At 51.4% G+C, this 57671-nt stretch carries 50 protein-coding genes, 4 tRNA genes and 2 pseudogenes (2 of these 56 cut by a window edge); 16 read left to right on the forward strand and 40 right to left on the reverse strand.

The genetic code is table 11. From position 1 onward, the window contains the following. Positions 1-642, reverse strand: partial view of a methyl-accepting chemotaxis protein gene (locus BZJ19_RS03940; RefSeq protein WP_077674666.1) — the start only. It extends 990 nt beyond the left edge of the window; the window shows 642 of its 1632 coding nt (coding positions 1-642); its start codon is at positions 640-642; its stop codon lies beyond the left edge, outside the window. A 371-nt stretch (positions 643-1013) separates the two neighbouring features. Next, positions 1014-1622: a LysM-like peptidoglycan-binding domain-containing protein gene (locus BZJ19_RS03945; RefSeq protein ID WP_162274211.1), complete on the reverse strand. Its 609-nt coding sequence runs from the start codon at positions 1620-1622 to the stop codon at positions 1014-1016. Between the two features lie 125 nt (positions 1623-1747). On the opposite strand from BZJ19_RS03945, the gene BZJ19_RS03950 reads away from it, so the two are divergent. Further along, positions 1748-2368 carry a BamJ family beta-barrel-assembly machinery protein gene (locus tag BZJ19_RS03950; RefSeq protein WP_077674668.1) on the forward strand — a complete coding sequence of 207 codons (621 nt, stop codon included), beginning with the start codon at positions 1748-1750 and terminating at the stop codon, positions 2366-2368. Between the two features lie 47 nt (positions 2369-2415). On the opposite strand, the gene BZJ19_RS03955 is transcribed toward BZJ19_RS03950, so the two are convergent. The 12 genes from BZJ19_RS03955 to azu all read right to left on the reverse strand — a co-directional run bounded on the left by BZJ19_RS03955 (position 2416) and on the right by azu (position 15375). After that, positions 2416-3243, reverse strand: a complete 828-nt coding sequence (locus BZJ19_RS03955; RefSeq protein WP_077674669.1) for a transporter substrate-binding domain-containing protein — start codon at positions 3241-3243, stop codon at positions 2416-2418. A gap of 199 nt (positions 3244-3442) precedes the next feature. Continuing rightward, positions 3443-4681 carry an alanine racemase gene (gene alr / locus BZJ19_RS03960; protein WP_077674670.1) on the reverse strand — a complete coding sequence of 413 codons (1239 nt, stop codon included), beginning with the start codon at positions 4679-4681 and terminating at the stop codon, positions 3443-3445. Between the two features lie 228 nt (positions 4682-4909). Next, positions 4910-5683, reverse strand: a complete 774-nt coding sequence (locus tag BZJ19_RS03965) for a phosphoadenylyl-sulfate reductase (protein WP_077674671.1) — start codon at positions 5681-5683, stop codon at positions 4910-4912. After that, positions 5676-7391, reverse strand: coding sequence for an assimilatory sulfite reductase (NADPH) hemoprotein subunit (cysI, locus tag BZJ19_RS03970; protein ID WP_077674672.1), 1716 nt, complete (start codon positions 7389-7391; stop codon positions 5676-5678). The genes BZJ19_RS03965 and cysI overlap by 8 nt, the downstream gene beginning before the upstream one ends. Further along, positions 7391-9196 carry an assimilatory sulfite reductase (NADPH) flavoprotein subunit gene (locus tag BZJ19_RS03975; protein WP_077674673.1) on the reverse strand — a complete coding sequence of 602 codons (1806 nt, stop codon included), beginning with the start codon at positions 9194-9196 and terminating at the stop codon, positions 7391-7393. Before BZJ19_RS03975 ends, cysI begins: the two co-directional genes overlap by 1 nt. Positions 9197-9352: 156 nt before the next feature. Continuing rightward, complete coding sequence (locus BZJ19_RS03980; RefSeq protein WP_235608138.1) at positions 9353-9583, reverse strand: thymidylate kinase; 231 nt, start codon at positions 9581-9583, stop codon at positions 9353-9355. Positions 9584-9705: 122 nt separating this feature from the next. After that, complete coding sequence (gene exaC / locus BZJ19_RS03985; protein WP_077674674.1) at positions 9706-11214, reverse strand: acetaldehyde dehydrogenase ExaC; 1509 nt, start codon at positions 11212-11214, stop codon at positions 9706-9708. A 212-nt stretch (positions 11215-11426) separates the two neighbouring features. Then, entirely contained in the window at positions 11427-12071 is a 645-nt protein-coding gene (locus tag BZJ19_RS03990; RefSeq protein ID WP_069589680.1) for a TIGR04219 family outer membrane beta-barrel protein, read from the reverse strand. A 169-nt stretch (positions 12072-12240) separates the two neighbouring features. Further along, on the reverse strand, positions 12241-12504 hold the full coding sequence (gene pspG, locus BZJ19_RS03995) for an envelope stress response protein PspG (RefSeq protein WP_069589681.1): 264 nt from the start codon (positions 12502-12504) through the stop codon (positions 12241-12243). A gap of 162 nt (positions 12505-12666) precedes the next feature. Next, complete coding sequence (dusA, locus tag BZJ19_RS04000; protein ID WP_077674675.1) at positions 12667-13695, reverse strand: tRNA dihydrouridine(20/20a) synthase DusA; 1029 nt, start codon at positions 13693-13695, stop codon at positions 12667-12669. A gap of 184 nt (positions 13696-13879) precedes the next feature. Then, positions 13880-14812, reverse strand: coding sequence for a glycosyl transferase family 90 (locus BZJ19_RS04005; RefSeq protein WP_077674676.1), 933 nt, complete (start codon positions 14810-14812; stop codon positions 13880-13882). Positions 14813-14928: 116 nt separating this feature from the next. After that, on the reverse strand, positions 14929-15375 hold the full coding sequence (azu, locus tag BZJ19_RS04010; RefSeq protein ID WP_077674677.1) for an azurin: 447 nt from the start codon (positions 15373-15375) through the stop codon (positions 14929-14931). Positions 15376-15658: 283 nt separating this feature from the next. Between azu and zur the strand changes: the two genes are divergently transcribed. Further along, on the forward strand, positions 15659-16102 hold the full coding sequence (zur, locus tag BZJ19_RS04015) for a zinc uptake transcriptional repressor Zur (protein WP_069589686.1): 444 nt from the start codon (positions 15659-15661) through the stop codon (positions 16100-16102). A gap of 29 nt (positions 16103-16131) precedes the next feature. Continuing rightward, entirely contained in the window at positions 16132-16596 is a 465-nt protein-coding gene (locus tag BZJ19_RS04020) for a chemotaxis protein CheX (RefSeq protein WP_069589687.1), read from the forward strand. A 68-nt stretch (positions 16597-16664) separates the two neighbouring features. On the opposite strand, the gene pgi is transcribed toward BZJ19_RS04020, so the two are convergent. After that, on the reverse strand, positions 16665-18320 hold the full coding sequence (gene pgi, locus BZJ19_RS04025; RefSeq protein ID WP_077674711.1) for a glucose-6-phosphate isomerase: 1656 nt from the start codon (positions 18318-18320) through the stop codon (positions 16665-16667). A gap of 230 nt (positions 18321-18550) precedes the next feature. On the opposite strand from pgi, the gene BZJ19_RS04030 reads away from it, so the two are divergent. Beyond that, positions 18551-18982, forward strand: a complete 432-nt coding sequence (locus tag BZJ19_RS04030) for a secondary thiamine-phosphate synthase enzyme YjbQ (protein ID WP_069589688.1) — start codon at positions 18551-18553, stop codon at positions 18980-18982. A 9-nt stretch (positions 18983-18991) separates the two neighbouring features. On the opposite strand, the gene alr (BZJ19_RS04035) is transcribed toward BZJ19_RS04030, so the two are convergent. Both alr (BZJ19_RS04035) and BZJ19_RS04040 read right to left on the reverse strand, forming a co-directional pair. Further along, positions 18992-20122 carry an alanine racemase gene (gene alr / locus BZJ19_RS04035; protein WP_077674678.1) on the reverse strand — a complete coding sequence of 377 codons (1131 nt, stop codon included), beginning with the start codon at positions 20120-20122 and terminating at the stop codon, positions 18992-18994. Next, positions 20112-21503, reverse strand: a complete 1392-nt coding sequence (locus BZJ19_RS04040; RefSeq protein WP_077480277.1) for a replicative DNA helicase — start codon at positions 21501-21503, stop codon at positions 20112-20114. The genes alr (BZJ19_RS04035) and BZJ19_RS04040 overlap by 11 nt, the downstream gene beginning before the upstream one ends. 178 nt (positions 21504-21681) lie before the next feature. On the opposite strand from BZJ19_RS04040, the gene BZJ19_RS04045 reads away from it, so the two are divergent. Then, positions 21682-22443 carry a DUF481 domain-containing protein gene (locus BZJ19_RS04045; RefSeq protein WP_077674679.1) on the forward strand — a complete coding sequence of 254 codons (762 nt, stop codon included), beginning with the start codon at positions 21682-21684 and terminating at the stop codon, positions 22441-22443. 72 nt (positions 22444-22515) lie between these two features. Here the strand turns inward: BZJ19_RS04045 and rplI are convergent, their stop codons facing one another. From rplI to rpsF, 4 genes are read right to left on the reverse strand one after another with little or no spacing between them, the layout of a single operon-like run. Continuing rightward, the gene (rplI, locus tag BZJ19_RS04050; RefSeq protein WP_077674680.1) at positions 22516-22965 is read right to left on the reverse strand and encodes a 50S ribosomal protein L9; all 450 of its coding nucleotides are present in this window, start codon (positions 22963-22965) and stop codon (positions 22516-22518) included. Between the two features lie 32 nt (positions 22966-22997). Then, a complete protein-coding gene (rpsR, locus tag BZJ19_RS04055; RefSeq protein ID WP_069589695.1) occupies positions 22998-23225 on the reverse strand; it encodes a 30S ribosomal protein S18 in 228 nt (75 codons plus the stop codon). A gap of 16 nt (positions 23226-23241) precedes the next feature. Continuing rightward, positions 23242-23544, reverse strand: a complete 303-nt coding sequence (gene priB / locus BZJ19_RS04060; RefSeq protein ID WP_077480280.1) for a primosomal replication protein N — start codon at positions 23542-23544, stop codon at positions 23242-23244. 8 nt (positions 23545-23552) lie between these two features. Continuing rightward, positions 23553-23957 carry a 30S ribosomal protein S6 gene (rpsF, locus tag BZJ19_RS04065; RefSeq protein WP_077480281.1) on the reverse strand — a complete coding sequence of 135 codons (405 nt, stop codon included), beginning with the start codon at positions 23955-23957 and terminating at the stop codon, positions 23553-23555. A gap of 600 nt (positions 23958-24557) precedes the next feature. Here rpsF and BZJ19_RS04075 point away from each other — a divergent pair. The 5 genes and pseudogenes from BZJ19_RS04075 to BZJ19_RS17440 all read left to right on the forward strand — a co-directional run bounded on the left by BZJ19_RS04075 (position 24558) and on the right by BZJ19_RS17440 (position 31248). After that, positions 24558-27383 carry a glycosyl hydrolase family 18 protein gene (locus BZJ19_RS04075; RefSeq protein ID WP_077674682.1) on the forward strand — a complete coding sequence of 942 codons (2826 nt, stop codon included), beginning with the start codon at positions 24558-24560 and terminating at the stop codon, positions 27381-27383. A 52-nt stretch (positions 27384-27435) separates the two neighbouring features. Continuing rightward, positions 27436-28608: a lytic polysaccharide monooxygenase gene (locus BZJ19_RS04080; RefSeq protein ID WP_077674683.1), complete on the forward strand. Its 1173-nt coding sequence runs from the start codon at positions 27436-27438 to the stop codon at positions 28606-28608. A gap of 18 nt (positions 28609-28626) precedes the next feature. After that, a pseudogene (locus tag BZJ19_RS04085) lies at positions 28627-30621 on the forward strand (glycosyl hydrolase family 18 protein); the annotation flags it as partial. Positions 30622-30702: 81 nt separating this feature from the next. Beyond that, positions 30703-30939: pseudogene (locus BZJ19_RS17435) on the forward strand (Ig-like domain-containing protein); the annotation flags it as partial. Positions 30940-30948: 9 nt separating this feature from the next. Beyond that, positions 30949-31248 carry a carbohydrate-binding protein gene (locus BZJ19_RS17440; protein ID WP_420876430.1) on the forward strand — a complete coding sequence of 100 codons (300 nt, stop codon included), beginning with the start codon at positions 30949-30951 and terminating at the stop codon, positions 31246-31248. Positions 31249-31326: 78 nt separating this feature from the next. On the opposite strand, the gene rlmB is transcribed toward BZJ19_RS17440, so the two are convergent. The 14 genes from rlmB to BZJ19_RS04155 form a co-directional block, all read right to left on the reverse strand. Further along, positions 31327-32061, reverse strand: coding sequence for a 23S rRNA (guanosine(2251)-2'-O)-methyltransferase RlmB (gene rlmB, locus BZJ19_RS04090; protein ID WP_077674685.1), 735 nt, complete (start codon positions 32059-32061; stop codon positions 31327-31329). A 3-nt stretch (positions 32062-32064) separates the two neighbouring features. After that, complete coding sequence (gene rnr / locus BZJ19_RS04095; RefSeq protein ID WP_069589703.1) at positions 32065-34560, reverse strand: ribonuclease R; 2496 nt, start codon at positions 34558-34560, stop codon at positions 32065-32067. Between the two features lie 208 nt (positions 34561-34768). Then, on the reverse strand, positions 34769-35389 hold the full coding sequence (motX, locus tag BZJ19_RS04100) for a flagellar protein MotX (RefSeq protein WP_077480287.1): 621 nt from the start codon (positions 35387-35389) through the stop codon (positions 34769-34771). Positions 35390-35590: 201 nt separating this feature from the next. Next, the gene (locus BZJ19_RS04105; RefSeq protein ID WP_077674686.1) at positions 35591-36889 is read right to left on the reverse strand and encodes an adenylosuccinate synthase; all 1299 of its coding nucleotides are present in this window, start codon (positions 36887-36889) and stop codon (positions 35591-35593) included. Positions 36890-37013: 124 nt separating this feature from the next. Continuing rightward, positions 37014-37199 (reverse strand): DUF2065 domain-containing protein, encoded by a 186-nt coding sequence (locus BZJ19_RS04110; protein WP_077662828.1) that lies wholly within the window; start codon positions 37197-37199, stop codon positions 37014-37016. Positions 37200-37297: 98 nt separating this feature from the next. After that, a complete protein-coding gene (hflC, locus tag BZJ19_RS04115; protein WP_077457591.1) occupies positions 37298-38188 on the reverse strand; it encodes a protease modulator HflC in 891 nt (296 codons plus the stop codon). A gap of 2 nt (positions 38189-38190) precedes the next feature. Next, positions 38191-39357, reverse strand: coding sequence for an FtsH protease activity modulator HflK (hflK, locus tag BZJ19_RS04120; protein WP_069589710.1), 1167 nt, complete (start codon positions 39355-39357; stop codon positions 38191-38193). A 49-nt stretch (positions 39358-39406) separates the two neighbouring features. Then, positions 39407-40699 carry a ribosome rescue GTPase HflX gene (gene hflX / locus BZJ19_RS04125; protein ID WP_077674687.1) on the reverse strand — a complete coding sequence of 431 codons (1293 nt, stop codon included), beginning with the start codon at positions 40697-40699 and terminating at the stop codon, positions 39407-39409. 27 nt (positions 40700-40726) lie between these two features. Next, entirely contained in the window at positions 40727-41005 is a 279-nt protein-coding gene (gene hfq, locus BZJ19_RS04130; RefSeq protein WP_069589712.1) for an RNA chaperone Hfq, read from the reverse strand. Between the two features lie 77 nt (positions 41006-41082). Then, the gene (gene miaA, locus BZJ19_RS04135) at positions 41083-42024 is read right to left on the reverse strand and encodes a tRNA (adenosine(37)-N6)-dimethylallyltransferase MiaA (protein ID WP_077674688.1); all 942 of its coding nucleotides are present in this window, start codon (positions 42022-42024) and stop codon (positions 41083-41085) included. Further along, positions 42017-43972, reverse strand: a complete 1956-nt coding sequence (gene mutL, locus BZJ19_RS04140; RefSeq protein WP_077674689.1) for a DNA mismatch repair endonuclease MutL — start codon at positions 43970-43972, stop codon at positions 42017-42019. The genes miaA and mutL overlap by 8 nt, the downstream gene beginning before the upstream one ends. A gap of 1 nt (position 43973) precedes the next feature. Further along, positions 43974-45665 carry a LysM peptidoglycan-binding domain-containing protein gene (locus tag BZJ19_RS04145; RefSeq protein WP_077674690.1) on the reverse strand — a complete coding sequence of 564 codons (1692 nt, stop codon included), beginning with the start codon at positions 45663-45665 and terminating at the stop codon, positions 43974-43976. A 1-nt stretch (position 45666) separates the two neighbouring features. Beyond that, on the reverse strand, positions 45667-46137 hold the full coding sequence (gene tsaE, locus BZJ19_RS04150) for a tRNA (adenosine(37)-N6)-threonylcarbamoyltransferase complex ATPase subunit type 1 TsaE (RefSeq protein WP_069589718.1): 471 nt from the start codon (positions 46135-46137) through the stop codon (positions 45667-45669). A 30-nt stretch (positions 46138-46167) separates the two neighbouring features. After that, positions 46168-47640, reverse strand: coding sequence for a bifunctional ADP-dependent NAD(P)H-hydrate dehydratase/NAD(P)H-hydrate epimerase (locus BZJ19_RS04155; protein ID WP_077457579.1), 1473 nt, complete (start codon positions 47638-47640; stop codon positions 46168-46170). 81 nt (positions 47641-47721) lie between these two features. On the opposite strand from BZJ19_RS04155, the gene queG reads away from it, so the two are divergent. Continuing rightward, positions 47722-48849: a tRNA epoxyqueuosine(34) reductase QueG gene (gene queG, locus BZJ19_RS04160; RefSeq protein WP_157891156.1), complete on the forward strand. Its 1128-nt coding sequence runs from the start codon at positions 47722-47724 to the stop codon at positions 48847-48849. Between the two features lie 472 nt (positions 48850-49321). Here the strand turns inward: queG and BZJ19_RS04165 are convergent. The 5 genes from BZJ19_RS04165 to orn all read right to left on the reverse strand — a co-directional run bounded on the left by BZJ19_RS04165 (position 49322) and on the right by orn (position 50389). Beyond that, positions 49322-49397, reverse strand: a tRNA-Gly gene (locus BZJ19_RS04165). An 18-nt stretch (positions 49398-49415) separates the two neighbouring features. Next, positions 49416-49491, reverse strand: a tRNA-Gly gene (locus tag BZJ19_RS04170). 30 nt (positions 49492-49521) lie between these two features. Beyond that, a tRNA-Gly gene (locus tag BZJ19_RS04175) sits at positions 49522-49597 on the reverse strand. Between the two features lie 38 nt (positions 49598-49635). Beyond that, positions 49636-49711 (reverse strand) — tRNA-Gly (locus BZJ19_RS04180). Positions 49712-49843: 132 nt separating this feature from the next. After that, complete coding sequence (orn, locus tag BZJ19_RS04185; protein WP_077674692.1) at positions 49844-50389, reverse strand: oligoribonuclease; 546 nt, start codon at positions 50387-50389, stop codon at positions 49844-49846. 79 nt (positions 50390-50468) lie between these two features. On the opposite strand from orn, the gene rsgA reads away from it, so the two are divergent. The 5 genes from rsgA to BZJ19_RS04210 form a co-directional block, all read left to right on the forward strand. Beyond that, the gene (gene rsgA / locus BZJ19_RS04190; protein ID WP_077674693.1) at positions 50469-51521 is read left to right on the forward strand and encodes a small ribosomal subunit biogenesis GTPase RsgA; all 1053 of its coding nucleotides are present in this window, start codon (positions 50469-50471) and stop codon (positions 51519-51521) included. Positions 51522-51624: 103 nt separating this feature from the next. Then, the gene (gene asd / locus BZJ19_RS04195; RefSeq protein WP_077674694.1) at positions 51625-52488 is read left to right on the forward strand and encodes an archaetidylserine decarboxylase; all 864 of its coding nucleotides are present in this window, start codon (positions 51625-51627) and stop codon (positions 52486-52488) included. Positions 52489-52670: 182 nt separating this feature from the next. Continuing rightward, positions 52671-54077 carry an SLC13 family permease gene (locus tag BZJ19_RS04200; protein WP_077674695.1) on the forward strand — a complete coding sequence of 469 codons (1407 nt, stop codon included), beginning with the start codon at positions 52671-52673 and terminating at the stop codon, positions 54075-54077. 235 nt (positions 54078-54312) lie between these two features. Then, positions 54313-56199: a methyl-accepting chemotaxis protein gene (locus BZJ19_RS04205; RefSeq protein ID WP_077674696.1), complete on the forward strand. Its 1887-nt coding sequence runs from the start codon at positions 54313-54315 to the stop codon at positions 56197-56199. A 179-nt stretch (positions 56200-56378) separates the two neighbouring features. Beyond that, a protein-coding gene (locus BZJ19_RS04210; protein ID WP_077674697.1) for a methyl-accepting chemotaxis protein crosses the window boundary here: on the forward strand, positions 56379-57671 show its 5' portion. It continues 585 nt past the right edge of the window; the window shows 1293 of its 1878 coding nt (coding positions 1-1293); it begins with the start codon at positions 56379-56381; the stop codon falls past the right edge of the window.

Consider the following 57671-nt stretch of genomic DNA (forward strand, 5'->3'; position numbering starts at 1 on the left):
ATTAATAATCGCGCGGGTGAACACCACCGCAACCACAATCATAAAGGCGATTACTGCGAACAGTACGCCGATAATGGTCATACTCACTGTCGACACTTGATTGAGCATAGTGGTGCGATTTGAGGTGATAAAGCCTTGTGTTAGCTTTGACATCTCTTTCAGCGCAGCATCTAGCTTTAAGAAGGTGTTAAATGAGTTTGATAGAATGCTTTGTGCCTCTGACAACTGACCATTTTCAACGAGAGACGGGAAGTTTTTCAGCTCTTCGTTGTATTTAGCCCAGTTATTTTGAATTCGAGTAAAGATGGCTCTTTCATTGTCGTACCAAAGCGTCTGTTCGTAGGCATCAAGATCTTGACTGTATTGACGTTTCATCGCTTGCAAGTCATTGGCAATCTCGCGACGTCGAGTCATATCATCGAAAGTTAGAACGGCGTACTGGTCTTGACGAATACGAATAATTTCTTCACTTAAACGCTCAAGCTCTAATACCGCAGGTAGGGTATCGTCAGTAAAGTTCAGCATATTATCGCGCATGCCGCTCACTTGGGTAAAAATGTAAAACCCAAAGATCGCGACGGCGATACCAATCAGGGAAAAAGCCGCAGTAAACTTTTTACCAATAGATAAATTCTTCAACATGGAAAAGCGAGTCCTCAACAGATTTATGGTTAGCGTGTCAATGCCTGGACATCCATGTTGAGGCGGCTTGCGTGTATCCCCTACACAGCCGGCGCGAATACTAGCACAAAAATTCACCAAAGTGTGACATAAAACTCATTATTTCCTGAAAAAGTATGTCATACACGCTGGTCAAATTCGCAGGCACAAGCGCATAAATTAGCGAATAATCGCTAAATCCCTTCAAATCACAGCATAAACCCAGCCATATTGACTGATTTATTAAAAAGTAGATGAAAAAAACACCAACGGCGAATTTATCGACAAGGAAGTTTAAAAAATAAACAGATGGGAAAGTGAAGGCACGGTGACCCCGTGCCTGAAAAAAAGGACTAGCGTTGGCGCGCAAAGCCTCCATCGGATAAACGGAAATACAATACGGACTGACCTGCCTGCGTTTCCACTTGAAGAATGTCGAGCGCGCCACTGTCGGTGCGCTTAAAGCGAATCCATTGACCCGGCTGGATACGGCTAATGGGTTTTCCTTCCCCTTCAATATTGGCAATCGCGTAAAGATCGGTCAGCGCCAAGTCATTATCGCGAAACACCTTAGCAAGCGTATCTCCTTGCTCAATTTGGTGACTGATCCAGTCACTTTCCGGCGCGGAAGGTTGTGATGCCTCCGGCTGCGAACTGTCTGTTGACACGGCACTGCGTTTGGGTTGTGCCTGAGTATCAATCGCCACAGAGCGCCGCTCCTGAGGCGGCGCAGTCGTTTCAGTCGAGGACGGTGCGGGCAATAGGCTTAGTACCAACACCAAAGGGACCAACACCATTAATAATCGTTGGTGCAAGCGAGGTAGACGCAGCCAAGCGTGGCGTATTGTGCTTATCCATGCCATGTCTTGCCACTGCCCTTTCCTATCGGATGAAGAAGCGAGCATTCGTCCCCATCTCACGCACCAATCTTTAAATTGTGTACGCATTGCTGTTAACTTCATTGCCACTCCGCGCATATTTTGATGTTTTACCCTCATATTGGACGCCTTTTGCGTACAAAAGTTTACCCACGAAACCATCACCTGTTATCCTTTCACACTTTATTCACGCAAAAAAGAGAGACGTTATGTCTGACGTACAACTAGAAACCGTCGAGCAAAAAGCAAGCTATGGCATCGGCCTACAAATGGGTCAACAACTGGCAGGCAGTGGCCTTGAAGGTCTACAAGTCGATGCGATTGCTAAAGGCATCAGCACGGCACTGGCTGGCGAAATGCCAGAAATCGAAATTGACGACATCAATAACGCCCTGCGCGAGCTTCACACAAAAGCAGAAGAAGTTCGTCAAGAAGCTGCAAAAGCACAAGCGGCTGAAGGCGATGCCTTCTTAGCGGATAACGCAAAGCGTGATGAAGTGACCGTGACCGAATCTGGCCTCCAGTACGAAGTGCTAGTAAAAGGCGACGGTGAGATCCCAACGAGCGATAAACAAGTACGTGTTCACTATCACGGCCAATTGATCGATGGCTCTGTGTTTGATAGCTCAGTAACGCGTGGCGAACCTGTTGAGTTCCCTGTGACTGGCGTGATCAAAGGCTGGGTTGAAGCTCTACAAATGATGCCTGTAGGCTCAAAATGGAAACTCTACATCCCACAAGACCTTGCCTACGGTGAGCGTGGTGCTGGCGCCGCTATCCCACCATTTGCGGCACTGGTATTTGAAGTCGAGCTGCTAGATATCCTGTAAAGATAGAGCGGTTTCTATTGCAAAGCGATGCCTCTGGCATCGCTTTTTTATTGGCGTTGGCAAAGTTGCGATGTAGAGATCCCATCTGGATATTGCGCTTCACGGTAACCATATTTTTTTACCTGCTCTAACATCTGCGGGCTCCCCATATACTTGGCTTGCACCTCATCAAATCGCTCCACAAACGCGTTATCTTCTTTACGAAAACCAATACCGATATAGTGCCCTGTTTGGCTCGTCGCTCTCGCAGGATCACTCACAGAGATACTATCGGGCGCCTGTTTAGCGAGGTATAACGCCGTGAAATACGGTACCGCCCCTGCCTCAGCACGACCCTCTTTCACGGCGGAAAGAATTTCAGTCGGCCCGGGGACTTGAATAATCAAAGACTCGCTGAGTCCTGCATCACGCGCCGACGTGACCATGTTGTATCCCACTCCTGTCACCAAACGCGCGCTTTCACGCACAACGTCGGGATAGTCATGAATGTCTTTGGGGTTACCTTTCGGCACAATAAAAGCGTCGCGAAAGCGCCCAATGGGTTCAGAAAATGCAACTTTCTGACAGCGACTGCCAAGGATATACATCCCGCCAGTGATGATATCGAATCGCTTCGCGCGCAAACCGGGAATTAATCCGCCCCATTCAGTGAAAACAGGCTCGATCTGGCTGATCCCCATACGCTTCAAGATATCGATGGTATAGTCATTAATCAGTCCAGAGGGTTTGCCATCACTGTCCAAGTAAGCCCAAGGTTTCTCATTCGCAAACCCTAACCGCACAGGTTTCCCCGCTTCGATACGTGCGTTTAACGTCTCTGCCGACACAGTGCTAATCAAAAGCAGGCTGGCGATGATAATGACAATTTGGCGCATGGTGCGTCCTTGAGACCCTTCACGGTCAATCAGTAATGATTTGATGTTAGCGAAAATATACTTGCTGCCTTAAAAACTAAGCACACAATAGCTGAAAATGCCACTCCATCTGTCCCACGATTGCGACAAAGCGGCACAGGTTCACAACATGAATTCGGGGTATAAAAAAAGCCCGGCTCGAGCCGGGCTTGGGTTGAGATTATTGCACGTACTCACGTGGGTTGACTGCGCCCCACCAGCTGTAGATTTCTGGGAAGATCACATCCGCGTTGCTTTCGTACTCCACCGCCCCAATGGTTTCATCGCCTTGCTGGCCGAATAGCACCACTTCATCATTCGGTGTCACTTGATCAGCAATATCTGTGACATCCACCATAATGGTGTTCATCGATGAAACACCAACCACAGGCACGCGATGACCTTGAATTAACACATCGGCATTGTTCCCCATTTTACGCGGGAACCCATCTGAGTAGCCGACCGGCAAATTAGCAAGAATAGAATCACGCTCGACCGTGTAAGTGCTGTCATACCCCACAGTGCTGCCGGCTGGTAAGTGATGTAAAGACGCGACCTTGGTCTTGAAGCTCATGATCGGCGGGAATTCGCGGTTGGTTGGTTGATCGCCGTAAAGCACGCCGCCGGGACGTACCATATCGAAATGGCCTTCTGGCACGTTCAAGGTAACAAAAGAGTTGGCTGCATGGATCAGCACGTCTTCACGCTTTAAGTTGGCCTGTTCAATCAACCAATCGCTGTTGGACTTAAACTGCCCCAGCTTACTACGCACATCTTTCGCACTGTAATTCGGGAAGTGCGTCATGATACCCACAACGTCAAAGCGTGCGTCTGAAGCAATATCCAGTGCAGTTTGCTTGCCGTAGTCTGATTCCATCTCAATACCGTTTCGGCCCATGCCACCAGCGTTAAAGGCCATATGCACAGGGATGACAATATCGTGCTTGTCGGCAAGTTCACGCAGTTGCTCAGCTTGCTCTGCCGATCCCACAAGCTCTTGGATATTGAGTGTCAAACCACTTTCAATTTCTTGCAATGTGGCGGAGCGCACTCGCATGATTTCACCGGTGAAGCCACCGTCACGAACGGTACGTGCTTCTTCGTTACTGGCAATCGCAATACAATCAATGCCATTAGCAATGACCACCGGCAGGAGACCCGCAATACCATTGCCATAAGCATCCGCCTTCATCACCACACACATTTTGGTGCCATCAGAAAGCTGTTGCTGAACACGTTGAATATTGTCATTAAAAGTGGCGGTGTTCACTTCCAGCCAACCATTGCCATGGCCCATATAACGCGAGCTGCTGGTGTCTGTGGCCAGTGTGGTTGACGAGGAGTAGTCAAGAAAGGCTGGTGCGCCAACCGCAACGACACCCGCTACGGCAAGGGCGACTAAAGAGAGTTTTTTGTTCATAAGCTTCACTGTTTGTCACGTGGATTCGGCGTCCGTGACGTGTGTGGAAGGACATAATCCTTCCTTCGCTTCCTGATTGCGCGCGCAATTTATATCACAGAAAGCATCACGGTTGATGGATAACTCAATAAAAAAGATAGACAAACACCGTCGTTTGAACAAAAAAAAGCGCCACTTTAATTCGTGACGCCTGTAAGTGACGCATGTAAGTCACACAGAGCAATACGGCTAAATACCTGCCCCATCGTTGACATCATCTTCGTGCAGACCACATTCTCGTTTCAAACCGAAAAAGCGGGTTTGCTCCTCGCTCATGCCGGGCTCTAACCGCTGAGTGGTATGCACATCACCCGCGGAGACATAACCTTGCTCCCACAAAGGGTGGTAAGGCAAGTCATGCTCGGTCAAATAAGCGTGTACCTGTTTATTGCTCCAATCCACCACGGGCAAAAACTTAAATACACCGTGCTGCACGCTTAAAATGGGTAAATGCGCACGCGATTGCGACTGTCCGTGACGCAACCCTGAGAACCATGTACCGGCATTGAGCTCGGTCAATGCTCGCTTCATCGGCGCCACTTTATTGATCTGGTTATAGCGCGTGATCCCCTCAACTCCCTGCTCCCACAGTTTGCCATAGCGAGCTTCTTGCCATGCAGGGCTCAAGTCAGAGCGATAGACGTTGAGATTGAGCTTTAAACGCGCCTGCAGGTGATCAATAAATTGGTAGGTTTCTTGGAATAAGTAGCCGGTGTCGGTCAGGATCACCGGAATGTCCGGCTTCACCTGACTGACCATATGCAGCATCAATGCCGCTTGTATCCCGAAGCTGGAGGACAGCACAAACTGTCCGTCCAGATGTTCCAACGCCCAGCGAATGCGCTGCTGCGCGGTGTACTGCTCGAGCTCAGCGTTAATTTCAGCCAGCGCAAGCGTCTGCTGACTTTTATTCATCGCCACCAGATCGGCGCGGTTCAGTGCAGAATAAGCCGTATCAGGCATAAAAGTCCCTCTTCGATACATGCACAGGTGCAATCACGTCGGTACGAATCAAGAAGTCACCAAAATGCTCGCCTTCTTGACGTTCTCGCGCCCAGCGGCCAATCAAGGTATCTAACTCGGCCAAGATTTCTTGGTCGGTGATATTTTCTTTGTACATTTTGGGAATACGTGTGCCTTCCCAGTTACCTCCCAAGTGCAGGTTATAGCGGCCGGGCGCTTTGCCAACTAACCCTACTTCCGACAACATGGCGCGACCACAACCGTTCGGGCAACCGGTGACACGCAGGACAATCGGATCATCTTGCACTTGATGCTTTTGCTGAATTTTCTCTACTTGCGTAACAAAATCCGGCAAAAAGCGCTCCGCTTCGGCCATCGCCAGCGGACAGGTTGGGAAAGAAACACAGGCCATCGAATTGGTGCGCTGCACACTGTGCGCATCATCAATCAGACGGTAGCGGCGAGCGAGCGCTTCTATTTGGTCTTTTTGCGCTTCAGGGATCCCAGCAACAATCAAATTCTGGTTGGCTGTCATCCGAAAGTCGCCTTGGTGAACCTTAGCAATCTCAGCCATCCCGGTTTTCAGCGGTTTTTCTGGCGTATCACGTAAACGGCCATTTTCAATAAACAGTGCCAAATGGTATTTACCATCAATGCCTTTGGTCCAGCCTAGACGATCGCCACGCCCAGTAAAGGTATAAGGCCGGCTGGGTGCAAAGCTGACGCCAGCACGCTTTTCCACTTCCGCTTTAAACGTCTCAACGCCGACGCGGTCAAGGGTATACTTGGTTTTGGCATTTTTACGATTCGAGCGGTTCCCCCAGTCTCGTTGGGTCGTCACCACTGCCTCTGCAATCTTCAGCGTATGCTCAAGAGGGATAAAACCGAAATCATCTGCGCGACGTGGATAGGTACTGGTGTCACCATGGGTCATGGCAAGCCCGCCACCGACGAGTACATTGAATCCAACCAGTTGGCCCTTCTCGGCAATGGCAACAAAGTTCAGGTCATTGGCGTGCACATCCACATCATTTTGCGGGGGGATCACCACGGTGGTCTTAAATTTACGCGGTAGATAACGCTTACCTAAAATCGGCTCATCATCTTGCTTACCTTCCACTTTTTCGCCATCCAGCCAAATCTCCGCGTAAGCGCGTGTTTTAGGCAGTAAATGTTCACTGATCCGCTTGGCCCAATCGTACGCTTGCTGATGAAGTTCAGACTCAACAGGGTTCGAGGTACACAGGACATTACGGTTTACATCCCCCGCGGTGGCAATCGCATCGATCCCATATTTGTTCAAGGTTTGATGCATCATTTTGATGTTGGGTTTCAATACACCATGAAACTGAAACGTTTGACGGGTGGTCAAACGGATACTGCCGTACAGGGTATTTTCTTTGGCAAATCGGTCGATAGCCAGCCACTGCTCGGGCGAGATGATCCCCCCCGGCATTCGGGCACGCAACATCACATTGTGTAAAGGCTCAAGCTTTTGTTTTTGTCGCTCAGCTCGAATATCGCGATCGTCTTGCTGATACATGCCGTGGAAACGGATCAACTGAAAGTTGTCATCCGTAAAACCGCCAGTGATCGGGTTGGTAAGATCCTCACTGATGGTGCCACGTAAAAAGTTACTGTCATCTTTTAATCGCTCGTTATCGGCGAGGGGCCCCAGTGTGTCGCCCGTAAATTTTTGCTCACTCATTAGTACACATCCCTTTGATAGCGCTTATCTTTGCGCAATTCATTAATAAAGGTCTCAGCGTCTTCTCGGCTCAACTGACCTTGGTGCTGGGCAATGTGAATCAGGGCATCATGCACATCTTTTGCCATGCGATTCGCATCCCCACAGACATACACATACGCGCCGTTTGACAGCCACTGCCATACCTCACTGGCGCGCTCGAGTAATCGGTGCTGCACATACACTTTTTCTGCTTGGTCACGGCTAAATGCCACATCCATGCGAGTCAGCAGACCGGATTTCAGGTACTGCTGCCATTCAACTTGATAGAGGAAATCATCGGTGAAAGTGCGATCGCCAAAGAACAGCCAATTATCGCCGCTGGCTTCTCGCTGCTCTCGCTCTTGCAAGAAAGCTCGGAATGGCGCAATGCCCGTGCCAGGGCCAATCATGATGATGGGCGTATCGTCATTGTCGGGAAGTTTGAAGTTATCGTTGTGCTCAACAAACACTTTGACTGAGCCAATCGCTTCAGCCCGTTGGGTTAAAAAGCCCGAGGCGCCACCTTGACGCAACGCACCTTGCTCCTGTTCATAGGCCACCAAGCCGACAGTCAGGTGAACTTCGTCTTCCACTTCCGCTTGGCTTGACGCGATGGAATACAGCCGTGGCGTCAGACGACGTAACACCGACTGCAGTTGCTCGGCATTTAGCTGCACGTCAGCAAGGCTAAGTACATCAATCACTTGGGTTTGATTGGCATAATCACGCAGCGAGGCTTTGTCTTCGGTGAGCGCGGTCAATGCCTCATTTTCAGTCAACGCCGCGAGCGCTACGATTTGTTGCGGGTTAGAGACGGTAATTTCATAATGCTCAATCAAGGCCTCACGAATTGAGATAGCACGACCGTCAATCTCAATGGTCTCGTCACCGTTCAAGCCGACACGCGCCAAAATCGCATCCGCCAACTCTGGATCGTTTTGATACCACACACCGAATGCATCGCCGGGCTGATACTGGATCCCTGAATCCCCTAGATCGAATTCAAGGTGATAAACGGCTTTATCTGAACCTCGACCAGTAATTCGCTGGCAGGCGAGTAGTTCAGCCTCATAAGGCGATTGTTTGGTATATGCGCTGGTTGCCGCTGCTGTTTGACGAATTGGCACCACTTGCGCGTCGCCACTGGCCTGAAAGTGCTGCTTCACTTCCGCTAGGGTTTGCTCTCGCCACGCGCTCGCGGTGGCTTCATAATCCACATCACAATCAAGGCGCGCCACCATCGGCTTAGCACCCAGCTTTTGCAAAAAGGTGTCAAAGTCTTTTCCAGTTTGGCAGAAGTACTCATAACTCGAATCGCCCAGACTCAACACGGCATAATGAAGATGGTCGAGCTTGGGTGCCTTTTTCGATTGCAAAAACTCATGCAGAGCAATGGCATTATCAGGCGGCTCACCCTCGCCATTAGTTGATGCCACGATCACCACATGGCTCTCTTTGCTAAGCTGCTTGCCTTTATAGTTATCTGCAGCCACCAGCTTTGCAGGGATCCCTGCCGCTTGTGCATCGTGATGCAGCGCTTCTGCCACGCCCTTGGCATTGCCGGTTTGCGAGGCGTAAATAATGGTTAAGGTATGATTCGGGCTGGCTTGGGCGTCAGCGCTGGGAGACGCAGCCGTGGTGGTGGGTGATTGGCTCAGTCCCCAAAAATAGCCACTGATCCAGGCCAGCTGCTGAGGTGACAGCTCAGCCACCGCTTGCTGCAACTGGCCGATCTGCTGATCGTTCAGCGGGCTAGTCAGCCCAGAGAGTTCCTTAAGTAACATGGTGACGACATTCCTTGCTTACATTGCGTGAATGCTAGCGTAACCGCACCAATTAATAACAAGAAAGAATAGATATGAATGTTTTATAACTTTTAGTAAGAAGAGGGGGCGCACAAAGGCGAGTGTTGATACGCTTCAACACAGAGGTGTGACGGGTCAATCCGCGATGCGAACTTGGTCAAACCCGATTTGTAATGCGTTTAGCGTGGCTTGGTCAATATCGGTAAAGCACTGCTCAATGCCTTCCGCATCGGTCAACGCCATAATACTGCCACCCGTGTGGCGACATTCCACGACCCAACCTTCACTGTCTAATGAAGGCTCCACCATCACCTCAACCAGCAGCTTTTGGTGGTATAAGGCACGTAATTGCTCGGCTGTCATCATTATTCTGCCTACCTACTTGCTCACTTACTGAGCTTAGTATCAGATAAGCAGGCTCGCCAGATCCAGCCAGACAGCCTTGGGGGTGTAACCAGTGCGGCTTACTGCCGCACTGGTCGATTCGATCAGAAAAAACCCAGTGGATTGATGTCGTAACTGACCAGCAAGTTCTTGGTTTGCTGATAGTGGCCAAGCATCATTTTATGGGTCTCTCGTCCGATACCGGACTTTTTGTAGCCTCCAAACGCGGCATGCGCCGGATAAAGGTGATAGCAATTGGTCCAGACACGACCCGCTTGGATCGCTCTCCCCATCCGATACGCACGGTTCATATCACGGGTCCACAACCCTGCGCCTAGCCCGTATTCGGTGTGGTTGGCAATCGCTAAAGCTTCCGCCTCATCTTTAAAGGTGGTCACCCCAATCACGGGGCCAAAAATCTCCTCTTGGAACACCCGCATATTGTTGTGCCCTTTTAATAGTGTCGGCTGCACATAATAACCGCCGCCCAAGTCTTGATGACTACCACCAATTAATACCTGCGCGCCCTCTTCTTGACCCACTTTCAAGTAGCTCATGATCTTATCAAACTGTTCATCAGACGCTTGCGCCCCCACTTGGGTCTCGGTGTCGAGTGGGTTGCCTTGTTTGATCTTGCCTGCGCGCTCAATCACGCGGGCAATAAAATCGTCGTAGATACTTTCTTGGATCAGTGCGCGTGACGGACAGGTACACACTTCGCCTTGGTTGAAAAAGCCCAGCAGCAAGCCTTCTACCGCCTTATCGATATAGGCATCCTCTTGCTGCATCACGTCTTCAAAATAAATGTTGGGCGATTTGCCCCCCAGCTCTACGGTGGAAGGAATGAGGTTTTCTGCTGCGCAGCGCAGAATATGATGCCCCACAGGGGTAGAACCGGTGAATGCCAGTTTGGCAATCCGTGGCGATGTAGCAAGCGCTTGTCCAGCTTCGGCGCCATAACCATTGACGACGTTCACCACACCAGCGGGCAGAAGATCGCCAATTAACTCCATCAATAGCAAAATGGTGGTCGGGGTTTGCTCAGCCGGTTTTAGCACCACGCAGTTCCCTGCCGCCAGCGCGGGGGCAAGCTTCCACGATGCCATCAGCAACGGAAAGTTCCACGGTATGATTTGTCCTACCACGCCTAGTGGCTCATAAATGTGGTACGCCACCGTACCTGCATCCAACTCTGCCGCGGTGCCCTCTTGGGCACGAATACAACCGGCAAAATAACGGAAATGATCCGCACAAAGGGGAATATCGGCGGCCAAGGTTTCGCGCACGGCTTTGCCGTTTTCCCACGTTTCTGCCACCGCCAGCATTTCCAGATTCGCTTCAATGCGATCAGCAATTTTTAACAAGATATTGGCGCGCTCGGTAACCGAGGTTTGCCCCCACGCTGTTTTTGCTTGGTGGGCAGCATCCAGCGCAAGGTCGATGTCTTCTGCGCTTGAACGCGGCACTTCAGCCACCGTTTCACCGGTACACGGCGATGTGTTGGCAAAATACTGCCCCTTCACGGGTGGCACCCATTCACCACCAATATAGTTATCGTAACGCGGTTTAAACTGCACTACAGCGCCTTCGGTGCCGGGCTTTGCGTAAATCATAGCGATTCCTTATTCCATGTCAGAGTGGATGGCGGAGCAATCACTGCTATCTCCTTGCCGTGTCACAGAGGTAGCATGCCAACGTTTTTTCGCACTGGGTATTGGCGGAAAGTCGAAGTGAGAGCCATCCCACAATCGCTATTAGCCTGATTTTAAGTATAAAAAAACCGCGCCTAAGCGCGGTTTCAATGTTGGGGTAACGCAACCATCGATTAAAAGTCGAGTTCTGCACCGACAAAGAAGCCCGTCAGATCCAGTTTGCCATCATTGTTATCAAAGTAATCAAAGTCATGCTCGATCATGCGATAGCCACCACGTACGTTAAGATCGGCAGCAACAAGGCCCAACTGATACTGAACACCGGCTTCGGCATCCAAGGTGCTGGTACCATCAAACTCACCTTTGCTCACGGTCGCAAATACGAATAGTGGTGTGCCCACTAACCCGAGACGCGCATCGGCATACACATTAGGTTGCCACTCATCAAAGCTTTGACCACCAAATTTGCCCGATTGGAAACGCTGCATATTGATGCCCGCGTCAACCGAGACAAGATCGTTGTCTAGTAGCTCGTAATACGCCACAAAGTCAATTTGATCAAARCTGACATCAGGGTTATCCACGCTAACTGAGGTATGGCGGATCTTCGCATTAGGGATCAGTGGTAAAGGATGTTCAATCGCGGCGTAATACGATCCTGAGGTGCTCGCATCATCGGCTTCAACATTGTTGACATCCGCATCCATGAACCAGGCATCCGCCCCTACTTTACCGCCCGCAAGGGTCGCAGCCTGAGAAGGCATGGCCATCAACGCGGTTAGCGCTGCGGCGGCAAGCGTCATTGAAGTCGTTTTCATGAAACTCTCCACATTGTCGATAAAAAAGTGTCGTCACGCGGAGGCGGCAAAGCCATGCCTTGTCGCCGGTAGATAAGAATGATAGCAAGCTTTATGCCCAGATGGCGCTATTCGCATGTTTACCTGCTGGTTTCTCGTGCAGCAAGCCACATTTTTTCACCGAAAAGGCTTAGCGACGACGGTAACGCGCCCAACGACGTTCACGAACAATCACTTCTGGCTCACCTTTGCGTTGGCGACGGTTACGCTTGAGCAACCAGACAATCGCGGCGATCACCAACAACCAAGGCAACAGTTTAAGCAAGGTGCCAATCATGCCCGCGACCATCATGACCGCGAAGCCAGCCAACATAGCCAGCACCATTCCCATGATGCTCACACCCGTCATAAATAACACAGCCGCAAAGCCAATGAGGAATAGAATTTCGATCATTACGATCTCCTTGTCTTGATAGCGAGACAGACTTTGCAGGTTTCAGGCCAGTTTGTCACTTGGTTTTTTATCCATTTATTCAATGAGTTGCTCAGCATGCTCCGTGCCTTACGACGCATTTCGTCAAATTTATCACTAATAAGTAGTTATTTTGGCCACGTTTTACGCGTCCAACCAATCGTCAGGAATATGACTCATGGCGGTGGTCAGCACCTCAATACCGGCTCCCGGTTTATGCGCATTCTCGCTGATATAACGGCGCCACTGGCGCGCGCCCGGCATGTTTTGGAATAACCCTAACATGTGGCGGCTAATGTGATTAAGCTGCGCACCTTGGCGTAACTGTTGCTCGATATAGGGGAACATGTCTTCAACCACTTGGCGACGACTCACACGAGCCTGCGCGCGACCAAACAAACGCTGATCGACATCCGCCAATAAGAAAGGATTTTGATACGCCTCACGACCGACCATCACCCCGTCCAGATGCACAAGGTGCTGCTCGGCTTCTTCAAGGGTTTTCACGCCACCATTAATAGCCATGACCAAATGTGGAAAGTCTTTTTTAAGCTGATACACACGCGGGTAATCCAGCGGTGGAATTTCACGATTTTCTTTGGGGCTCAGGCCTTTCAACCACGCTTTACGCGCATGAATCGTGAACATATCACAGCCGCCTTTTTCACTGACGATGCCCACAAAGTCGGTCAAAAATTCGTAGCTATCTTGCTCATCTATACCAATGCGAGTTTTCACCGTGATGGGCACATCAGTCACTTCGCGCATCGCAGCCACACACTGCGCCACCAGCTCAGGCTCAGCCATTAAGCACGCCCCAAACCGCCCGTTTTGCACCCGATCTGACGGGCAACCAACGTTGAGGTTAATTTCATCATAGCCACGCTCGGCTGCCAGCTTGGCGCACGTTGCCAGATCCGCCGGATCCGATCCCCCCAGCTGCAACGCAACCGGATGCTCCTGCTCGTTGTAAGCTAAGTAATCCGCTTTACCATGAATGATCGCACCCGTGGTGACCATCTCGGTAAACAGCAAAGTATGCCCTGATAATAAGCGATGAAAATAACGGCAGTGACGATCGGTCCAATCTAGCATGGGCGCAACAGAGAAACGCTGCATCACCGTTTTTGGCGTCACATCAGGGCTGGCGGCGGTTTTGCTGGGGTTAGTCATGGTCTCGAATCTCTGCAAATTACGTTAAACGACAGTCATTTTCGACAGGCGGACGCGGATTATACACATTGCATCGGTAAGATTTAAGCAGAACCATCCCGACTGACCACGAGGCAGAAGAAAAGCACAAGCTAACAGTATGGCAGCCGTTATGATGGTTTAAACCAAACCAGCCCCTGTGCTTCTATAGCTGCTGCGAAAGCCGAAAGTATTTCTCTGCCACTAAGTAGCTGATCACTGCTTCTTTTTGTCGGTCGCGGAATTGATTTACCCACTGATGGGCATTGTGAATGATCGCTTGTGCTTCATGCGGATAGGTGAGGTAATGATCGATTACTGCCTCTAGGTTGGAAAAGTCTGCGTTCACCTCAGCATAGTGAACCCCGGGGATTAATTGGCCCTCCATAAACCAAGTTTCATACTCCAGCGGCGGTGAGAGGCACAGCGAGTTGGACGACAGTATCCATTTTAAATTGGTTGCAACGTCTTTCCCTTCCACACTGAGAATAAACTTATGCTGTAGCTGCGCTTGCGGTGTTAGCGGGTCTTTTCGATAGGCTTGGTCAGTCTCATTCGCGGGGCGGGTATCTCCGACATCAATGATAGGATGCGTGTAAAAGCGGCGAAGAAGTTCGCGACGCTTGTGATTAAAGCAGCGTCCACGCCATACCGCGCTATCGCGTTTTTGCCCAAACGGTACGGGATCATCAATAAATTGAAAATGGCGCACCGCATTGAGCTTGAGTAGTACGGCGTTTTGATTGTCGCCATGAATGGGACGGCTTTTTACAAAGGCTGGCGTAAGTGGCGGTTGCGTGACATCGCCGCCTAAGTAATGCAAAAACAAGCCGTTGGGGAACCAGCGCATCACTCGCAATATATCTAAAAAATACACCGAGCCGTGATCTTGTCTCACTCGGCCCGTCTGATGATCGCAATATTGCTCCGACAAACAAAAAGGGGCATTCAAACGGTTGTAATAACTGACACGTTGGTCGATATCAGATTGATGCTGCTGATAAATGGGCAACAGTTGCCGGCACATCCATGTGCGATACCAATCATTAGGGATCGCATTGAGTGCCAAGTTATAACTATAGTAGCGGAGTTTTTTCACCCTCTTGCTCCGTCAATCCGTCTGCGGACATCGATTTACCGCAAAGCCTAGTCGAGCAAGATGACGAGCAAATGAAATGGCGAGAGAGCCTGTTGCTCGCTCTCTCGCGACAAGACTTATTCGATGGTGAATTTGCCTTTCATCACAGTCCAGTGGCCTGGGAAAGAGCAGAAATAGGTTAAGTCTTTGCCTTTCAGTCCTTCAGTTGAGAAGGTAATCGTGGTGCTTTCGCCGCCGCCAATCAATTTGGTATGCGCCAAGATGCGATCATCGCCTTGTGGCAGGTAATCGTTATTTGGGCCGGCACCCGCGCCTTTCATGGCAATGTCTTGAAGGTTAGACGTTTCTGACAGCACCCAGTTGTGGCCCATCGAGGTCACAGGCATGGAGCCTTGGTGCTCTAGGGTTAGCGTCACTTCACTGCAGCTTGCTGGCACGGATAGCGATGTTTGATCGTAGGCCATTTTATCACCGGTGGTGACAGTTAACTCACACTCGTTGGCAGCCGCTTGCGTGGAAATAGACGCGAACGCCAGTGCGGCGAGGGCTAACAGTTTTTTCATCGGTACATACTCCTGTTATGGATGTAAAGGTATGTTTTTTATGCTTGTGGCACGGTGTCATCATACGGACTCACTACAAGAAAACAGTTAGCCGATTCAAAGATCAGCAGATTGTTAACTGTTTTTATTTTGCTCAATACTGTGAGAGGTCTGATCGCGATCAAGCGATACACGTAAAGGTGTTTACAGGTGTGTGATAACGCATAGGATTAAAGACAGACAGGGTGCGCTGACCAGTGGCTATGATAAGATAACAAACTGACTGTCAGCACTTTGAGGCGCTATGACCAATACCACTGGGTTACTGCACCGCGCACAGCAGCTTTGTGAGCAGCGAGGAGTAAGGCTTACTCCACAACGTACGCGCGTTTACGAAATTATTGCCAACTACTCACGCGCCATCAGTGCCTATGAGTTGCTTGATGTGTTGCGCGAAACAGAACCACAAGCCAAACCCCCAACTGTCTATCGTGCGCTAGACTTTCTATTAGCGCAGGGGTTTGTACATAAAGTGGAGTCAACCAACAGCTACATCGCTTGTTGCCATTTGGGGCACCAAGGACATTGCTCACAACTGTTGATTTGTGATCAATGCGGTACGGTCGAAGAGTGCCACACCGAGGAGCTGTCGGATGCATTGCGTGAAAAGGCGCAGCAAGTGGGCTTTCACGTACAACACCATGTGATTGAAACGCATGGCACATGTGCACAGTGCTTGGCTCAATAACATTGAATTGATTAGGACGGACATTCTTTATGGAAGCACAATTCGTCAACCCATTCCTGACCTCGCTGATTAACGTGCTGCAAACCATGGCACAGTTAGATATTCAGCCTGAGAAGCCTCACCTAAAGAAATCCGAGATCGCTAAAGGGGATGTTTCTGGGTTAATCGGTATGGTTGGCCCACAAACCAAAGGGTCGTTCTCAGTGACCTTTGACGAAGATATGGCACTGGAGATCATGTTTCGCATGCTCGGTGAGCGCGCAGACTCGATCAACGAGGAAGTCACTGACATGGTGGGTGAAATCACCAATATGGTGACTGGGGGTGCCAAGCGTATTCTGTCAGAAAAAGGCTTTGAGTTTGAGATGGCCACCCCAGTGGTGGTGTCTGGTAAAGGTCATACCATCAATCACAAAAGCGATGGGCCTGTGATTATTATGCCGTTTAAATCGCCCCACGGTACGGCCTTCATTGAAATCTGCTTTGATCACTAAGACGGCACACCTCGATATAAAAACGCCGCGCAATTGCGCGGCGTTTTCTCGTTTCACCGGTTAAGCAATTACGCTTGGCGCCATTGCTTAAAGGTGTTGATCAAGCCATTGGTTGAGCTGTCATGGCTGTCGATTTCGTTATTATCGTTCAGCTCTGGCAGGATGTTGTTTGCAAGCTGCTTACCTAGCTCAACGCCCCACTGATCAAAGCTGTAGATATTCCAAATCACACCCTGAGTGAAGATTTTGTGCTCGTACATCGCAATCAACGCGCCCAAAGTATATGGCGTGATTTGATTGACCAGTATAGAGTTCGTCGGACGGTTGCCCTCAAACACTTTAAACGGTGCGATCGCAGCAATTTCATCGGCTGATTTACCCGCTTTTGCTAGCTCGGCTTCCACTTGCTCTCGACCTTTGCCAAATGCCAGTGCTTCGGTCTGAGCGAAGAAGTTAGCCATCAATTTAGCGTGATGATCGCCAATCGCGTTGTGACTATGCACTGGGGCAATAAAGTCACATGGGATCAACTTGGTGCCTTGGTGGATCAGCTGATAGAACGCATGCTGACCATTGGTACCCGGCTCCCCCCAAATAATTGGGCCGGTTTGATAGTCAACCGGATTACCGTTGCGGTCCACATACTTACCGTTTGATTCCATATTGCCTTGTTGGAAATAGGCAGCAAAACGGTGCATGTATTGATCGTAAGGTAAAATGGCTTCTGATTCTGCGCCGTGGAAGTTGTTGTACCAAATACCAATCAGTGCCAACAGCACCGGCATGTTCTGCGCCATCGGTGCGGTTTTGAAGTGGTTATCCATTTGATGCGCACCGTCAAGCAGTGCAACAAAGTTGTCGTAACCTACGCCCAAACAGATAGAAAGACCAATCGCCGACCACAATGAGTAACGACCACCCACCCAGTCCCAGAATTCGAACATGTTGGCCGTATCAATACCAAACTCAGACACCGCTTTTGCGTTAGTAGAAAGCGCGGCAAAGTGCTTCGCCACTTGGCTTTCATCCCCTGCTGCGTTCATAAACCAATCACGCGCTGTATGGGCGTTGGTCATGGTTTCTTGGGTGGTAAAGGTTTTTGATGCCACCAAGAACAAGGTGGTTTCTGGATTTAGATCTTTTAACGTTTCGGCGATATGCGTGCCATCCACGTTAGAGACAAAGTGCAGGTTCAAATGGTTTTTGTACGCGGCGAGCGCTTCGGTCACCATGTAAGGACCAAGATCTGAGCCACCGATACCAATGTTAACCACATCTGTAATCGCTTTGCCGGTATAGCCTTTCCATTCACCGCTGATCACACGCTCGGAAAACGACTGCATCTGCGCCAGTACCGCGTTCACTTTTGGCATCACATCTTCGCCATCCACCATGATAGGTGTATTGCTGCGGTTACGCAGTGCTGTATGGAGAACGGCACGATCTTCGGTGCGGTTGATCTTCTCGCCGTCAAACATCGCGCTGATCGCGTCCGCCACGCCGGTTTCATCCGCCAGTGCCAGCAGCTTGGTCAGTGTTTCTTCACTGATCAGGTTTTTGGAATAATCCAACAGAATGCTGTCTTCGAATTGGGTCGAGAAATGAGCGAATCGCTGTGGGTTGTCGGCAAAAAGATCCGCCAGTGTGTAGTCCTGTGCTTCTTCAAAGTGGGCGGTCAGTGATTGCCACGCCACGGTTTGAGTGGGATTAGTTGTCTTTAGCATCATGGTCATCCAAATCGCGTTGTGAATGCCGCTGTTAGCGTAACAGCCGGCAAGGATCCTGTAGTGTCTCAGCGTCACCACGCTGTTCGCGGTGGCAATTGGAGTAATATTACATAATCACAGCCAGATTCTCACATGCAATTGCTGTGAGAGGGTTGCGATTAATCATAGAATAGTTGGATAAGCCTTGAGCTTTTCGCTCACGACGAGGATCACAACAAGGACTGCTTATGTGGTATCAAACTGAAATTCAATTGCGCCCACGCCCGCGGGGCTTTCACCTGATTACCGACGACATTGTCTCGGCACTGCCTATCCTCGATGAGATTGATATCGGGATGGTACAGGTGTTTATCAAGCATACGTCGGCGAGTTTGACCTTGAATGAAAATGCGGACCCCACGGTGCGCCAAGATATGGAAGCGCACTTTAACCACTCAGTGCCAGAACGCGCGCCCTATTATCAGCATACCTATGAAGGCGATGATGACATGCCGGCGCACCTTAAAGCATCGTTGCTAGGCGCAAGCGTCACGGTTCCCATCAGCCAAGGTCGACTTAATCTCGGTACATGGCAAGGGATTTATCTGGGTGAGCATCGCGATCATGGCGGTACACGCACCTTGGTGGTCACTGTGCAAGGTGCGCCCCGTACCGCTTAACATGAAAAGCTATACCGCGGCGTCATCGGCCGCGTTCAAGGGAAGATATTGACGAGGCACGCGACCAGTGACTTGGCACACTAATTCATAGCCAATGGTATCGACCAAGCGAGCAATGCGCTCGACGGGAAGCTCAGGCCCCCAAAGTACCGCTTCGTCACCCACTTTATCGGTCGCATCTGGGCCCAGATCAACGGTGATCATATCCATCGATACGCGCCCAGCCAGGGGCACTTCGCGGCCATTTAGCCAAACGGGAGTGCCGTCAGGTGCAGAGCGTGGATAGCCATCGCCATAACCGATGGCAATCACGCCAATCAAGGTATCGCGCGAACTGCGCCAACGCGCGCCATAGCCTACCGGCTCGCCCGCTTTCAGTTCGCGAACCGCCATCACCCGGGAAGTCAATCGCATTGCCGGTTTTAGGCCCAGCTGTTCGCCAGTCAGTTCAATTCGTGACGAAATGCCATATAAACAAATGCCGGGACGCACCCAGTCAAAATGACTTTGCGGCCAAAACAAGGTCCCCGACGAGGCTGCCAGCGACCGCTCTCCGCTTAGCCCTTCCGTTACCTGTATGAAGGTATCTATCTGTGCTTGCGTAATCGGATTATCCAGCTCGTCCGCGCAGCCAAAGTGGCTGAGAAAGCCAATGTCAGCGGCCACATTGTCGCAAGCATTGAGGGCGGCGAGTGCTTCCGGTACTTGCTCAGGCTGAAAACCTAAGCGGTGCATGCCTGAGTCGACTTTTAACCACACGGGTAACGGCTCACTTAGCGAGGCACGAGTCAGCATCGCCACTTGCTCTTTACAATGCACGGTTGCTGTCAATTGGTGAGAAACCAATAACGGCAGTTCATCCGCTTCATAAAACCCTTCCAGCAAGACGATGGGCAATTGGATCCCAGCACGACGCAACGTCAATGCTTCTTCCACCCGTGCCACACCGAAAGCATCGCTAAACGGGGCCAAGGTGGTGGCAACAGACGCGAGCCCATGCCCATAACCATCGGACTTCACCACCGTCATCACTTTACTGTGAGGCGCTTTACGGCGCATCACTTGGATGTTGTGCACCATCGCCTCGGGATCAATCAAGGCACGAGCTGCATTGGTCATGGTAGACAGATCACTCATCATCAAACGCGGGTCCTGCATAGTTATCAAATCGCGAATACTGCCCTTGGAAGGTGAGACGCACACTACCAATCGGACCGTTACGCTGTTTACCAATCAGGATTTCCGCAATCCCTTTCATCGCACTTTCTGGGTTGTAGACTTCGTCGCGGTAAATAAACATGATCAAGTCGGCATCTTGCTCAATGGCGCCCGATTCACGCAAGTCCGAGTTTACCGGGCGTTTATCCGCCCGTTGCTCCAATGAGCGGTTTAGCTGCGATAGCGCCACCACCGGCACGTTCAGCTCTTTCGCGAGCGCTTTGAGCGAGCGAGAAATCTCGGCAATTTCAAGGGTTCGGTTTTCTTGTAAACCCGGTACACGCATCAATTGCAGGTAGTCGACCATGATCATACTCAGACCGCCATGTTCACGTGCAACGCGACGGGCTCGCGAACGCACATCGGTCGGTGTCAAACCGGAGCTGTCATCGATGTACATGTTCTTTTTCTGCATCAAGATCCCCATCGATGAGGAGATGCGCGCCCAGTCTTCATCATCAAGCTGACCGGTCCGGATCTTGGTTTGATCGACGCGCGAGAGCGAGGCCAGCATACGCATCATCAGCTGTTCAGCCGGCATCTCGAGCGAGAAAATCAACACGGGTTTTTCTTGGTCCATCGCCGCGTTTTCACACAAGTTCATCGCAAAGGTGGTTTTACCCATCGATGGACGTGCCGCAACAATGATTAAGTCAGACGGCTGTAAGCCGGCGGTTTTCTTGTTCAGGTCAGTAAAGCCTGTCGATACGCCCGTGACACCATCTTGCGGTGACTTAAAGAGCTCTTCAATACGCTCCAGTGTCCTACTCAACACCGAGTCAATATGCTGCGGCCCTTCGTTTTCACTGGTTCGAGATTCGGCAATCGCAAACACCTTGCTCTCGGCCATATCGAGCAGATCTTCCGAGCTACGCCCTTGCGTGTCATAGCCCGCATCGGCGATTTCATTGGCTACCCCAATGAGATTACGCACCATGGCACGCTCTCGCACAATATCGGCGTAAGCAATAATGTTGGCCGCACTGGGGGTGTTTTTCGCCAGCTCCGCCAAGTAAGCAAAACCACCCACATCGTCGAGCGTGCCCGCTTTTTCAAGGTGCTCAGAGAGGGTGATCAAATCTAGTGGCTTGCCTTCATCGAGCAAGGTCTTGGTCGCATCGAAAATTAATCGATGGGGGCGACTGTAAAAGTCATGGCTGACGACTTTTTCCGCAACCGCATCCCAGCGCTCGTTATCCAACATCAAGCCACCCAGCACGGACTGCTCGGCTTCAATGGAATGTGGCGGTACTTTGAGATTAGCGACTTGTTGATCTTTTGCGGGTTTACGATTGTCTGCCATAACGAACTCACCTATTACTGATGGGCGCCATTATACCCGCTGTCCTAGCGAGACGCTGCCCTGTCAGCCATTTTTTTCCAAACGCTGAATAATCACCGCGGATTTTAACCCAAATTTGACCGCTTCAATGCTAACGATCCCTATCATAGCGCGCCTGAGACAGTGTGAGGGTAAAGCCATGAAATCTGTTTATACGCCGCTTTGGATCTCACTATGTGTCGCGTGTATCAGTCCTGCCTATGCAACCGAGCAAGACGACACGCCAACGTCACCTTGGTCATCCGATATTTCCATCGGTTATCAACGTCTGGGCGGCAATGCCGATTCACAAACGATCAACAGTGAGTTAAACGGCCAATACCAAATCGAACAATACAGTTATCAAGCCAGCGTCAGTTTGCTGCAGGTTGAAAAAGATGGCGAAGAGGACAAACGCAAAACGGAGTTCGAATCCCAAGCCAATATGAAGCTTAGCGCGCAAAGCTATGCGCTGCTGAACGCCACGTACGTCGCTGACCGTTATGGTCCTTACTTTGACGACTTTATGCTCGCAACCGGTCTTGGCTACCAATGGATCGAGCGTGATGCATTGAGTGTCAGCACAGAGATAGGTCCCGGTTTTCGTTACCAACGGCCAAATTTGGACGAAATTGATGACGATGATCTGATCATGCCCTATTCGGTCAGTGAGCCAGTCGTCCGCGCCCAAGCCAAATGGCAGTGGCGGTTTTTAGGTAATGCCAGTATCGAGGGACGCACACAGGTTGTGTCTGGGGAAAGCAATACCAGCGTGGAAGGCGTGTTGTCGCTAGCTACCACGATTACCGAAAAGCTCTCGATTAAGCTGACGGGAAAACAAAACTACATGAGTGAAGTACCGCCGGGGCTGAAGCACCAAGACAGTGTGTTCACGGTTGGATTACGGTATCAGTGGCTTTAGCGGTTATCTATTCACAGGTATAAAAAAAGCCAGCCTTATCGGCTGGCTCTTTCACAAACATTGTCTTGGCAATTAAGCAGCAACAACGTTCACTTTTACGGTTGCGAACACGTCAGAGTGCAGTTGCACGCTGATTTCGTACTCACCAGTGTTGCGCAGCGCGCCTTCTGGTAGACGAACTTCGCTCTTCGCGATTTCAATGCCTGCTGCAGTTACAGCGTCAGCGATGTCACGAGTACCGATAGAACCGAACAGCTTGCCTTCGTCGCCCGCTTTAGATGCGATCTCAACCGCTTCTAGCGCTTCAACTTTCTCAGCACGCGCTTGAGCGGCAGCCAGTTGCTCAGCAACTTTTGCTTCTAGCTCAGCACGACGTGCTTCGAAGTGTTCGATGTTGGTTTTGGTTGCCATAACAGCCTTACCTTGTGGGATAAGGAAGTTACGCGCGTAACCAGACTTAACAGTTACCTGATCACCTAGGCCACCCAGGTTACCGATTTTATCAAGTAGAATAACTTGCATTCTTCAATCCTCTCTAACGTGGACAGTTCCGATTACTGATGCTTGTCAGTGTACGGCAGCAGGGCCAGGTAACGAGCGCGCTTGATAGCACGAGCCAGTTGACGCTGGTACTTAGCACGAGTACCAGTGATACGGCTAGGTACAATCTTACCAGATTCGGTAATGTAGTTTTTTAGAGTCGCTACATCTTTGTAGTCGATCTCTTGTACGCCTTCTGCAGTGAAACGGCAGAATTTACGACGACGGAAGAAACGTGCCATGGGCTTATCTCCTGATCTAAATGTCTATAATGTGGTCAGCATGCAATACCAATTTTCCCTCGCCTTGTCGGCTGGTCTGGTAAGCGAGAAAACCGCTTACCTTGATATGGCTGCCTAAAGCTAAATTGTGAGTTTGTTGTGTTGACCCTTGCCCGCTTACCACCACCGGCAGACGACAATACACCTGACGGGAAAGGTTCGCTTCGAGTTGCGTGGAACGATGCTCTAACACAAAGTGGCAGTGCGGGATTCCTGCAGGGCTCTGGCGGTGGACCGGAGCTTTACTGATAACACCAGTAAGTTCCAATCGATTGGTCATCACAGCGATTACTCAGCAGCGCTCTCGCCTTCAGCTTTCGCTTCTGCACGCTCTTCGCGCTCAGGACGATCTTCACGCTTAGCCGTACGCTCTTCTTTAGCCTTCATCATGACAGATGGCTCAGTGATAGCGTCTTTAGTACGCATGATCATGTTACGGATCACAGCGTCGTTGAAGCGGAACGTGCTTTCTAGCTCGTCAATCACAGATTGCTCAGCTTCTACGTTCATCAGAACATAGTGTGCTTTGTGCAGTTTGTTGATTGGGTAAGCCAGTTGACGACGGCCCCAGTCTTCTAGACGGTGGATTTGACCACCCGCATCTTTGATAGACGCAGTGTAACGCTCGATCATGCCAGCAACTTGCTCGCTCTGATCAGGGTGCACCATGAATACGATTTCGTAATGACGCATTGAGTTGCTCCTTACGGATTAATCAGCTTCCACAATTGGCCCGGTCGTCCAGCGGAAGCAAGGAACGAAAAATAAAAGACCGAGAATCAGGCGCGAGATAGTACAGAATTGCAGCGCCATAAGCAAACAGATTTTCCGTTAATTTACTCACCTTCTGCCGCCGTGTCATAACCAAACCAAAACGCCTCGCGGCCTGTTCGATTATGGTCATTTTCATTCGTGTTCACTCGCACGACACAACCACTTAATTCGCGAAAAACAACAACTTACTGATAACAATTGGTGTGATATTGCGTCAAAAAACATGACAAACAGCAAAAAAATCAGGAAATCAAGCCTGCAAATTGTCAGGATTGGTCAACTTTCAAGCAATGTCACGCTATTGATGTACTTCTTTTTTACCAATAATTAATTTCTGAACCCGCGCTCAAATTATTACACTTCCGCCTCCATTTCTTGGCATCAATTGCCCAACATAACGGTTTTATTGCCTAGGCTTGACCTGAAAGTCGGTTTTTTACTGCAAAAAGCGTAGGGAAAGGACTCATCAATCGCTAACTGTATTGATGAAATTCGCTTCAAAAATTTTGGGAGCAAAATATGAAACTGATGACGCCATCACGTGCCGTCGCGCTAGGTTTGGCGGGGCTCGCGTTAACTAGCCCCAGCGTGCATGCTGCGGTTGATTGCCAGCCTCTGCCYGATTGGCAGAATGGCAATACCTACACCAAAGGGGATCAAGTCAAAGCGGACAATACCGCCTATGAGGCAAGGTGGTGGACGCAAGCCGATCCTGCCACTCAGTCTGGCGAATGGAAAGCATGGAAAATCCTCGGTCAGTGCGCGGGCAGCGTCAACCAAGCCCCTACCGCAATCTTAACCGTTTCTCCGTCTGGACCCGTTGAGGTTGGCGACACACTCACCTTCACCCTCGCCGGAAGAGACACGGATGGCACAGTGACCTCATTCGTGCTCTCACAAGGCGACACTGTCTTATATGAAGGAGCAGAAGCGACTTCCATCGGCTGGCAAGCCGAACAAACGGGTCGTTTTACCTTTACCCTCACCGTGACCGACGACAAAGGCGCCACCGACACCCAAACATTGCAACAGGTGGTGGGTGATGACCAAACCGGCGGCGATGAGTATGCCTGTCGTCCGGCTGGTTTATACACCACCCCCAACGTCGACGTGCCGTATTGCTCTGTGTATGACGAGAACGGCCTTGAAGACATGGGCGCCGATCACCCTCGCCGTGTCATTGGCTACTTCACCAGCTGGCGAAACGGCGCCAACGACCAGCCCGCTTATTTAGTCAGCGATATTCCTTGGGACAAGATCACCCACATTAACTACGCCTTTGCTCACGTCAACGCGGACAACCAATTGTCTATCGGCAATCCCAATGCGCCCGATAATCCAGCAACCCAAATGACCTGGCCGGGCGTAGCCGGCGCAGAGATGGATCCAACCCTGCCGTACAAAGGCCACTTTAACTTGCTCAACAAGTATAAAAAGCAGCACCCCGACGTGAAAACGCTGATCTCCGTGGGAGGTTGGGCTGAAACCGGGGGCTACTTCGGTGAAAACGGCGAGCGTATCGACAGTGGCGGTTTCTACACCATGACCACCAATGCCGATGGCAGTGTCAACCAAGCAGGCATTAAGGCTTTCACCGACAGTGCCGTCGCCTTCTTGCGTCAGTATGGCTTTGACGGTCTAGACATTGATTATGAATATCCATCGTCAATGAAAGACTCTGGCCACCCTGACGATTTCGAGTACTCCAACCCACGTCGGGCGCACTTGAATAAATCCTACCAAGTGCTGATGAAGTCGCTACGTGAAGCGCTCGATAAAGCCAGTGCACAAGATGGCAAGCACTATATGCTGACCATCGCCGCACCGTCATCGGGTTACTTATTGCGCGGGATGGAAACCTTCCAAACTACCCAATACTTAGATTACGTCAACATCATGAGCTATGACCTACATGGGGCATGGAATGATCATGTTGGCCATCAAGCGCCGCTATACGACACCGGCGAAGACTCGGAGCTTAAACAGTGGAATGTCTACCAAACCCCTGAGTTCGAGGGAATTGGTTATCTAAATACCGACTGGGCAGCAACCTATTTTATGGGCGGTATGTCACCCGGCCGCATCAATATCGGTATCCCGTATTACACCCGTGGCTTTAAAGATGTGCAAGGTGGCGACAAAGGGCTTTGGGGACGCGCGCCATTACCAAACCAAAGTGAGTGCCCAGCCGGCACAGGTGTCGGTGAGAAAAACAAATGCGGAAACGGTGCAATCGGGATAGATAACCTTTGGCATGATGTGGACGAGCTCGGCAACGAAGTGCCTGCTGGCTCCAACCCTTTATGGCATGTGAAAAACCTGCTCGACGGCAAACTACCGGCCTACGCCGCGGAGTACGGACTCGATCCTGAGCAAGATCCTAGCGACCGTCTCACCGGTAATTATCAACGTTATTACGATGACATCGCCAAAGCGCCGTGGGTTTGGAACGAAGAAAAACGCGTATTCCTATCGATGGAAGACGAAACCTCGATGGCCGAAAAGGTCGACTACGTGATCAATAAAGGTCTAGGCGGGGTGATGTTCTGGGAGCTGGCGGGGGATTATCGCTATGATGATCAGCGTCAAGCCTACTTTATGGGCGATACCCTGACTTCGCTGGCGTACCAAACCTTTAAGCAAGCTGGCAGCGACTACTCACTGCAACGTGGCGATGCCAACTTCCAAGTGCCAAGCGAGCAAGTGGATGTCACCTTTGACGCGCTGAACTTCCCAGTGGGCGATGACAACTATCCTATTCGCCCCACGTTCCGCTTTACCAACCACTCGGATCTGGACTTATCGGGCGCCACCATCAGCTTTGATGTGCCCGTGTCTACCTCGGCCATTTTTAAATCTGACTGGAACGCTCAGAAAAAGCTACGCATGGAAGTGGTCCGTGATAGCAGCAACGCCAGTGGCAACAATATCGGCGGGTTTGATGCTACGCACCATCGCTTTGCCATCACCCTGATTAACGAATGGGGCGGCATTGAGCAAAGCTTTAAGCCCGGTGAAACCTTGGATGCTCAGGTGATGTACTACATGCCGATCACCAACCCGACCAATATCACCATCGAAAAAGATGGCCAGCGCTATGCGGTGAAGCAGGAGTATCCAAGCCTTCCGCCTGCGCTACCCGGTAGCACCAGCCAAAGTGGCGGAGAGTCTCAGTGTCCCGGCGTCGATGTTGCCAGCCTGAGTACCTATCCCAACTGGCCTAACGGGGGCAACCATGCCAGCGGTGGCGACCAACTTATCTACCAAGATGCGGTATGGGAAGCCAAGTGGTGGACCCAAGCGGCACCCGGTGGTCAAGCTTGGCGCCAAGTCTGCAGTCTCTAATCCATTTCTGGTCTTGAATGCGGGGGCTGCGTGCCCCCGTTAAGGAGTCATTATGTTCAAGTCTTCGTTCACACAGTTTTCCTGTCGTACCGCCGTGGCCCTTGCGCTGGTCGCAAGCAGTTCACAGGTGATGGCACATGGCTATTTAGACAGTCCCAAAGCACGCCAAGCGATTTGCCATGAGCAAGGGGGCTATTGGTGGCCTTCAGATGGGTCACGTATTCCCAATGCTGCCTGTCGCGCTGCGTTCTTAGAGTCGGGGCACTACCCGTTTGTGCAACACCACGAATCAGCGCAATTGGTGGCGGATTACCGCAATATGGATGCGGTGAAAGCGGCCGTTACCGATGGCAACTTATGTGGTGCCGGCGATCCCAATAAAGCCGGGATCAGTTTGCCCTCACCGGATTGGCAACGGACCGAAGTCACCCCAGATGGCAATGGCCAAATTGACGTACGTTTTCGCGCCACCACACCTCACAACCCAAGCTATTGGGAAATTTATCTCACCAAGCCAGACTACAACGGCGCGACCGATGCGCTGACGTGGGATGATCTCGAGAAGATCGACACCTTTGGCGATCTGCCCATTGTGATCGGCGATGACGGAAACCGTTATTACGAGATGACTGTGACCCTGCCCGCCGATCGTCAAGGTGACGCCATTCTCTATAGCCGTTGGCAACGCATTGATCCGGCCGGTGAAGGCTTCTACAACTGTGCCGACATCACTATCACCCCCAGTCAGACAGCGCCAGCCCAATGGCACGAGCTGGGCTACTTTGTCCCACATCCACAAATGGCAGCTTTGGGCGATCGCGTACGTGCCCGCTTGCACAACCGCCAAGGCCAAGAAGTGGTAGATGTCACACTCACATTGACGGACCAAAATGTGGCGAATTGGCCACAAGCGCTGGCCAGCCTTATCGAACAACAGGCTAACGAGCCCTTACGTATCGGGGTGATGCGCAACGGTGAGATCCAGTTTAATGCCGATGACGTGGTGCAAAACCAAGTCTTTAGCCATCACGATAGCTATAGCTTCAACCTGTCGGTGATCCCGGCTACCGACGAACCCACCAGCAACCTGCCCGCGTGGAGCGCTTCTGAGGTCTATGTGGCCAAGGATCGCGTGCGCTACGGCGACAACATCTACCAAGCAAAATGGTGGACACGAAACGAGCAACCCGGCGCTGCCCTTGTTTGGCAACGCGTGACACAATAAGGAGCAAACATGAAGCCAATGACCCTACTCTCTCTGGCGATTGCTGGGGCACTGGGTGCCAGCCACGCCGTGGCGGCCCCCTCAACCCCAAGTTTGGACTGGAAGCCACAAAACTATTCTTTTGTTGAAGTCGACGAATATGGCCGCGGATCGTACAAAGATCTGGTACAACGCGTGGACGAAGTCCAAATTGAAATTAAATGGAATGCCTGGTCCGGTGATGGTGGTGACAGCTACAAGGTGTACTTTGACGATCAGGTCGTTAATCAAGGCACTTTACCGGCAGGAACCAAATCTGGCGTTGTCACTTTCCCCTATGACAAAGGAGGCCGCCACCAGCTTAAACTCGCCTTATGTGAGGGAGGCGTGGATGGCCAGTGCGCGACCAGTGCCGCCAAACCCATCGTGATCGCAGACACCGACGGTGTGCACCTTGACCCACTGCCGATGAATGTCGACCCCAATAACAATGACTACCCCAAACAGCCTGATACCGTGGTGGGGGCATACTTTGTCGAATGGGGCATTTATGGCCGTAACTTCGATGTCAGTCAGGTGCCCGCGGGGAATCTCACCCACATCTTATATGGCTTTATCCCCATTTGTGGCCCCAATGAGTCATTGGGCGACATCGAAAATGGCAACAGCTTGCGCGCACTAGAACTCGCCTGCCAAGGCTCACAAGACTATGAAGTGGTGATCCACGATCCTTGGGCGGCGATTCAGAAAAAACTGCCCGGCACACCAGCTAAAGATCCGATTGGTGGCACTTATGCGCAAATGATGGCGCTCAAGCAGCGCTACCCGGATCTGAAAATTCTCCCATCCGTGGGCGGCTGGACCCTATCAGACCCCTTCTATGATTTCACCGACAAAGCCAACCGTGATGTCTTTGTTGCGTCGATGAAAGAGTTCCTACAAACCTGGAAGTTCTATGATGGGGTCGACATTGACTGGGAATACCCAGGCGGTGGCGGTGCCAACCCAGATCTGGGCAATCCAGATAAAGACAGCCAAGCCTACGCGGCCTTAATGCGTGAGCTGCGCGCGATGTTGGATGAGCTCGAAGCCGATACCGGCCGTGAGTACCAACTCACCTCGGCCGTCGGTGCCGGTTATGACAAAATCGCCAACGTCGATTACAGTGCCAGCGCGCCGTACATGGATTACATCTTTGCCATGACTTACGACTTTTTCGGCGCGTGGAATAATGTCACCGGTCACCAAACCGCCCTCTACTGCGGCAGTCATATGAGCGCCGATGAATGTGATGGTACTGGCGTCGATGATAACGGCGAGCCCCGCAAAGGCCCTGCCTACACGCTCGATAATGGCGTGCAATTACTGCTAGAAAGCGGCGTACCACCGGAAAAAATGGTGATTGGCACCGCGATGTACGGCCGTGGCTGGGAAGGCGTTTTCCCTGCCAATGCGACCGATCCTAGCAACCCGATGACCGCACCCGGAAATGGCCCGATCAAAGGCAGCACCGCAGACGGTATTTGGGAAGCCGGTGTGATTGACTACAAAGGCATCGTCAAATCAATGCTCGGCAGCGCGGGGAACGGTATCAATGGCTTCCAACCCGGTTATGATGAGCAAGCCGAAGCGGCTTATGTTTGGAACCCAGACAACGGTAAGCTCGTCACTTATGACAACCAGCGCTCGGTCAAAGCCAAAGGCCAGTATGTGCGCAATCACAACTTCGCCGGTTTGTTTGCTTGGGAAATCGATGCCGACAATGGCGATATCCTCAATGCGATGCACGAAGGCCTAGCACAGGATGGTCAGCCGCCAGTCAATAGTGCTCCAACCGTCACCCTTGCGCAGCAAATCTATACGCTGGCGCCCGGAGCGTCGTTAACCATTGCCGCCAATGGGCGTGATCGGGATGGCGATGCCCTGACCTATCGCTGGCAAGGCGATGCGGCGTTGGCTCTGACCAATAGCGACACGGATTCGGTCACCGTGACCGCCCCCGATGTGAGCACCAGCACCGACTATTCCCTGTCGGTGACGGTATCGGACGGCCAAGCCAATGCCGAGGCCAGCGCCATCATTAAGGTGGTGGTACCGGGTGAAAACCAAGCTCCTACCGTGGCACCTATCGCCCCTGTTAGCCTGAAAAGCGGTGAGCAAACCAGCGTTACGATTGAGGCAAACGACCCAGATGGCGATACACTCAGCTACACCTACCGTGCATCCGGCGATCTGGCCGTTTCTGGCACCGGTGATCAGGTCACTCTGACCGCGCCCACCGTGACGGAGAATCGCGACTATGTRGTCACGGTCGAGGTCAGCGATGGCGACAAAACCACGCAAGCGCAGTTCACGGTAACTGTGACGCCGGCCAGTGGCTTGCCAGCATGGGATGAAAACACCGTGTACGTCGGCGGCGATCGTGTCCTATATCAAGGGGTTGAGTATCGCGCCAAGTGGTGGACCAAAGGCCAGCGCCCAGACCAAGGCGACCCATGGGAACGCGTCGGGGATAGCCAAGCCAACCAAAGCAGTGAATGGCAAGCGACCGTCGCTTATTCCGGCGGCGCTGAAGTTGAATATAACAACCAACGCTACCAAGCCAAGTGGTGGACGCAAGGCGACAAACCCGGCAGCGCCGCGGTCTGGCAATTACTGTAACGGTTTTTCACTTCCCAAAATGACAAAACGCCCCAAGCTGGGGCGTTTTTCTTCAACGGTGAACAAGAGACACTGCAGTTAACGACGCTGACGCACCGCTTCATACAAGCAGACGCCGGTCGCCACGGACACATTCAAGCTCGACACACTGCCCGCCATCGGAATCCGGATCAGCTCATCACAGGTTTCRCGCGTCAAACGGCGCATGCCATCTCCTTCTGCGCCCATCACTAAGGCGAGCGGCCCCACCAATTTGGTGTCGTAAACATCATGAACGGCTTCACCCGCCGTACCCACAAACCACACGCCCTGCTCTTTGAGCGCACGCATGGTTCGCGCTAAGTTGGTGACGCGCACTAAAGGCACGACTTCAGCGGCGCCACAGGCCACTTTTCGCGCCGTGGCATTAAGCTGAGCGGATTTGTCTTTCGGGACAATCACCGCACTCACTCCAGCTGCATCGGCGGTGCGTAGGCACGCCCCCAAGTTGTGAGGGTCAGTTACCCCATCAAGCACCAGCAGCAAGGGGTTCTCGGTGTTGGCGAGGATCGCCTCCAAGTCATTTTCGTTATACTGACGGCCCGCTTTGACACGTGCCACAATCCCTTGATGCGACGCACCTTGGGTTTTGTCGTCTAACGCTTTGCGGCCAACTTGCTGAATACTGATCCCCAGCATCGCTAATTCGTTTAGTACAGGCACTAAGCGTTCGTCTTGACGGCCTTTTAGCACCATCACGTCAATAAAGCGAGATGGATCAGTCGCAAGCACGGCTTGGACGGCATGAATGCCGTAAATGGTTTCATTACTCATGGGTTACTTCTTTTTCTTGACCGCTTTAGGTTTTTGCTTCTTCGCCTTTTTCTTGCGTGCTTTTTCCGCAGGCGACTTACCTTTGCCCTTCTTGCCTTTTTTCTCTGCAGGGGCCTTGTCTTCTTCAACGCTTGGCACGGCGCCACGTTTCAGTTGCTGACGCACGGACATTCGCTCGCGACGGGCTTGTGGGTCTTTATTCGACTCCGCACGGCCTTTCTTGCGTTTGTCACGGGCTGTTTTCCCCGGACGACGGGCTTTGCGCTCAGAGCCTACCAGCTCAAAGTCGATTTGTCGCTCATCCAAGTTAACGGCTAAGACTTTCACGGTCACCTGATCGCCGAGTCGGAACACACGTCCCGAGCCTTCACCGACCAAGCGTTGACCCACCATATCAAAGCGATAGTAATCATTATCGAGGTTGGAAATATGGACCAAACCATCGATATGTAGCTCATTGAGGCGAACAAAGAAGCCAAAACCAGTGACATTGGCAATCACGCCTTCCAGCTCATCACCAACGTGATCTTGCATGTATTCGCACTTAAGCCAATCAGCCACATCACGGGTAGCATCATCAGCACGGCGTTCGGTTTTCGAACACTGCTCGCCGAGCACATCCATATCGTCAAATGAGTAGTGGTAGCCACCGGTCGGGGTCCAACGGTCTTGGTTTTTACCCGCTTGTTTGGCAATCAAATATTTGAGTGCACGGTGCAACAGCAAATCCGGATAGCGACGAATAGGCGAGGTAAAGTGTGCGTATTGCTTGAGCGCCAAACCGAAGTGGCCTTGGTTATCCGCTTGATACACCGCTTGCTTCATCGAGCGGAGCAACATGGTTTGGATCAGCTCACTGTCAGCGCGACCATGCACCACATGCATCAGTGCCGCGTAGTCTTTCGGCGTCGGCTCAAGGCCGCCGCTGAGACTCAAGCCTAACTCGCCTAAGAAATCTTTAAAGCCACTGAGGCGCTCTTCGCCCGGCGCTTCGTGGACACGATAAAGCGCAGGCTCTTTGTGTTTTTCCACAAAGCGTGCCGACGCGATATTGGCCAAGATCATACACTCTTCGATGATCTTGTGCGCATCGTTCCGCTCCACCGGCACAATACGGTCAATTTTACGCTGTGCGTTGAAAATAAACTGGGTTTCCACCGTCTCGAACTCAATCGCCCCGCGTTGTTGGCGCGCCTCACTGAGCACTTTGTACATATCGTGCAGGGTCTCTAAGTGCGGGACCAGAGAACGGTAGCGCTCACGCAACTCCTCATCGCCTTCAAGGATATGAGACACCTTGGTATAGGTCAGACGCGCGTGGGAATTCATCACCGCTTCGTAATGCTTGTAGCCAGATAGCGCCCCTGATTCAGAAATCGTCATCTCACACACCATACACAAGCGGTCGACTTGCGGGTTCAGCGAGCATAAGCCATTAGAAAGCACTTCCGGCAACATCGGCACGACTTGGTTAGGGAAGTAGACAGAGTTACCGCGGTTTTGCGCTTCTTTATCCAACGCCGAATCAGGTCGCACATAGTAGCTGACATCAGCAATCGCTACCCACAGACGCCAGCCGCCCGAGCGTTTACGTTCGCAATAGACCGCATCATCAAAGTCGCGGGCATCTTCACCATCGATGGTCACCAGTGGCAAATCACGCAGATCGACACGGCCCTCTTTGGCTTTTTCTGGTACTTCCTCACTCAAGCTTTTCACTTGCTTGAGCACGGCATCCGGCCATTGATGAGGAATATCGTGGGTGCGCATCGCAATTTCGATTTCCATGCCAGGCGCCATGTTCTCGCCCAGCACTTCAACAATCTTACCGACAGGGTTGGTTTGTCGGGTCGGGCGCTGCATGATCTCGACCACCACCACATTGCCCATACGCGCACCTTGGGTTTGCTCTTTGTCGATCACGATGTCTTGACCAAGACGGCTATCATCGGGCACGACAAAGCCCATGCCATCTTCCACAAAGTAACGACCCACGATCTGACCTTGGCGCGCCTCAAGCACACGCACTACACGGGCTTCTTTGCGGCCACGCTTATCGGTGCCGACACCTTGTGCCAAAATCACATCACCGTGCATCACACTACGCATTTGATGATGCGGTAACATCCAATCATCGTGATTGCCTTTGCCTTCTGGGCGTAGAAAGCCAAAGCCGTCTCGGTGACCGATGACAGTGCCTTTGACCAAATCTAACCGCTCAGGTAAGGCGTAACACTGACGACGGGTAAACACCAATTGGCCATCACGCTCCATGGCGCGCAGGCGTCGACGTAAGCCTTCATACTGTTCATCACCGGCGAGCCCCAAGTGTGCGAACAGATTGTCTCGACTTACCGGCGCTTTAAAGCTGCGTACAACCTCGAGCAGGTGTTCACGGCTAGGGACGGGATTGTCATATTTTTCTGCTTCACGAGCTTGGTGCGGATCGGCCGCAATGCCTGTGGGCGTATTTTTTGTCGAACCTGTGTCTTGCGACATAGACCTTTTCCTATTGGCGTATGTTGATTTCATTATATCTGTTAACTGACGCTAATGCGCCGCGATGATCGCAGTTTGACGTTTTGTTTCAGCGTCTTGCTTGTAAACAACGAGAGGAATATGGCGCAGACACCATATCGAATCAGATTGGAAACAGATGAGTGGCAACGAGTATAACGAATTTGTGTGACAAAATCGCTTTTTGTGCTTACCAATAACTGGTGCGACGTTTGGCGCGCGCAATAATGTTTTGTGGCATACGCGCTTCTAGCGCAGCACGCAGTTGAGCAATCCGGTTGCGGGTTTGGGTGTCCGCGGTAATGGTTTGATACAACCAACGGTATGCATCTTCATAATCGAGCGGCGAGCCGACATCATCCACCAGCAGCTCAGCCAGTAAGATGCGTGCACGCGTATCACCCAGCGAGGCCGCTTCACGCAGATAAGGAATGGCTCGGCGCTGGTCCTGCTGAACAAGCGTGCCATTGGCATAATAGCGTCCCAGTTGCTCAAGTGCCGCGGGTAAGCCTTGTTGTGCCGCCAGCTTCATGTAGTAAACGCCCAGCTCAGCGTCCTGATCCACACACACGCCCCACGCCAGCATATCACCGTATAAAAACTCATAGGCGGGCGATCCAACACGAGTGGCACGGGCTTCAATATCTTGGATCAATTGGCATTCGTCCTGCCTCACTCGCTCAAGATGAGAGTTGGTTTCGAACAAGGCAATCAATTCGCTCTCTTCATACACAGGCACAGCGGGGCCGACGTCCGCTTTGGCCGCTGCTGTTGACAACAAAAGAGAAAAAACTAGCGTTCGAAACTTCATGCCTACTCGCTATCAAAACAAAAAACTAAGCAGCAGCGTCAGGGCTACCTGTGCCTTTTTTGTATCGGCGCTATGTGAAATGACTTTAGCAAAGGCGGCAAGTTTTTTCCGCTATCGCGCGATCTCGATTCCAAGCTGCGCGAAAAAAGCATTAAAAAAGCCAGCGACAAGGCGCTGGCTTTTATCATTCAAAGCAATTGCTTATTCAGCAAACGGATGTACTTTGATGATGGTTTCGTTGCGGTCAGGACCCGTTGAAACAATATCAATCGGCACACCGGTCAGCTCTTCGATACGCTTGATGTAATCGAGCGCCGCTTGCGGCAGTTCGTCGAGAGATTTCACCCCAAAGGTGTTCTCGCTCCAGCCAGGCATGCTTTCATAGATAGGCTCGATGTTTTCGTACGCGTCAGCGGCCAGAGGTGATACCTCAACGGTTGAACCGTCTGCCATCTTGTAACCGGTACAAATTTTGATTTCTTCCAAGCCGTCCATCACGTCAAGCTTAGTCAGACAGAAACCTGATACTGAGTTGATTTGTACTGCACGACGCATCGCAACCGCATCAAACCAACCACAACGACGTTTACGGCCCGTGGTCGCACCAAATTCGGCACCTTTAGTGCCAAGGTGCATGCCAATCTCATCATCCAACTCAGTCGGGAATGGACCCGCACCGACACGCGTACAATACGCTTTAGCAATACCCAAGATATAGCCAAGGTGACGCGGACCAAAACCAGAACCTGCAGCAACGCCGCCGGCGGTGGTGTTCGATGAGGTAACATACGGATAAGTACCGTGGTCAATGTCTAGCAAGGTGCCTTGTGCGCCTTCAAACATGATTTTGTCACCACGTTTGCGGGCATCATCGAGCTCTTGAGTCACGTCCATCACCATACCGGTAAGGATGTCCGCTTGCTCCATGACTTTCGCCAAGGTCTCTTCATAGCTCACAGGGTCAGCCTTGTAGAAATGCTCAAGCTGGAAGTTATGGAATTCCATCACTTCTTTTAGCTTTTCAGCAAAGGCTTCTTTGTCGAACAGATCGCCAACACGCAAACCACGACGTGCCACTTTATCTTCGTATGCAGGCCCGATACCGCGACCGGTCGTACCGATGGCTTTCTTACCGCGTGCTTGCTCACGTGCTGCGTCAAGCGCAATGTGATATGGCAGGATCAGAGGACAAGCTTCTGACAGGAATAGGCGCTCACGAACCGGCACACCGCGCGCTTCCAGCTCACCCATTTCTTTCAGCAGAGCGTCCGGCGACAGCACAACACCGTTACCGATGATACATTTAACGTTGTTGCGAAGGATACCAGAAGGAATCAAGTGTAGGACGGTTTTCTCGCCGTCGATGACAAGAGTATGACCAGCATTGTGACCGCCTTGATAGCGAACCACGTATTTTGCGTCTTCAGTCAAAAGATCAACGATCTTTCCCTTACCTTCGTCACCCCATTGGGTGCCGAGAACTACTACGTTATTACCCATCTTTTTCGATATGCAGCTAGTTAAAAATGGATTCTAGCACCTTCAAAAAACGGTTGCAGTTATTTTTTAACCATAATGTCGTTTTCTTACCATGGGCTTGTCACGTCAAGCTGACAGCCCTTGGTTAACCCAAGAGGTAATAGGCGAATATCGCACCGATCACCACCAAACAGCCTCCGATACGTCGCAACTGATTATCCGGCTGTTGGCTCAGCTCAGTCACCATCTGTCGCCATTGCTTGGGGAATAACATGGGCCCCAGCCCTTCGACCACCAATACTAGCGCAAGCGCTCCCCATAATGTCGTCATGATTCATCCTCCTACATTGAATCTTGCTGTGCGCGATAAGCCGAAGACAAAAAAAAGACAAGGCGCAGCGCCTTGTCTTTTCTCGCAGTTATTGCGGTTTATTTATTGATCACGTCAGGCTGCTTCATGTATTTGAAGAAGTCACTTTTTGGATCAACCACCAGCATATCGCTCTTGCTGTTGAAGCTCTTACGATAGGCTTGTAGCGAGCGAACAAAGCTATAAAACTCAGGCTCTTTCTTGAACGCGTTAGCAAATAGCTTCGCCACTTCCGCGTCAGCTTCACCACGGGTGATTCGCGCTTGACGCTCTGCTTTAGACAGAATGGTCGCCACTTCTAGCTCAGCTTGCGCGCGAATAATTTCTGCTTGCTCACGCCCTTGTGCACGATGACGACGGGCAACCGCCTCACGCTCAGCACGCATACGTGCATAAATAGACTCACTGATTTCACTCGGCAGGTTGATACGCTTGATACGCAAGTCAATCAACTCAATACCCAAATCACGTGAACCTTCGCTCGCCGCACGATCAAGGACACTTTTCATGACCTCATCACGCTTTTCAGACACGATTTCTTTAATGGTTTTGCTACCGATTTCGGCACGCAAGCCATCCGCGACACGACGCTGCAACAACGACTCGGCAGTCAGTTTGTTACCCCCACCAGTGGACAGGTAATACTGGCCAAAGTCTTTGATACGCCACTTCACGTAAGAGTCAATAATGACGTCTTTTTTCTCGGCGGTAACAAAACGGTCAGCACGGTCATCCATGGTTTGAATACGCGCATCGAGTGTATTGACGCGATCAAACAATGGCAGTTTGAAATGCAGACCCGGCTGATAGATTTTCGCCACGTCGTTATCCGCTTTAAGCACGCGCCCAAAACGGACCACGATGCTACGTTCGCCTTCACTCACCACGAAGATCGACATCAAAAAGACAACAACGGCTAGGACGACAACAGGGATCATCATCTTACGCATGCTTAGTATCTCCCTTCTCGTGATGAACCAGAACGCGGCGCCGACTCTTGCTGGGTTGGCTGTGCGCTTTGTTCAAGCTCAATACCATATTGGCTGCTCGACGTCTCTTTACGCTGGTTCGGTCCAACGGCTGCGCCTCCCATTAGCTTATCGAGTGGGAGATATAACAGATTGCTGTTGCCGCTTTGCGAATCCACCATCACCTTACTGGTGTTGCTGTAGACTTCTTCCATGGTCTGAATATACAGACGATTACGCGTCACACGTGGGGCTTCACGATACTCAGGCAAGAGTTTCTCAAATTGAGACACTTCACCTTGAGCTTCGTTAACCGTACGCTCTTTGTAACCCAATGCGGCTTTTTTCAAGGTTTCCGCACGACCGGTTGCTTTTGGCAATACGTCATTACGATACGCTTCAGCTTCACGGATAAAGCGCGCTTCATCCTCTCGTGCTGCAATCGCATCATCAAATGCGTCTTTCACTTGCTCCGGTGGGCGCGCATATTGGAAGTTCACATCTACCACCAACAGTCCCATATCGTACTTGTCGATGATTTTGTTGAGTTCTACTTGGGTACGCTCACGCACTTCTTGACGACCACGGGTGATGATATCGTCCATCAAGGAGTCACCGACCACCGCACGAAGCGCTGAATCTGTGGCTTGACGCAGGCTATCGTCAGCATTGGTTACACTGTAAAGATATTGCTGTGGATCCATCACGCGGTACTGGACGTCCATTTCAACGTTCACCACGTTCTCGTCTTTAGTCAGCATAAGGCCCGAGCTGTTCAGAGAACGGATAGATTCAACGTTGACGGTGCTGACTGTATCCACAAAGGTAGGTTTCCAGTTCAAACCAGGCTGCACGATCCGGTCATATTGTCCAAAACGCAGCACCACACCCCGCTCGGCTTCGCCGATGGTGTAGAACCCAGAGATCCCCCAAACAATTGCGCCAATCAGTGCTAGTACACCCAGACCGGCGACGCCACCTCCAAAGGATGGACCTTTGCCTTTACGGCCTCCACCGCCTAAGCCACCGAGTTTGCGGCTTAGCTTATTAAATAGTTCATCAAGATCCGGTGGGCCTTGATTCCGGCCACCACGATTGCCCCAGGGGTCTTTATCGGGACCGCCATTGTTTCCTGGCTCATTCCACGCCATTCGCGCTCTCCATCAAATTGATCTGACGATAGTTTTTTACTTTAGCAGCCTAGTCGCTGACGATAAAGTCGCCAAGGTGACTGCCTTCTCTTTTTTCCAGCCGATACCAATCTGTTTGTGGCAAACGCACATCAACGAGTAAGTGACCATCGTCTTGGTACTCCTCGTGTACAATGCAGCGCATCTGACAAAACTTACTGTGCATTCGGCCCGCTATGCTTGGTGGCAACCGCAGGCGATGTTTCACCATGGTGCCAGCCAAACGCTCGGTGAGGGCTTCAAATATCAGCGAAATTCCTTGTCCGGATAGCGCCGAGACCCATACCGCTTGTGGGATCCCCTCGTCGTCTCGTTCAATACGAGGTTCAGCGCGTTCTAGACTATCGATTTTGTTCATGACAATCAGACGAGGCACATCAGCGGCGTCAATTTCTTCTAGCACGCTGTTGACCGCTTCCATATTGTCACGGTACCTGTCATCACTGGCATCGACCACGTGCAGCAGCAAGTCCGCTTCTTGGGTTTCTTGCAAGGTTGCTTTAAATGCAGCCACCAAATCGTGCGGCAGGTGGCGAATAAAGCCCACCGTGTCGGCAAGAATTGAGGGACCAACATCCTCCACTTCAATCCGACGTAAGGTCGGATCGAGGGTGGCAAACAACTGATCCGCGGCATACACACCCGCTTCAGTGATGCGGTTAAATAACGTTGATTTCCCAGCGTTGGTATAGCCTACGAGTGAGATAGTGGGCACTTCCGCGCGCGCTCGCGCACGACGCCCCTGCTCTCGCTGCTTGGCGACTTTTTCCAACCGACGAAGAATCGCTTTTACCCGATCTCGCAATAATCGACGGTCAGTTTCCAACTGGGTTTCACCCGGCCCGCGCAAGCCAATCCCACCTTTTTGCCGCTCAAGGTGAGTCCAGCCTCGCACCAAACGCGTTGACAGGTGGCGTAGCTGGGCCAGCTCTACCTGCAACTTACCCTCATGGGTGCGTGCACGTTGGGCAAAGATGTCGAGGATCAAGCCGGTTCGGTCTAACACTCGACATTTAAATAATTGTTCCAAGTTACGCTCTTGCGCCGGTGATAATGCGTGATTGAAGATCACGACATCCGCACCGACTTGGCGTACGGTGTCGGCGACTTCTTGCGCCTTACCCTCACCGACAAAATACTTAGGATGTGGTGACTGACGGCTGCCGACAACAACTTGCAAGGCATCGACACCCGAGGACGATACCAGCATTTGAAATTCGCTGAGATCGTCCCACTCGCCATCATGGGTAAAATTGATATGAACGAGTACAGCCTGTTCACCGGCCTCGTAACGGTCAAACAAGCAAACAGCTCCTTAGCAAATGAATGCTCACTCCTCAGGTTTATCCTGCTGACGATCACCGTGTGAACGCTCGGCAGAACCCTGGTTATTGTTATGGTGGCTGACTGGACGTGCAGGCACGACGGTTGAGATCGCGTGCTTATACACCATCTGGTTAACCGTGTTTTTCAGCAGAATCACGAATTGATCAAACGATTCAATCTGGCCTTGCAACTTAATGCCATTCACCAAGTAAATGGAAACGGGAATACGCTCACGACGTAGCGCATTTAAGAATGGGTCTTGTAATGATTGCCCCTTAGCCATTATTTCTTTTCCTTATTTGTTTGTAATTGTAGTCAATCTAAGCGGTTAAGCAGCGTCCTTGTCAGGGACAGTATACATTAAGTCTCTGTCTCTGCCGCCAACGCTTTTGTCACCGTTTGTAAAGATAGTGACGGCGAGTCACTATCAAGCCAAGTCACATTTTCCCAGCCGCGAAGCCAAGTAATCTGACGTTTGGCCAACTGGCGCGTCGCGCAAATCCCACGATAAACGGCTTCTTCATGGGTGCAGCGTCCGGCCAAATAATCCCACATCTGGCGATACCCCACGCAACGAATCGACGGTAAATCCGGATGCAGATCACCTCTTTCGTACAGCGTGCGTACCTCCTGTTCAAACCCCGCCTCGACCATCTTGGCAAAGCGAAGTTCGATGCGGCGATGCAACTCCCCTCGATCCTGAGGAGTGATTGCGAATTGGTGAACCTGATACGGCAAAGGATCACCTTTTTTCTCAGTTAGCGCCGTTAATGTGTGTCCGGAAATCCGGAATACTTCTAACGCACGCATGATACGCTGCGGATCATTAGGGTGGATCCGCGCGCCCGCAACAGGATCAATATGGCATAACTGCTGATGCAATGCCTCCCAACCGTGCTGCTGCGCCTCTTGTTCAATCGCGTCGCGCACCTCAGGATCTGCACTGGGTAGCGGTGATAATCCCTCGAGCAACGCTTTAAAGTACAACATTGTGCCCCCCACCAGCAGCGGGATTTTGCCTTGGGCAACAATCTCTGACATCGCGGTGAGCGCATCGTCACGAAAGTCGGCCGCCGAATAGGCTTGCGACGGATCGCGAATATCAATTAGGCGATGCGGGGCCTGAGCCAATTCATCAGCCGTTGGTTTGGCAGTACCAATGTCCATACCGCGGTAAATCAATGCCGAATCCACACTAATAATTTCCACCGGCAATGTTTTACGTAACGCTATAGCCAGATCCGTTTTTCCTGAGGCAGTCGGCCCCATCAGAAAAATGGCCTTGGGCAACGGATTAGTCATGCTGTAATGCTTCTATCGCTGTGGTCAAGTCAAGACGTTTAAACACGCGCTGATAGCCATGCTGTAACGCCTCGCCCTGCCAATATTGTTCAATTTCCGAAACGGTCTGTACCGCTTGCGCAAGGCTGACGTGATCCGATGCTACTGTCAACTGCTTTGCCAGCCAACTCCACATGCTTGAGCTGTGATCTTCATGGGGTTGATCTGGGGTTAATGACAATAAAAATGCCAACAAGTCAGGAATAAAAGCTTGAAGGTTGGACTGGCGCAGTGGCTGACACACTGTCATGACCATCAACTGTTGTCCTTTTACCTTTATATGGATCCCAAAGCGCCCTAATAAGGTTTGATAGTGCTCAACCACCTCACATTCTTGAGGCGACGCCGACATCCGCTGCGGGATCAATAGCGGCTGTGCTACTAACCCTTCATCAAGGGCGGGTCGCAACGCTCCCTGCTGACGCCATGTCTGCAAGGCTTGATAGTCCGCCAGCCACAATGCATCACCGTGTGCGATCAGTACATAGTGACCGTGAGTCACGGCAAGCACTTTGCCTAACCCGCTTTCTGTACGAGCGGGCCGATCGCTGACATCGGCGACCGCTGTCTCCACCGTTGGCACAGCCTCAGACGCGGCTGGGGCTGATGTTTCAGAGAGTGTGGTCTGCGCGTGCGGCTTTTGTTCTGACGCGTAAGGCGTCATCAGTGCCTGATACGCTTGTGTCGCCTTTTTGGATGGTGGCGCGGGTTGCGAGGAAAACGCGCGACTCCCCGACCATTCGCCTGATTGCCCACCCTCGCGGGCTGGTTCCGTGCGCTGGCCGGGATAATCGGGAAAACGGTTCACCGCGGTTTGGTAATCACTGGCCACCGCAGATGGCCGTGTCTGATAGCTAGCCTGTTCGCGGACCTCACCGGTTTCATTGTCCACTCCCTCTAAGGCGGGGGAACTGGCCTGCTGTAACGCATCAAAAATGGCTTGGAACATAAAGTCATGCACCAAGCGGGCTTGATGGAATCGCACTTCATGCTTCGCGGGGTGTACATTCACATCCACTTGGTGCGGATCCACATCAATGTAAAGAACAAACGCCGCATATTGGTCAGGGGCAAGGCTTTGCTCATAGCCTTGACGAATCGCATGGTTAATCAGCTTGTCTTTCATCATCCGCTGATTGACAAAGCAGTGCTGCATATCGTTTTGCTGACGCGCACCTTCTGGCGTACAAATCCATCCCCGAAGCGTCATATCATGATGGGTCAGCTCCACGCGCAACGCATGATCAACAAACTTTTGCCCACACACCGCTTTGAGACGACGTACTGGATCGCCCTGTTCAGGCACTCGCCGATACTGACGCACAGGCGTACCGTTGTGACGCAAGTTAATGGTGATATCGAAACGGCTCAGTGCAATACGGCGCAACAGCTCATCAATATGGCCAAATTCGGTTTTCTCGGTACGTAGAAACTTACGTCGTGCGGGTGTATTGAAAAACAAGTCAACCACTTCCACGGTACACCCCACAGGATGCGCCGCAGGCTTAACACTCACGGCCATATCACGGCCTTCGGCATACGCTGACCACGCTTCTTGCTGTTCAGCAGGACGCGAGGTGATGGTCAGGCGAGAAACGGAGCTGATACTCGCCAGCGCCTCGCCACGAAAGCCTAAACTCATGATCGCTTCGAGATCATCCAAGGTGTGGATTTTTGAGGTGGCATGACGGCTTAACGCCAACTGCAAATCTGCTTTACTAATTCCGCTACCGTTATCACGCACACGGATCAGCTTACTGCCGCCTTTTTCAATATCGATATCGATACGGGTCGCGCCCGCATCAATACTGTTCTCGACCAACTCTTTGACCACAGACGCTGGTCTTTCGACCACTTCACCCGCGGCGATTTGGTTGGCCAAGCGAGCCGGTAAAATCTGAATGGCCATATCAACTTCCCGGAATGATTAACGTCTGCCCCACCGCCAAGGTGTCAGAGCGCAGCGAGTTGGCTTGCCGCAAGCTTTCAATGGTCACGCCATAATTCGCGGCGATTTTTCCTAAGTACTCGCCACGTTTGACTTTGTGCTTGCGATCCGGCGTCGTGGCACCGGGAATCGACAGTTTTTGCCCAACCCAAAGCGTATCCGATTTCAGACTATTGGCTCGGCGAATGGTACTGACCGACACCTGATAGTGCTCGGCAATCTTGCCCAGAAACTCGCCGCGGCTCACGGTATGGGTAACCGTACGCGTCGAAGAGGCAGCGTTATCCCCCTTACCGGCGAGTTTAGCGACATCGACATTAGGGATAGACAGCACTTGCCCGACCCGCAACGTGTTGGAGCTTAGTCCATTGGCGGATTTAATCGCCGCGACCGAGCTTTGGTATTTATTGGCGATCAAAGACAACGACTGCCCCGCCGTGACAGTATGTTTTACCCCATTTTTACGGGCAGCGAATAAGGTGCCATCGGGCGGGAAATGTTCAAAATAATTACGGATCCCGTGATAGACCGCATCGGCAAGCCGGCGCTGGTGATCCCGTTGGAACAGGAGTCGCTCTTCCTGTGGATTAGAAATAAACCCTGTTTCAATTAGCAACGAGGGAATATCAGGCGATTTGAGGACAGCCAAACTGGCGTGCTCAGGGCTCGATTTATGCAGCTTGGTGACTTTACCCAATTCTTTAAGCACCCGAGTCGCCACGTTATAGCCTTCTTTTTGCGAGTTGCTGAACTGCAAATCCAGCACCGCGCGACTGAGGTATTCATCTTCGTTGTTTTGCGCTAATAAGGACCCACCACCCAATAGATTGGACTGCTCTTCGTGCCTTTCAATCCAGCGACCAATTTCACTGTTCGCGCGGCGACGAGATAGCACCCATACCGACGCCCCTCGTGGTTGAGGCTTGTGGAAACCATCGGCATGAATCGAAACCAATAAGTGGGCTTTGTGCTGGCGGGCAATCTCTGAGCGCCGATTCAAATCGACAAAGTAATCACCGGTGCGCGTGAGTACCGCTCGCATCCCAGGAACCGCATTAATGCGGGCGGCGGTTTGCTTGGCGATCGCCAGCGTGACGTATTTTTCAAATTTTCGTGTCGGGCCAACCGCGCCCGGGTCGTTGCCACCATGACCGGCATCGATCGCCACGACGATGTCATCGGTGCCAAACGGCAACGCGGCCACCGTTTCTCGACGCTTCTTTTCCGCGGCACTCAAGTCGGGTTTATTCTTATCGACTTTATCAGGATGAGGCAAATCCACCACCAAGCGGTGGCCATACTCGCCACCCGGAGCCAAAGCGAAGATGTGCGGCTTGGCCGCGTCTTTTAACTCAAATACCAATCGATAGGTGGACTTGGCAGGCGGGCTACTTTTGCGAATTTTAGTCAGTATATCGCTGCCTTTGACCGGCTTTGGGAGCGAGGTCGCCAGCGAGCTCTGCTTTAAATCAATGACCAAACGGTCAGGTCGAGTCAGTGAAAAGTAACTAAAGTCTGGCGTATCCGCTAAATCGACCACGACCCGTGTTTCATTAGGCGCAGGCCAAACGCGAATATTTTCAATCTGATTGGCCCAGCCTGTTACGCTGAACAGACCCGCGATCATCAAGGTGCATAGCCGCTGCCACATCATGCTAGTCATCCCATTCTAAGCGATTGATAACCGACACACCGACTTCGGTGTTCGCGGTCAGCGCCACCGTGCGTTGCTCGCCGTCATACTGCAAAGTGATATCAAGATCAGCATGAGGTAACCAGCCCTGCCCTTTTTCCGGCCATTCAATCAGGCACAGCGCCTGTTCATTGAAATAATCCCGAATCCCCATAAATTCCAACTCTTCTGGGTCAGCCAAGCGGTACAGGTCAAAGTGATAGACCTGCCAAGGCGGGAGCTGGTAAGGCTCGACCAAGGTATACGTCGGACTTTTGACGTTACCCGTATGACCCATTGCTTGAACAAATCCGCGACAAAACGTCGTTTTTCCTGCGCCCAGATCGCCATGTAAATAACAGGTTGTGCTTTGCGTACAAGCACGGGCCAACGCTGCCCCAAGGGCAACAGTACTGTCGGCGTCTGCCAACTGGGTATGAAAAGTTTGGGTCATGCTACTACTGCGTCTCGTCTGTTGGCTTTATTAATCGATCAATCGCTGTAACTCGGGTAATAAATCACTGGCAAGCAAACCACGTTCGCCGGCAAGTGCCGCTTGGTCACCGGCTTTACCATGAAGATAGCAGCCCATGGCCGCTGCATGAAATAAATCAACGCCTTGAGCGATAAAGCTGCCAATAACGCCAGATAACACATCGCCCATGCCGCCAGATGCCATGCCCGGATTCCCCACATTGGCTACAGCATAATCTGTGCCATCATATACGATCGTGCCTGCGCCTTTAAGTACTACTACCCCGCCGTAGCGTGTCTGGATAGCTTTGACGGCGGCGAAGCGATCGAGTTCCACATCCGCCACTTCACAGCCCAATAAACGAGCAGCTTCTCCCGGATGGGGGGTTAATACCCAGTCGTCTCGCTGTTGCGGATGGCGGGCGAGTTTATTGAGTCCATCGGCATCAATCACTTTAGTACCACGCGCTCCAACCGCGATTTTCCACAGCGCGTCAGACCACGCACTGCTGCCAAGCCCAGGGCCAATCACCAAGTTTGTCGCCCATTCCAGAGCCTCACTCAGTGACTGCCCGGGAGCCCAACCTTGGGTCATTAATTCGGGTTGACGCGTCACCAACATCAGAGTGTGATCCGCTTGGGTCACGACTTTGACTAACCCCGCTCCCGTCCGCAATGCTGCCTGTGCTGACAACGTCACCGCACCGGCCATACCATGATCGCCGCCCAAACAAAGCACCCGACCGAACTGGCCTTTGTGCGCAGTGCGATCACGTTTGGGAAGATACCGTTGGCAAAGATCATCACTCATCAGCCAGCCGGCAGCTTGTGTCTGACGACCAAAGGCGGTGGCAACATTCAACCCAGCAAAAACAAGCTCGCCTCGGTGTGACATCGCTTTACCGGTCACTAACCCTTGTTTGAGCGCGATCAGCGTCACCGTAATGGTCGCATTGATTGCACACCCTTTGACACAGCCACTATCTGCGCACAGCCCCGAGGGAATATCGACGGCAATCACAGGCACTTGGCTTTGATTGATGCGCGAGATCGCTTCGGCATAATCCCCCGTCACCGCACGGGAGAGGCCTGTGCCGAGGATCGCATCCACAATCACATCAAATTGTTGCATGGTCGGTGCGCTGGAGACATTGGTGCCCCCGCAATCCCGCCACTCCTGAAACGCAGTGGCCGCATCCCCGGTCAGCCGCTCTGGATCGCCTAACGCCCACACGGTAACGTTCAATCCCGACGATTTAGCCAGCCGAGCAATCACATAACCATCGCCCGCATTATTGCCCACCCCACACACAATCAATATCCGTGCGGCATTCGGATAACGCTGCGCTAACGTGTCAAAAACGGCTTGTCCGGCGCGGAGCATTAACTGGTACATCGGGATCTCAAGGGCCTTCGCTACGGCAATCTCACCCTCACGGACTTGCTCTGCACGATAAAAACTCTGTGGTAAACTTGCTGCCATCGAATGCCTCCATTCATTGTGCTTGCACCACTTCACGGCCCAGGATTTCTCGCTATGTCGCACCCCACGCCCGATGCTTCAATTGATTTCAACCAATTAGCCCAACGTATCAAGCAATGGGGACAAGCGCTAGGCTTCCAGCATGTGGGGATCACGGATGTTGATCTTACGCAACATGAAGCGCAACTGCAGCGTTGGTTAGATCTGGGATATCACGGTGAGATGGATTGGATGGCGCGTCACGGCATGATGCGCGCGCGTCCACAAGAGTTGGTGCCCGGCACCGTACGCGTGATCAGTGTAAGGATGAACTACTTGCCGCCTAACGCGGGCTTTGCCACCACATTAGCCAATCCAACGCTGGGGTATGTGAGTCGCTACTCGCTGGGGCGGGATTATCACAAATTGATCCGGAACCGCCTCAAAAAGTTGGGCCAACAGATTGAGGCTGAAGTGGGCCTATACGGATATCGTCCTTTTGTCGACTCTGCCCCTATTTTGGAACGCCCGCTCGCGGAGAAAGCCGGCCTCGGCTGGACAGGTAAGCACTCGCTGATCCTCAACAAGGAGACAGGATCTTGGTTCTTTCTCGGCGAGTTATTGGTCGATCTTCCTTTGCCGGTCGATACACCGGTCGAAAACCAGTGCGGCAAATGTGTAGCCTGCATGACCAGTTGCCCAACCCAAGCAATCGTCGCAGAAGGCGTGGTCGATGCACGTCGCTGTATCTCTTATCTCACGATTGAGTACGATGGCGTGATCCCACTCGAGTTTCGTCATGCCATCGGTAACCGTATTTATGGCTGCGATGACTGCCAACTGGTGTGTCCATTTAACCGCGATGCAGAATTAACCCTAGAGGCCGATTTTCATTGTCGCCCAAGCCTTGAGCAGCAGCCACTCACGACCCTTTTTAACTGGGATGAAGACACGTTTTTGTCCCTGACGCAGGGGTCAGCGATTCGACGGATTGGCATACGGAAATGGCGGCGTAATCTCGCGATCGCGATGGGGAATGCCCCCTATGATGAAGATATCGTCAACAGCCTGTCTGCACGACTCGGTGAAGATGACTTAGTTGATGAACATATTCAGTGGGCACTTGGCGAACAAGAGAAAAAGCGACTACAACTAAATGTGCAGCTTTTACCTACTGGCACCAAACGCTTGGTGCGCATTATCGAAAAAGGCCTGCCTAGAGACGCTTAACCAGCGGTTTATCACGGAAAGATGACAGTATTCACACAATGTGGAAAAGTATACAAGCAAGCGCAATTTTGGTGCACTTCTTGATAGTTAAACACATTGGCGGTGCATTAAGCGAGCAAGATCACGGAAGTGAATAAGATTGTGGAAAAGCGTTAGGTAAACTGGAAGAAAAACACAAAAAACTACTAATAATCAGAAACTTGGGCTTTAAGTGTGTCGATCGGCACCGTACTACAAATAAAAGAGACCTGATCAATATCTCACCACCCTCTCTCGTCGGCAAGAATTCATCAACTAGTTTATCCACAAGCATAGATCTGTGGATAACTCTGTGCAATAACTGACGAAACCGCGCTATCACGCCGCCTTGAGAAAGGTTTAACGAAATAGTTAGCGAAAAATCAGGAATGATGCTTCACAGCATTAAAGAGAACGTTATAAAAAACGTTGCACTGGTGTTTAACCAAGTGATTGGAGCGACACACGAGGTTCGAACTCGTGACCTCAACCTTGGCAAGGTTGCGCTCTACCAGCTGAGCTAGTGTCGCTTATACCGAGTTGTAATTTGGAGCGACATACGAGGTTCGAACTCGTGACCTCAACCTTGGCAAGGTTGCGCTCTACCAGCTGAGCTAATGTCGCATTGCCGATGCGTTACATCGAATTTTAAATTGGAGCGACACACGAGGTTCGAACTCGTGACCTCAACCTTGGCAAGGTTGCGCTCTACCAGCTGAGCTAGTGTCGCTTAGATCGACCTGATCCACATCAGATCGATTTTTAATTTGGAGCGACATACGAGGTTCGAACTCGTGACCTCAACCTTGGCAAGGTTGCGCTCTACCAGCTGAGCTAATGTCGCCTTCAACAGACGTTTCACGTCGTTAGGGCTGCGAATTATACGAAGAAAAAACCGGGTTGCAAGTGCTGACGAGCAAAATTTTGGTTTTTTCTTTTGATCGCTCAAAAGAACACCAGATCGATGAAAATAAAATCAGATCGTCAGGATCCTTTCGCGATAGAACCGTAATTCTGCAATTGATTCACGGATATCGTCAAGCGCTAAGTGCGTTCCCTGCTTCGAAAAGTCATTCAATATCTCAGGCTTCCAGCGCCGGACTAATTCCTTCAAGGTACTGACATCCACGGTGCGATAGTGGAAATAGCGCTCTAGTGCTGGCATGTGGCGATACAGAAAGCGTCGATCTTGCCCCACGCTGTTCCCACAAATCGGTGAAGCGCCTTCTGGTACCCACTGCGATAAAAAGGCCAGAGTTTGATCGATGGCATCTTGCTCACTAATGGTGCTCTGCTCGACGCGCGCTACTAATCCCGATTGAGTATGGGTGCGGGTACACCAGTCATCCATTTTGTCCAGTTCGCTTTGTGGCTGAGAAATCGCTAATACCGGCCCTTCTGCCAACACATTGAGCTGTGCATCGGTGACAATTGTCGCGATCTCAATGATCTTATGGGTGTCGGGATCTAATCCAGTCATTTCCAGATCAATCCAGATTAAATTGTTTTCACTGAACGCCATTGAACTTGCCTTTTTTATGCGTAAACCATGTATCATACTGTGCTTGATATGAAAGCCAACTTAACCGATAAGAGTCATCGTGGCAAAAAAGAAAAAGCTTACCAAAGGCCAACTACGGCGCGTGCGATCCAACCAACAACGTCGGATCAAACAGCAAGATAATGATGTGCAATGGGATGACGCGCTGCTGGAAAATGCACGCGAGGGACGTGTGATCACGCGATTTGGCCAGCACGCTGATATCGAGGATCCGCAAACTGGGATCATCCATCGCTGCAATCTGCGTCGTACCGTGCAAAGCTTGGTAACTGGCGACCGTGTGGTTTGGCGTCCGGGAAAAGAAACCCTGCATGGCATAGCCGGCGTTGTCGAGGCCGTGCATGAACGCCAATCGGTCCTGACCCGTCCCGACTACTATGATGGCGTGAAACCCGTTGCCGCCAATATCGATCAAGTGATCATCGTGGCCGCGATTTTGCCCGAGTTATCACTGAATATTGTTGATCGTTATTTGATTGCCTGCGAAGTCTTGAATGTTCGTCCCCTGATCGTCATCAACAAGATCGACTTGTTGGATAGTGAAGGACGTGAAATGGTGGACGAATTACTCGACATCTATCGCGATATTGGCTATTCCATCGTATTGGTAAGCGCCGATACAGGCGAAGGGATGGAGGCGCTAGAACGCCATCTCGAACAACATGTGAGTGTCTTTGTCGGCCAGTCCGGTGTGGGAAAATCAAGCTTGGTCAATACGCTACTACCGGATGTGGATGCGCAAATTGGTGACGTCTCTGAAAACTCAGGGTTGGGCCAACATACCACCACCGCCGCGCGTTTGTATCATTTTGACCAAGGGGGCGATCTTATTGACTCCCCTGGCGTGCGAGAATTTGGTTTATGGCATTTAGAGCCGGAACAAATCGCACAAGGCTTTGTCGAATTTCGCGACTATCTGGGTGGCTGTAAATTCCGTGATTGTAAGCACGGCGATGATCCAGGTTGCTTGTTGAGACAAGCCGTGGAAGATGGCCATATTAGTGTCGAGCGGTTTGATAGCTATCACCGCATTATCGAGAGCATGAAAGAAGCCAAAGATAACCGTCAGTTTTCACGTAACAAGCAAAACTGATCTAACAACGCGCCTCTGTCACTTCGTCACCGGATTGGCTACACTGCGCGGCTTAGCCGCTGCAAGGCGCGTATAACACTCTTTAACCATTCAGGACATAACCGTGCGAGACGATTTGAAAGTCGGCCTGCAATATATAGCGCCGAAACATGCCCTTACCCGAATGATGGGGAAACTAGCCAGCCTCAAAGGCGGATGGTTGACCACTGCTGTGATCAAATGGTTTATCAAGCAATATCAGGTCGACATGAGTGAGGCCAAAGTCAGTGATCCTGGCTACTATCGCTCCTTTAACGACTTTTTCGTGCGAGAGCTAAAGCCCGCATTACGCCCCATTGATGGCGATACAGAGACATTGGTCTACCCCGCCGATGCGTGCGTCAGTCAAGCAGGATTGATTGAGCAAGGACGTATTATCCAAGCCAAGGGCCACTCGTTTGACGTGACTGAACTCGTCGGTGGCGATCAAGCCCTTGCCGACCAGTTTAAAGAGGGTCACTTTGCCACCCTTTACTTGTCACCGCGTGACTATCACCGTGTGCACATGCCATGTGATGCCGTGTTGCGTGAAATGGTCTACATCCCCGGCGATTTGTTTTCCGTCAATCCACTGACGGCAGAGAACGTGCCGAACTTGTTTGCCCGTAACGAGCGTGTAGTGTGTGTTTTTGACACTGAATTTGGGCCTATGGTGCAAGTTTTGGTGGGCGCAACTATTGTGGGCAGTATTGCCACTACATGGGCAGGAACCGTCACCCCGCCAACCGGAGGGAGCATTCGCCGTTGGGAATACCCGACAGAAGGCGAACAAGCTATCCGCTTCGCTCAGGGTGATGAAATGGGTCTATTTAAACTCGGCTCAACCGTGATTAACCTGTTCCCAGCAGGAGCAGTCCGGTTCCACGATGACGTCGCCCCCGGCACCCCAACACAAATGGGACAGCCTTACGCGCACCGTCAGGCATAACAGCTGAAAATTGTGAGATAAGGGGCATTTATGCCCCTTTTTTGTCGCCAAATTCGGAGATTTTTCCCGTTAATTCCCTCTTAAATCCGTATCATTGATCCCATCAATACACCTGTGATGCATCGGCGTGCTGGCGCATGGTCAGCCCGCACTCACAACATCAACCCTTATGAGGCGTATTTGTGGTCAATGCTCGTTTTACTAAGTTACTTGTCTCGCTCGGGCTGCCATTGTTGCTGCTCCTACTTCCAACCGACTGGTTACCTATCGCCAACCTCACTTTGATTCAACACCGTTTATTGGCGATCTTCTTGATGGCGGCCTTGCTGTGGGTTCTTGAACCTGTGCCAGTATTTTCAACCTCTTTGCTGATCATTACTCTGCAATTGGTGATGATCTCCGATAAAGGCTTACACTGGTTTCGCGGCGAAACTGCGCATCATCCGCGGGGCGAATTGATCCCTTATACCGATATTCTCAGCGCCTTTTCTTCCCCCATCATCATTTTGTTTATGGGGGGCTTCTCGCTGGCTATTGCTGCTTCCAAATATGAGTTAGATATCAATCTTGCCCGCGTATTACTCAAACCCTTTGGCAAGCACCCCAAATTTATCATGCTGGGTTTGATGCTTATCACCGCCGTGTTCTCAATGTTCATGTCCAATACCGCCACCACGGTGATGATGCTGGCGCTACTGGCACCGATTTTGAGTGTACTCCCGAAAGGCGATCCTGCGATTAAAGCCTTGGTCTTGTGTATTCCAGTGGCCGCCAATACCGGTGGAATCGCAACGCCTATCGGGACGCCGCCCAACGCCATTGCTCTACAGTATCTCACAGGCGAATACAGCATCTCATTTCTGGGGTGGWTGCAAATGGGCCTACCCTTTGTGGTGATCCAATTGGCGTTTGCATGGTGGTTACTACAGCGCTTATTCCGCAGTCCACAAACCGAAATCACACTGGCACTGGAAGGCAAATTTCTACGAGGTTGGCAAGCGTATACCGTCTATGCCACCTTTGCGCTGACCATTGCGCTGTGGCTAACCACCAGCCTACATGGCATGAATACCTATGTGGTCGCGGTGATCCCGCTCGCGTTGTTTACACTGACAGGGATCATGGGCAAGGCCGAGTTAAAGCTGATTAATTGGGATGTCCTTTGGCTCGTCGCCGGCGGGATTGCGATGGGTATTGCGCTAGACGAAACCGGCCTTGCTGCCGCATTAGCGCATGCCGTGGACTACAGCGTATTAACGGCCATGACAGTATTGGTCACCCTATCCATTATTTGTTGGCTCATGGCAAACTTTATGTCGAATACCGCAACAGCTAACTTATTGATGCCTATTGCGGCAGCCATTGCCGCTTCCATGCCATCACTAGTGAATGTGGGTGGCATGCAAGGATTGCTCGTCGTGGTGGCTTTCTCAGCTTCATTAGGGATGATTCTGCCAGTATCTACCCCGCCCAACTCTTTGGCGTATTCCACCGGCTTCATCGACAGTCGTGATTTGGTCAAAGTCGGTACGATTCTTGGGATCAGTGGCTTGGTCTTGGTCTATGCGGCCGTACTCGCGCTAACATAAGCGTAACACCTCAATATCAGCAAGGGTTGTTTACGTTGCCCCCAAAATAAACAACCATCTGTTTTGTCAGTGTTAAAAATGTGATAACTAGAATAATGTGCATGATAGCGGCCACTGGTGCCGCTTTGCACAAGGATTTTTTTATAAATTTATTATCACCCCTGACTCAAGCTTTCTACAATTAAGCAAATACTCAATAAAAGAGTCGTAAACGTGGTAGTACGAGGGACGTTTCATGAAATTCACCATTAAGACCAAAATATTGCTTGCTGTTGCTTTGGTCGTGGCTTTAGTTAGCGCGGTTCAAGCGTGGTTCTCCGTGACCCAGCTGAAAGACGAGACACAACAAAGTGTCACTGCTCAAATGCGCGACATCGCCTTATCCACCAGTAACTTTATTGACGAGTGGCTGGATATTCGCAGTAAAATGCTTCTAGCCAATGTGCCACTCATTGCCAGCCAATCCAATGTGGATCGCGAACTGCTCTTGACCAAACGGCAGGGCAACTTCCTGACCGTCTACGCAGGTTTTTCTGACGGTTCGGTCGCATTCGGGGATAAAACCGAAACCTGGCCGGCTAACTACGACCCTCGGACTCGCCCATGGTATAAGCAAGCAAGCGCAGCGGACGGCTTAATCATCACGCCACCCTATGTAGACGCCAATGGCGCAGGAATGGTCATTAGCTTTGCCAAAGCTTTTAACGACCGTTACCAAGGTGTGATAGCGGCCGATCTATCGGTCAATGCCATTGTTGAAGAAGTGCTCAACGTCAAAATGCCGAATAACGGTTTCGCGTTTCTCGTAGACAGCAACAATAACGTTGTAGCCTACCGTGACACCGCGCTCAGTAATAAACCCCTCACCCAAGTCGATGATGAACTCACGCCTGCTTTTATCCAACAGGCGCGCAGTAGTGATTCACTACAGACCATCGATTTTGATGGTGATGGTCGCGAAAAGCTGGTCGCCGTCACTCATGTCGAAGGGGCTAACTGGAGTTTAGGGGTGGTGCAAGACAGGGAGCTCGCCTTTGCATCCGTGTCTGAACAAATTATTTCGACCCTCATCACGTCTGTGATTCTGTTTGTCATCATTGCCCTGATTGCCGGTGCGCTTATCCATCGCATGTTGGCGCCGCTAACCCAATTAACGCACGCGGTCAGCTCACTGTCGAAAGGGAGCGGTGACCTCACTCAACGCCTCGATATTGTGCGTCATGATGAGATTGGTGAACTGGCTGGCCATGTCAACGCGTTTCTGGAACAACTGCAATCCATGATTGGTCGTAGCGTCTCGCAAAGTGTGGCGCTTTCAGAGCGTGCTGAGCAATGTCGAGAACTGGCACACCAATCAAGCGGCTTAGTCGGTCAGCAGCAAGGCGATGTGGATCAAATTGCCACCGCCATTCACGAAATGTCCACTACCGCCAATGAAGTCGCCAGCAATGCCGAGCTGACGGCACGCTCCGCGCAAGATGCAGAAAGTGCCTGCCGTGATGGGCTCTCCGTGGTGGAAGATAACCGTAAGGCGATCACCCAGTTGGCTGAACACGTGGATCAAGCCACCAACGTGATTCGCGAACTAGACACCAACTCACAAAGCATCAACCAAATTATCTCAACCATTCAAGATATCGCCGAGCAAACCAACTTGTTGGCCTTGAACGCCGCGATTGAGGCCGCCCGTGCCGGTGAACAAGGGCGAGGCTTTGCGGTCGTCGCCGATGAGGTGCGCGTGCTGAGTCAGCGTACCCATGACTCCACCGAAGAGATCCGCAATATGATTGAAACGCTGCAAAGTACAACACAGCGTGCGGTAGATGGTATGACACAAAGTAACGAAATGGCGACCTCCAGTGTCGAACGGGCTGCGTCAGCCAGTGACAAACTGAACGAGATCACCCGTGCGATTGGGGACATTTCCGAAATGGCAGCACAAATTGCCAGTGCGGCAGAGGAACAGCGGGCCGTCACCGAAGACATCAACCGAAATACCCAAGCCGTGCGTGATTTGTCACTGGAGATCCATCAAAAATCGACTGATACCGGTGAGCAAGGGGAATATATGGCCAACGCCGCACAAGAAATGCATGGTGACTTGTCCAAATTCAAAGTCTAGTCCAACCGGCAGCCTATCCACGTAGGCTGCCTCCTCCATCCACTGGCAGTAAGATCACAAATCCCACACCTCTCTGCCTCTTTTCACTGCGCACTGACACAAATTGCATAACTGATCGGATTTTACTGCAAACGACACGTTTACAATCAATCTAATCTCTTAGATGTGGAAATGTGTCTATGCCCAAACCAACCATAAAACTGAAAATCATTGTGGCCATCGCCTTGATCGTGGCCTTGGTCAGTGCGGTGCTTGCCACCATTTCAGTCAGACAATTACAAAACGAGACCACCAGCAGCATCACTAAACAGATGCAAGACGTCGGCGATGCCACCGCACAGTTCATCGATAGCTGGCTAAGCACCCGTGCGGATATGTTGTTGGCCAATGAATCCTTGATTGCCAATCAACCCAATGTTGACCGTGAGTTGCTCGTAACCAAGCGCGCCGGACACTTTTTGTCTGTCTATGCAGGGTTCAGTGATGGTCGTATCGCATATGGCGACAAAAGCGAAGATTGGCCTGCAGATTACGATCCTCGCACTCGCCCTTGGTATAAGAACGCCAATCAGAGCAGCGAGCTGATTATTACCGAGCCTTATCAAGACTTTGATGGCAGTCTCGTGGTCAGCTTAGCGAAATCCTTTAATGGCCGCTATCAAGGGGTGATTGCCGCTGACGTGACCGTCACCGACATTGTCGATCAGGTCCTAAACCTTAAGCTCAGCAATGGTTTTGCGTTTTTAGTCGATGGCAGCAACAGTATTGTCGCTTACCGTGATACCGAACTCAGTCGACAGCCTCTCACCGAGCTCGATGCGGAACTGACGCCAGCGTTTATAGACAGTGCCAGTCGTCAGGGCAAGCTGGTAGCCTTTGATTTAAATGGTGAAGACAAGTTGCTCGCAGCCATTGACGTGCCGAATACCGATTGGACCTTGGGGATTGTCGAAGATAAGAGCGACGCCTATGCCTCCGTATCGGAGCAAATCACCTTTGTGGTGGTCGCCTCCGTGATCCTCTTTATCGTGATCGCTTTTATTGCTGGTGCCTTAATCAAACAGCTCCTGAAGCCATTAAGCGAGTTAACCGGCGCCGTCCATACCCTCTCCGCGGGTGAAGGCGATCTGACCCAACGCATTAATATTGTTCGTCAGGACGAAATTGGTGAACTGGCCGAATACATGAACGCCTTTCTCGCTCAACTTCAGCAAATGGTCGGTAAAGCGGTCAATCAGAGCATGACGCTGTCTCAAAGCGCAGAAGAGTGTCGCACGCATGCCCTGCAATCAAGCCAATTGGTCGATAAGCAGCAAAATGATGTTGACCAGATTGCCACGGCTATCCATGAGATGTCCGCAACCGCCAATGAAGTGGCCAGTCACGCTGAAGACACCGCTACCTCCGCCCAACAAGCCGAACAATCGTGCCAAGAAGGGTTAAGTGTGGTGAGCGATAATCGAAATGCGATC

Origin of the sequence: Salinivibrio proteolyticus, assembly GCF_001996165.1 — a bacterium.
Taxonomy (GTDB): Bacteria; Pseudomonadota; Gammaproteobacteria; order Enterobacterales; family Vibrionaceae; genus Salinivibrio; species Salinivibrio proteolyticus.

Bases quoted from the DNA above. Each gene is read 5' to 3' on its own strand.
- rplI (WP_077674680.1), bottom strand. From the start codon at position 22,965: ATGCAAGTTATTCTACTTGATAAAATCGGTAACCTGGGTGGCCTAGGT.
- alr (WP_077674670.1), bottom strand. From the start codon at position 4,681: ATGAACAAAAAACTCTCTTTAGTCGCCCTTGCCGTAGCGGGTGTCGTT.
- BZJ19_RS04030 (WP_069589688.1), top strand. From the start codon at position 18,551: ATGTGGTATCAAACTGAAATTCAATTGCGCCCACGCCCGCGGGGCTTT.
- rpsR (WP_069589695.1), bottom strand. From the start codon at position 23,225: ATGGCACGTTTCTTCCGTCGTCGTAAATTCTGCCGTTTCACTGCAGAA.
- rpsF (WP_077480281.1), bottom strand. From the start codon at position 23,957: ATGCGTCATTACGAAATCGTATTCATGGTGCACCCTGATCAGAGCGAG.
- BZJ19_RS03975 (WP_077674673.1), bottom strand. From the start codon at position 9,196: ATGTTACTTAAGGAACTCTCTGGGCTGACTAGCCCGCTGAACGATCAG.
- exaC (WP_077674674.1), bottom strand. From the start codon at position 11,214: ATGATTTACGCAAAGCCCGGCACCGAAGGCGCTGTAGTGCAGTTTAAA.
- tsaE (WP_069589718.1), bottom strand. From the start codon at position 46,137: ATGACCCAAACTTTTCATACCCAGTTGGCAGACGCCGACAGTACTGTT.
- BZJ19_RS04110 (WP_077662828.1), bottom strand. From the start codon at position 37,199: ATGACGACATTATGGGGAGCGCTTGCGCTAGTATTGGTGGTCGAAGGG.
- BZJ19_RS03965 (WP_077674671.1), bottom strand. From the start codon at position 5,683: ATGCCTGATACGGCTTATTCTGCACTGAACCGCGCCGATCTGGTGGCG.
- mutL (WP_077674689.1), bottom strand. From the start codon at position 43,972: ATGGCCATTCAGATTTTACCGGCTCGCTTGGCCAACCAAATCGCCGCG.
- BZJ19_RS03945 (WP_162274211.1), bottom strand. From the start codon at position 1,622: ATGAAGTTAACAGCAATGCGTACACAATTTAAAGATTGGTGCGTGAGA.
- azu (WP_077674677.1), bottom strand. From the start codon at position 15,375: ATGAAAAAACTGTTAGCCCTCGCCGCACTGGCGTTCGCGTCTATTTCC.
- priB (WP_077480280.1), bottom strand. From the start codon at position 23,544: ATGACCAATCGATTGGAACTTACTGGTGTTATCAGTAAAGCTCCGGTC.
- motX (WP_077480287.1), bottom strand. From the start codon at position 35,389: ATGAAGTTTCGAACGCTAGTTTTTTCTCTTTTGTTGTCAACAGCAGCG.
- miaA (WP_077674688.1), bottom strand. From the start codon at position 42,024: ATGACTAATCCGTTGCCCAAGGCCATTTTTCTGATGGGGCCGACTGCC.
- hflC (WP_077457591.1), bottom strand. From the start codon at position 38,188: ATGCGTAAGATGATGATCCCTGTTGTCGTCCTAGCCGTTGTTGTCTTT.
- BZJ19_RS04045 (WP_077674679.1), top strand. From the start codon at position 21,682: ATGAAATCTGTTTATACGCCGCTTTGGATCTCACTATGTGTCGCGTGT.
- orn (WP_077674692.1), bottom strand. From the start codon at position 50,389: ATGGCGTTCAGTGAAAACAATTTAATCTGGATTGATCTGGAAATGACT.
- zur (WP_069589686.1), top strand. From the start codon at position 15,659: ATGACCAATACCACTGGGTTACTGCACCGCGCACAGCAGCTTTGTGAG.
- pspG (WP_069589681.1), bottom strand. From the start codon at position 12,504: ATGATCGAAATTCTATTCCTCATTGGCTTTGCGGCTGTGTTATTTATG.
- BZJ19_RS04145 (WP_077674690.1), bottom strand. From the start codon at position 45,665: ATGATGTGGCAGCGGCTATGCACCTTGATGATCGCGGGTCTGTTCAGC.
- alr (WP_077674678.1), bottom strand. From the start codon at position 20,122: ATGATGAGTGATCTGTCTACCATGACCAATGCAGCTCGTGCCTTGATT.
- dusA (WP_077674675.1), bottom strand. From the start codon at position 13,695: ATGACTAACCCCAGCAAAACCGCCGCCAGCCCTGATGTGACGCCAAAA.
- BZJ19_RS04105 (WP_077674686.1), bottom strand. From the start codon at position 36,889: ATGGGTAATAACGTAGTAGTTCTCGGCACCCAATGGGGTGACGAAGGT.
- BZJ19_RS04155 (WP_077457579.1), bottom strand. From the start codon at position 47,640: ATGGCAGCAAGTTTACCACAGAGTTTTTATCGTGCAGAGCAAGTCCGT.
- BZJ19_RS04040 (WP_077480277.1), bottom strand. From the start codon at position 21,503: ATGGCAGACAATCGTAAACCCGCAAAAGATCAACAAGTCGCTAATCTC.
- cysI (WP_077674672.1), bottom strand. From the start codon at position 7,391: ATGAGTGAGCAAAAATTTACGGGCGACACACTGGGGCCCCTCGCCGAT.
- BZJ19_RS04020 (WP_069589687.1), top strand. From the start codon at position 16,132: ATGGAAGCACAATTCGTCAACCCATTCCTGACCTCGCTGATTAACGTG.
- BZJ19_RS04205 (WP_077674696.1), top strand. From the start codon at position 54,313: ATGAAATTCACCATTAAGACCAAAATATTGCTTGCTGTTGCTTTGGTC.
- BZJ19_RS03955 (WP_077674669.1), bottom strand. From the start codon at position 3,243: ATGCGCCAAATTGTCATTATCATCGCCAGCCTGCTTTTGATTAGCACT.
- BZJ19_RS03950 (WP_077674668.1), top strand. From the start codon at position 1,748: ATGTCTGACGTACAACTAGAAACCGTCGAGCAAAAAGCAAGCTATGGC.
- rnr (WP_069589703.1), bottom strand. From the start codon at position 34,560: ATGTCGCAAGACACAGGTTCGACAAAAAATACGCCCACAGGCATTGCG.
- pgi (WP_077674711.1), bottom strand. From the start codon at position 18,320: ATGCTAAAGACAACTAATCCCACTCAAACCGTGGCGTGGCAATCACTG.
- hflK (WP_069589710.1), bottom strand. From the start codon at position 39,357: ATGGCGTGGAATGAGCCAGGAAACAATGGCGGTCCCGATAAAGACCCC.
- hfq (WP_069589712.1), bottom strand. From the start codon at position 41,005: ATGGCTAAGGGGCAATCATTACAAGACCCATTCTTAAATGCGCTACGT.
- BZJ19_RS03980 (WP_235608138.1), bottom strand. From the start codon at position 9,583: ATGATGACAGCCGAGCAATTACGTGCCTTATACCACCAAAAGCTGCTG.
- BZJ19_RS04080 (WP_077674683.1), top strand. From the start codon at position 27,436: ATGTTCAAGTCTTCGTTCACACAGTTTTCCTGTCGTACCGCCGTGGCC.